At 48.8% G+C, this 52,390-nt stretch carries 49 protein-coding genes and 1 rRNA gene (1 of these 50 cut by a window edge); 17 read left to right on the top strand and 33 right to left on the bottom strand.

Going from position 1 to position 52,390, the window contains the following annotated elements; translation table 11 throughout:
- Positions 1 to 296 (bottom strand): 16S ribosomal RNA (locus tag ACXAGR_RS03190); the annotation flags it as partial.
- 408 nt (positions 297 to 704) lie between these two features.
- Positions 705 to 1,526 carry a CDP-diacylglycerol--serine O-phosphatidyltransferase gene (gene pssA / locus ACXAGR_RS03185; protein ID WP_474842426.1) on the bottom strand — a complete coding sequence of 274 codons (822 nt, stop codon included), beginning with the start codon at positions 1,524 to 1,526 and terminating at the stop codon, positions 705 to 707.
- Between the two features lie 329 nt (positions 1,527 to 1,855).
- Here pssA and xdp1 (ACXAGR_RS03180) point away from each other — a divergent pair, with 329 nt between their 5' ends.
- From xdp1 (ACXAGR_RS03180) to xdp1 (ACXAGR_RS03170), 3 genes are all read left to right on the top strand, one after another.
- Positions 1,856 to 2,758, top strand: coding sequence for an exosortase-dependent surface protein XDP1 (gene xdp1 / locus ACXAGR_RS03180; RefSeq protein ID WP_474842428.1), 903 nt, complete (start codon positions 1,856 to 1,858; stop codon positions 2,756 to 2,758).
- A gap of 83 nt (positions 2,759 to 2,841) precedes the next feature.
- Positions 2,842 to 5,652, top strand: coding sequence for a tetratricopeptide repeat protein (locus ACXAGR_RS03175; RefSeq protein WP_474848092.1), 2,811 nt, complete (start codon positions 2,842 to 2,844; stop codon positions 5,650 to 5,652).
- A 314-nt stretch (positions 5,653 to 5,966) separates the two neighbouring features.
- Positions 5,967 to 6,905 carry an exosortase-dependent surface protein XDP1 gene (gene xdp1 / locus ACXAGR_RS03170; RefSeq protein ID WP_474848090.1) on the top strand — a complete coding sequence of 313 codons (939 nt, stop codon included), beginning with the start codon at positions 5,967 to 5,969 and terminating at the stop codon, positions 6,903 to 6,905.
- Between the two features lie 96 nt (positions 6,906 to 7,001).
- Here xdp1 (ACXAGR_RS03170) and clpB read toward each other — a convergent pair whose 3' ends face one another.
- From clpB to rluD, 3 genes are all read right to left on the bottom strand, one after another.
- Positions 7,002 to 9,572: an ATP-dependent chaperone ClpB gene (gene clpB / locus ACXAGR_RS03165; RefSeq protein ID WP_474848088.1), complete on the bottom strand. Its 2,571-nt coding sequence runs from the start codon at positions 9,570 to 9,572 to the stop codon at positions 7,002 to 7,004.
- 169 nt (positions 9,573 to 9,741) lie between these two features.
- A complete protein-coding gene (pgeF, locus tag ACXAGR_RS03160; RefSeq protein WP_474848086.1) occupies positions 9,742 to 10,485 on the bottom strand; it encodes a peptidoglycan editing factor PgeF in 744 nt (247 codons plus the stop codon).
- On the bottom strand, positions 10,486 to 11,469 hold the full coding sequence (gene rluD / locus ACXAGR_RS03155) for a 23S rRNA pseudouridine(1911/1915/1917) synthase RluD (RefSeq protein ID WP_474848084.1): 984 nt from the start codon (positions 11,467 to 11,469) through the stop codon (positions 10,486 to 10,488). It lies immediately after the preceding gene.
- 169 nt (positions 11,470 to 11,638) lie between these two features.
- Here rluD and ACXAGR_RS03150 point away from each other — a divergent pair, with 169 nt between their 5' ends.
- Complete coding sequence (locus tag ACXAGR_RS03150; protein WP_119501909.1) at positions 11,639 to 12,406, top strand: outer membrane protein assembly factor BamD; 768 nt, start codon at positions 11,639 to 11,641, stop codon at positions 12,404 to 12,406.
- 84 nt (positions 12,407 to 12,490) lie between these two features.
- On the opposite strand, the gene ACXAGR_RS03145 is transcribed toward ACXAGR_RS03150, so the two are convergent.
- The 3 genes from ACXAGR_RS03145 to ACXAGR_RS03135 form a co-directional block, all read right to left on the bottom strand.
- The gene (locus ACXAGR_RS03145) at positions 12,491 to 13,201 is read right to left on the bottom strand and encodes a ChrR family anti-sigma-E factor (RefSeq protein WP_474848082.1); all 711 of its coding nucleotides are present in this window, start codon (positions 13,199 to 13,201) and stop codon (positions 12,491 to 12,493) included.
- A complete protein-coding gene (locus ACXAGR_RS03140; protein WP_119501911.1) occupies positions 13,194 to 13,805 on the bottom strand; it encodes a sigma-70 family RNA polymerase sigma factor in 612 nt (203 codons plus the stop codon). Before ACXAGR_RS03140 ends, ACXAGR_RS03145 begins: the two co-directional genes overlap by 8 nt.
- Before the next feature lie 112 nt (positions 13,806 to 13,917).
- Positions 13,918 to 14,493 (bottom strand): LON peptidase substrate-binding domain-containing protein, encoded by a 576-nt coding sequence (locus ACXAGR_RS03135; RefSeq protein ID WP_474848080.1) that lies wholly within the window; start codon positions 14,491 to 14,493, stop codon positions 13,918 to 13,920.
- 180 nt (positions 14,494 to 14,673) lie between these two features.
- Between ACXAGR_RS03135 and ACXAGR_RS03130 the strand changes: the two genes are divergently transcribed.
- From ACXAGR_RS03130 to ACXAGR_RS03110, 5 genes are read left to right on the top strand one after another with little or no spacing between them, the layout of a single operon-like run.
- Complete coding sequence (locus tag ACXAGR_RS03130) at positions 14,674 to 15,102, top strand: nuclear transport factor 2 family protein (RefSeq protein ID WP_474842444.1); 429 nt, start codon at positions 14,674 to 14,676, stop codon at positions 15,100 to 15,102.
- Entirely contained in the window at positions 15,099 to 15,818 is a 720-nt protein-coding gene (locus ACXAGR_RS03125; protein WP_474848078.1) for an SDR family NAD(P)-dependent oxidoreductase, read from the top strand. Before ACXAGR_RS03130 ends, ACXAGR_RS03125 begins: the two co-directional genes overlap by 4 nt.
- A 12-nt stretch (positions 15,819 to 15,830) precedes the next feature.
- On the top strand, positions 15,831 to 17,102 hold the full coding sequence (locus ACXAGR_RS03120) for an NAD(P)/FAD-dependent oxidoreductase (RefSeq protein ID WP_474848076.1): 1,272 nt from the start codon (positions 15,831 to 15,833) through the stop codon (positions 17,100 to 17,102).
- Positions 17,099 to 17,860, top strand: a complete 762-nt coding sequence (locus ACXAGR_RS03115) for a DUF1365 domain-containing protein (RefSeq protein WP_474848074.1) — start codon at positions 17,099 to 17,101, stop codon at positions 17,858 to 17,860. The genes ACXAGR_RS03120 and ACXAGR_RS03115 overlap by 4 nt, the downstream gene beginning before the upstream one ends.
- Complete coding sequence (locus ACXAGR_RS03110) at positions 17,860 to 19,119, top strand: class I SAM-dependent methyltransferase (protein ID WP_474848072.1); 1,260 nt, start codon at positions 17,860 to 17,862, stop codon at positions 19,117 to 19,119. The genes ACXAGR_RS03115 and ACXAGR_RS03110 overlap by 1 nt, the downstream gene beginning before the upstream one ends.
- A gap of 31 nt (positions 19,120 to 19,150) precedes the next feature.
- On the opposite strand, the gene ACXAGR_RS03105 is transcribed toward ACXAGR_RS03110, so the two are convergent.
- Both ACXAGR_RS03105 and pomA read right to left on the bottom strand, forming a co-directional pair.
- Positions 19,151 to 20,077 carry a flagellar motor protein MotB gene (locus ACXAGR_RS03105; RefSeq protein ID WP_119501917.1) on the bottom strand — a complete coding sequence of 309 codons (927 nt, stop codon included), beginning with the start codon at positions 20,075 to 20,077 and terminating at the stop codon, positions 19,151 to 19,153.
- Positions 20,078 to 20,083: 6 nt separating this feature from the next.
- Complete coding sequence (gene pomA, locus ACXAGR_RS03100) at positions 20,084 to 20,845, bottom strand: flagellar motor protein PomA (RefSeq protein ID WP_474848069.1); 762 nt, start codon at positions 20,843 to 20,845, stop codon at positions 20,084 to 20,086.
- Between the two features lie 236 nt (positions 20,846 to 21,081).
- Between pomA and xseB the strand changes: the two genes are divergently transcribed.
- The 3 genes from xseB to dxs are packed head-to-tail and all read left to right on the top strand — an operon-like array spanning position 21,082 to position 24,170.
- Positions 21,082 to 21,327 carry an exodeoxyribonuclease VII small subunit gene (gene xseB / locus ACXAGR_RS03095; RefSeq protein WP_119501919.1) on the top strand — a complete coding sequence of 82 codons (246 nt, stop codon included), beginning with the start codon at positions 21,082 to 21,084 and terminating at the stop codon, positions 21,325 to 21,327.
- Between the two features lie 51 nt (positions 21,328 to 21,378).
- Positions 21,379 to 22,272, top strand: a complete 894-nt coding sequence (locus ACXAGR_RS03090; RefSeq protein WP_474848067.1) for a farnesyl diphosphate synthase — start codon at positions 21,379 to 21,381, stop codon at positions 22,270 to 22,272.
- Positions 22,273 to 22,304: 32 nt separating this feature from the next.
- On the top strand, positions 22,305 to 24,170 hold the full coding sequence (gene dxs / locus ACXAGR_RS03085; protein WP_474848065.1) for a 1-deoxy-D-xylulose-5-phosphate synthase: 1,866 nt from the start codon (positions 22,305 to 22,307) through the stop codon (positions 24,168 to 24,170).
- Between the two features lie 79 nt (positions 24,171 to 24,249).
- On the opposite strand, the gene ACXAGR_RS03080 is transcribed toward dxs, so the two are convergent.
- The 10 genes from ACXAGR_RS03080 to lpxD all read right to left on the bottom strand — a co-directional run bounded on the left by ACXAGR_RS03080 (position 24,250) and on the right by lpxD (position 32,733).
- A complete protein-coding gene (locus ACXAGR_RS03080) occupies positions 24,250 to 24,741 on the bottom strand; it encodes a phosphatidylglycerophosphatase A family protein (RefSeq protein ID WP_474842461.1) in 492 nt (163 codons plus the stop codon).
- Positions 24,741 to 25,706 carry a thiamine-phosphate kinase gene (thiL, locus tag ACXAGR_RS03075; RefSeq protein WP_349587900.1) on the bottom strand — a complete coding sequence of 322 codons (966 nt, stop codon included), beginning with the start codon at positions 25,704 to 25,706 and terminating at the stop codon, positions 24,741 to 24,743. The genes ACXAGR_RS03080 and thiL overlap by 1 nt, the downstream gene beginning before the upstream one ends.
- Positions 25,707 to 25,767: 61 nt before the next feature.
- A complete protein-coding gene (gene nusB, locus ACXAGR_RS03070) occupies positions 25,768 to 26,187 on the bottom strand; it encodes a transcription antitermination factor NusB (RefSeq protein WP_119501924.1) in 420 nt (139 codons plus the stop codon).
- Positions 26,188 to 26,198: 11 nt separating this feature from the next.
- Positions 26,199 to 26,672 (bottom strand): 6,7-dimethyl-8-ribityllumazine synthase, encoded by a 474-nt coding sequence (gene ribH, locus ACXAGR_RS03065; protein ID WP_119501925.1) that lies wholly within the window; start codon positions 26,670 to 26,672, stop codon positions 26,199 to 26,201.
- An 85-nt stretch (positions 26,673 to 26,757) separates the two neighbouring features.
- Entirely contained in the window at positions 26,758 to 27,858 is a 1,101-nt protein-coding gene (ribBA, locus tag ACXAGR_RS03060) for a bifunctional 3,4-dihydroxy-2-butanone-4-phosphate synthase/GTP cyclohydrolase II (protein WP_119501926.1), read from the bottom strand.
- A gap of 18 nt (positions 27,859 to 27,876) precedes the next feature.
- Complete coding sequence (locus ACXAGR_RS03055) at positions 27,877 to 28,542, bottom strand: riboflavin synthase (protein ID WP_474848063.1); 666 nt, start codon at positions 28,540 to 28,542, stop codon at positions 27,877 to 27,879.
- A gap of 21 nt (positions 28,543 to 28,563) precedes the next feature.
- Entirely contained in the window at positions 28,564 to 29,685 is a 1,122-nt protein-coding gene (gene ribD / locus ACXAGR_RS03050) for a bifunctional diaminohydroxyphosphoribosylaminopyrimidine deaminase/5-amino-6-(5-phosphoribosylamino)uracil reductase RibD (protein WP_474842467.1), read from the bottom strand.
- Between the two features lie 8 nt (positions 29,686 to 29,693).
- A complete protein-coding gene (gene nrdR, locus ACXAGR_RS03045; protein WP_119501929.1) occupies positions 29,694 to 30,143 on the bottom strand; it encodes a transcriptional regulator NrdR in 450 nt (149 codons plus the stop codon).
- 102 nt (positions 30,144 to 30,245) lie between these two features.
- Positions 30,246 to 31,502, bottom strand: coding sequence for a serine hydroxymethyltransferase (gene glyA, locus ACXAGR_RS03040; RefSeq protein WP_303573109.1), 1,257 nt, complete (start codon positions 31,500 to 31,502; stop codon positions 30,246 to 30,248).
- Between the two features lie 193 nt (positions 31,503 to 31,695).
- Complete coding sequence (gene lpxD, locus ACXAGR_RS03035) at positions 31,696 to 32,733, bottom strand: UDP-3-O-(3-hydroxymyristoyl)glucosamine N-acyltransferase (RefSeq protein ID WP_474842470.1); 1,038 nt, start codon at positions 32,731 to 32,733, stop codon at positions 31,696 to 31,698.
- 219 nt (positions 32,734 to 32,952) lie between these two features.
- Between lpxD and ettA the strand changes: the two genes are divergently transcribed.
- Complete coding sequence (gene ettA / locus ACXAGR_RS03030; protein WP_119501932.1) at positions 32,953 to 34,626, top strand: energy-dependent translational throttle protein EttA; 1,674 nt, start codon at positions 32,953 to 32,955, stop codon at positions 34,624 to 34,626.
- A 143-nt stretch (positions 34,627 to 34,769) separates the two neighbouring features.
- On the top strand, positions 34,770 to 35,171 hold the full coding sequence (locus ACXAGR_RS03025) for a PilZ domain-containing protein (RefSeq protein WP_474848061.1): 402 nt from the start codon (positions 34,770 to 34,772) through the stop codon (positions 35,169 to 35,171).
- 4 nt (positions 35,172 to 35,175) lie between these two features.
- Here ACXAGR_RS03025 and radA read toward each other — a convergent pair whose 3' ends face one another.
- Entirely contained in the window at positions 35,176 to 36,540 is a 1,365-nt protein-coding gene (gene radA / locus ACXAGR_RS03020) for a DNA repair protein RadA (RefSeq protein WP_474848059.1), read from the bottom strand.
- A 167-nt stretch (positions 36,541 to 36,707) separates the two neighbouring features.
- Here radA and ACXAGR_RS03015 point away from each other — a divergent pair, with 167 nt between their 5' ends.
- On the top strand, positions 36,708 to 39,236 hold the full coding sequence (locus ACXAGR_RS03015) for a PilZ domain-containing protein (protein WP_474842476.1): 2,529 nt from the start codon (positions 36,708 to 36,710) through the stop codon (positions 39,234 to 39,236).
- A 54-nt stretch (positions 39,237 to 39,290) separates the two neighbouring features.
- On the opposite strand, the gene serB is transcribed toward ACXAGR_RS03015, so the two are convergent.
- Positions 39,291 to 40,301: a phosphoserine phosphatase SerB gene (serB, locus tag ACXAGR_RS03010; RefSeq protein ID WP_474848057.1), complete on the bottom strand. Its 1,011-nt coding sequence runs from the start codon at positions 40,299 to 40,301 to the stop codon at positions 39,291 to 39,293.
- Positions 40,302 to 40,436: 135 nt separating this feature from the next.
- Here serB and ACXAGR_RS03005 point away from each other — a divergent pair, with 135 nt between their 5' ends.
- The gene (locus tag ACXAGR_RS03005; protein WP_474848055.1) at positions 40,437 to 41,042 is read left to right on the top strand and encodes a hypothetical protein; all 606 of its coding nucleotides are present in this window, start codon (positions 40,437 to 40,439) and stop codon (positions 41,040 to 41,042) included.
- Positions 41,043 to 41,052: 10 nt separating this feature from the next.
- On the opposite strand, the gene ACXAGR_RS03000 is transcribed toward ACXAGR_RS03005, so the two are convergent.
- The 10 genes from ACXAGR_RS03000 to rpoE form a co-directional block, all read right to left on the bottom strand.
- Positions 41,053 to 41,817, bottom strand: a complete 765-nt coding sequence (locus tag ACXAGR_RS03000) for a TatD family hydrolase (protein WP_474848053.1) — start codon at positions 41,815 to 41,817, stop codon at positions 41,053 to 41,055.
- A 14-nt stretch (positions 41,818 to 41,831) separates the two neighbouring features.
- Positions 41,832 to 42,470, bottom strand: a complete 639-nt coding sequence (pdxH, locus tag ACXAGR_RS02995) for a pyridoxamine 5'-phosphate oxidase (protein ID WP_474848051.1) — start codon at positions 42,468 to 42,470, stop codon at positions 41,832 to 41,834.
- Positions 42,471 to 42,504: 34 nt separating this feature from the next.
- Complete coding sequence (era, locus tag ACXAGR_RS02990; RefSeq protein ID WP_349587932.1) at positions 42,505 to 43,416, bottom strand: GTPase Era; 912 nt, start codon at positions 43,414 to 43,416, stop codon at positions 42,505 to 42,507.
- The gene (gene rnc / locus ACXAGR_RS02985) at positions 43,403 to 44,092 is read right to left on the bottom strand and encodes a ribonuclease III (protein WP_119501940.1); all 690 of its coding nucleotides are present in this window, start codon (positions 44,090 to 44,092) and stop codon (positions 43,403 to 43,405) included. Before rnc ends, era begins: the two co-directional genes overlap by 14 nt.
- Positions 44,092 to 44,997: a signal peptidase I gene (gene lepB, locus ACXAGR_RS02980; protein ID WP_474842489.1), complete on the bottom strand. Its 906-nt coding sequence runs from the start codon at positions 44,995 to 44,997 to the stop codon at positions 44,092 to 44,094. The genes rnc and lepB overlap by 1 nt, the downstream gene beginning before the upstream one ends.
- Positions 44,997 to 46,793 (bottom strand): translation elongation factor 4, encoded by a 1,797-nt coding sequence (gene lepA, locus ACXAGR_RS02975; protein WP_474842491.1) that lies wholly within the window; start codon positions 46,791 to 46,793, stop codon positions 44,997 to 44,999. Before lepA ends, lepB begins: the two co-directional genes overlap by 1 nt.
- Before the next feature lie 172 nt (positions 46,794 to 46,965).
- Positions 46,966 to 47,439 carry a SoxR reducing system RseC family protein gene (locus ACXAGR_RS02970; protein WP_474848048.1) on the bottom strand — a complete coding sequence of 158 codons (474 nt, stop codon included), beginning with the start codon at positions 47,437 to 47,439 and terminating at the stop codon, positions 46,966 to 46,968.
- A complete protein-coding gene (locus ACXAGR_RS02965) occupies positions 47,432 to 48,646 on the bottom strand; it encodes a MucB/RseB C-terminal domain-containing protein (protein WP_474842495.1) in 1,215 nt (404 codons plus the stop codon). Before ACXAGR_RS02965 ends, ACXAGR_RS02970 begins: the two co-directional genes overlap by 8 nt.
- A 7-nt stretch (positions 48,647 to 48,653) precedes the next feature.
- Positions 48,654 to 49,244 (bottom strand): sigma-E factor negative regulatory protein, encoded by a 591-nt coding sequence (locus tag ACXAGR_RS02960; protein ID WP_119501945.1) that lies wholly within the window; start codon positions 49,242 to 49,244, stop codon positions 48,654 to 48,656.
- 96 nt (positions 49,245 to 49,340) lie between these two features.
- On the bottom strand, positions 49,341 to 49,919 hold the full coding sequence (gene rpoE / locus ACXAGR_RS02955) for an RNA polymerase sigma factor RpoE (protein WP_119501946.1): 579 nt from the start codon (positions 49,917 to 49,919) through the stop codon (positions 49,341 to 49,343).
- 220 nt (positions 49,920 to 50,139) lie between these two features.
- Here rpoE and nadB point away from each other — a divergent pair, with 220 nt between their 5' ends.
- On the top strand, positions 50,140 to 51,831 hold the full coding sequence (nadB, locus tag ACXAGR_RS02950; RefSeq protein WP_474848046.1) for an L-aspartate oxidase: 1,692 nt from the start codon (positions 50,140 to 50,142) through the stop codon (positions 51,829 to 51,831).
- Positions 51,832 to 51,842: 11 nt separating this feature from the next.
- Here the strand turns inward: nadB and ACXAGR_RS02945 are convergent, their stop codons facing one another.
- A protein-coding gene (locus ACXAGR_RS02945) for a MaoC family dehydratase (protein WP_474848044.1) crosses the window boundary here: on the bottom strand, positions 51,843 to 52,390 show its 3' portion. It continues 340 nt past the right edge of the window; 548 of the gene's 888 nt are visible here — the last part of the coding sequence; the start codon falls outside the window, past its right edge; the stop codon is at positions 51,843 to 51,845.

Genomic DNA, 52,390 nt, shown 5'->3' with positions numbered 1-52,390 from the left:
TTCCTCTCAGAACAGCTAGAGATCGTCGCCTTGGTGAGCCTTTACCTCACCAACTAGCTAATCTCACTTGGGCCTCTCTTCAGGTAGGAGCCTAAGCCCCCTTTGGTCCGTAGACGTTATGCGGTATTAGCAGTCGTTTCCAACTGTTATCCCCCTCCCAAAGGCAAGTTCCCAAGCATTACTCACCCGTCCGCCACTCGTCAGCAAATAGCAAGCTATTCCTGTTACCGTTCGACTTGCATGTGTTAGGCCTGCCGCCAGCGTTCAATCTGAGCCATGATCAAACTCTTCAATTAAATATATCGAAAAACTTTTATGAATCGTCGGTTGACACTCTTAACGAGTGCCCACACAGATTGTCTTGTTATAAATTTTTAAAGAACAATTGCTTAAGCCTTGCTGTTAGCCGTCTCAAGCGGGATGCGTATGTTACTCTGCATCATTTTTTTGTCAATCATTTTTTTGAAGTTTTTTCTTCTCAAAACGCTTTCCAAAAACTCGTTTCCGGTGCTTTGTGTCAGCTCCCTGAACCGAGGACGCGCATTCTACTCACATGAACCTTCCCGTCAACCCTTAATTACCGTAAAAAGTAAAAAAGCGACCTGAGCGGTCGCTTTTTAAACACATTGATAATTAAATAAACAAAACGTCTTAATTTCGTCTGTTCTGATATCTCTTTTCTAGATTATTTCAGGTAACCGGTGCTATGACTTATGCTCTGGTTCATCATTATCAATAGTTTTTTCATCTGCCTTATCATCATCAACAGAAAAATCGGCGTCCTTCTCTTCATGGTCCCCCACTACATCCTGAAGCGTTACCTTATCAACCGTACGGAATGTATTAATGGGTCCGGCAAGTGCATAAAGGGCAAAGACAAGGAAAAGCACTAATGCAGGCTCTGTCGCCACAATTACAAACACAAGCATAATAATAAGAAGCGCAACAAAAGGAACTTTGCCGTTCCAGTTTACTTCTTTAAAGGAGTTATATTTGAAGTTACTCACCATGAGTAAGCCGGCCGCACCGGTTATCAGTGCTACAACAAAACCGTAATCGTTGCCATTCACATCATATTCAACGCCTACCCAGACCAACCCGGATACAACGGCTGCAGCAGCCGGGCTTGCCAACCCCTGAAAGAATCGTTTGTCAGCAATACCCACCTGCGTATTGAACCGCGCCAGACGTAACGCTGCACCAGCTACATATATAAAGGCGGCGAGCCATCCCAGCTTACCTAATTCACTTAAACCCCAGTTGTAAGCAACCAGCGCCGGAGCAACCCCAAAGGACACCATGTCGGCCATAGAGTCGTATTCAGCACCAAACGCACTTTGGGTGTTGGTGATCCTGGCAGCCCTTCCATCGAGCCCATCAAATATCATTGCAACGAAAACGGCAACCGCAGCAGCTTCGAAACTGCCGTTCATAGACGCGACTACGGCATAAAAACCCGAGAACAACCCTGCGGTGGTAAGTAAATTAGGCAACAGGTAGATGCCTTTCCTTTTTGTGTCCGTCATAAAACCTCAAGTTAATTAATACTGACCAATCCATTATTTCATACATACCCGCACTACGCACGGTTCAAATATACCAGAGAATGCCTATTACTTAGTATGGGCTGACATACCTCAATTTAATTCACGAGATCTTTCATTAACACATTGAATTATAATAAATAAATCAACTTTAACTACTTTTGTATCATGTCAGTATTTTTTACGTAGGAATTTTTAAACCTAAATCCAACCTGAATTTTCCCTATAAAAATCAACACAATAACAAGTGGCACGGTAAGTGCTTAGATCGGATTGAGGTATGAAATCGAGGTATAAAAGGGGTTTTTAATATGAAGATAAGTAAGATCGCGTCAGTGACGACACTCGTCCTTGCAAGCGCTATTACTGCACCTGCTATGGCAACTAACTATTCTGGTGGTTGGCACAGTGGTTGTGGCAATGGTGGCAACACAGGTGATGGCTGTAATGCAGCTGACTATTTCGCAGATGACTTAATGTACAGCCTGGCCAGCGATGGTATCAGCAATGCAGTAGTTGATGGTGTAACTATCAACGCTTCTGCTTATTCTGATACCAAAGGTATGGAGAAGGTAGGTACGAAATATGGTTACTATGACATTGTCTCCGACGTAAACGTCGAAGAAGCCAGCCTTAAACAATACGGTAATGGATACGGGATCGTTAACGAAGATGAAAAGGCGAAATATTCGCCGGACCATTCAATTGACAACGAGAAAGAAGAAGGTTGGTCAAATTACCAATACGTAATTGATACTGACTTTGACTATGTGCTTATTTCTTTCGACGAGGACGTAAACGTAACTGGCGCAACATTTAGCTGGCTATGGAAAGAAACTGAGACACAGGTTTCTGTTGCAGCATTGAGCGACACATCTATGCTTACTTCAGGCGTGAATACATGGGGCGAGATTGCAGGTGATGCGCTGGCAGTAGGTTCGTTTGATGTTCTTAACTGTGACGATACTGATTTAGCAGAAATCAGCGGTCTGGATAATGTTTATTCTCAATACTGGATTATCGGAGCGTATAACACAGTCTTCGGCGATATCGGGCATAGTATGTACGATGACGGTTTCAAGTTAGCCAGCGTAGGCTTTAATAAAAAGCCTGGTGAAGAGCCACCAACAACGCAGGTAACTGAACCCGGTACATTCGCGATGTTGTTCATGGGCGGTGCCCTGGCAATGTGGCGCAGAAAACGTAATGCTTAATCAATTTGATTAAGCCTTAACAGGCATTACCCGTAAAAGGTGGCTTAATGCCACCTTTTTTGTTCGGCAAATTCAGGTGAATTATGAAAAATCAACGGATGTTAGCTTCACGCGTGCGCTGCGCGCTCTTCGGTCTGGCCGGACTGAGCCTAATTGGATCAGCCCATGCTACAACCTTTGAAGATTATGAACAGGCACTGGAAGCCTACAATGCAAAACGATATGAAGAATCGTTTGTTCACCTGAAAAATAGTCTGCAAAAAGATCCTGATAACCTGACTGCCAAGATATTAATGGGGCGCCTGCTTCTGCAAAACGGTTATGTGCGTGCCGCTGAACTGGAGTTTCAGGAAGCCATCGACATGGGCGCTGACCTGAATCTGGTTGCAGAACCGCTGGGAACGGCCTGGTTGTTCATGAACCGCTTCCGCGACATTCTTGCTTTCCAGGAATACAAGCGTCTGGGCTCTAAACAAAAATCAAGCTGGCTACAGATCCGGGCAACAGCCTGTACAAAACTTGACGATGATGTCTGTGCTGAACAAGCTTATCAGGACATGCTTGCCATGCCCTACAATAAGGACAACGCGCTGAACGGACTTGCTGCAATTGCAATGCGGGCCGGTGATACAGAAATCGCTGAAGACTTTCTCGCACAATCCCGCGAAATTGATGATAACAGTGCCATTCTGTGGCGCCTGACAGGTCAGCTCAGCTACCGTCAGGGCGACGTTGATACCGCTATCAAAGACTTTAAACGTGCACTTGAAATAAATTCAGACGATCCCATTGCTCTGCGTAATCTGGTTAATATCTACATTGCCAGAGATGACTTTGAAAGCGCCCGTGCATATGTGGATGAAATCATGTCCCGTACTCCGGACGATCCACTGGCTATTCTGCTTAACAACTGGTTGATGACACAGGAACAGACGGTCACATCAAACAGTACTGAAATTCAGAAACTGAGTAATACACTCTCCGAGTTGTCGCCGGACGTAGTTGAATCCCAACCGCTACTTATTTATATCAGCGGCCTTACTGCCTATTTTAATGGCAACATCGAAAAAGCGGTTGGCGATTTCGAACGTTACCTGGGTAAGGTGCCTGATGACTTGCAGGCAATAAAATTACTGGCCAAAGCATATATTTCTACTCAGCGCCCTAAACTGGCGTTAACACTGCTGGAGAAAAAACAGTCATTGTTGATGCAGGATTTAAACGCAGCCCTTTTGCTGGGTGATTTGCTGATAGATCAGAACAAAAGCTTCCGGGCAGACAGTCTTGTTCGCGCATTGGAAGAAGAATTTCCAAATACCCTGCAATTGCAACTATTTAAAATTAAGCTGATGACAGTGCGGGGTATGGAAGAACAGGCACTGGCACTGCTTGATAAAAATTATCCTGCTCAGCAGCTTAATCCGACTTTCCTGTTTACCTACGCATCTATGAAAATGCGATTCGGCATGTACGATGACGCTCATAATGCGGTAGATGCGCTCATCGACATTTTTCCGGACAAAGCCGATGTTTATAATCTAAAAGCTACTTTATTTATACAACAGGAAGAATTTGCCAAAGCCCGTAACTTGCTGGATAAAGCCCTGAGTATCAATGAGAGCAGTTTTTCAGCCAGATTCAACCTTGCAGCTCTGGATGCTAAGACGGGTAACCTGCCTGCATCGCTGGAACTCCTCGATGCGTTACTGGCACAAGTTCCCCGTCATGTTCCTTCGCAACTGTTGAAAGCACAAAACCTGCTAAGACTTAAAGATATTGATAATGCGGTACTGATATACAAAGATGTGCTTACCTTGCATCCCAACAATCAGGAAGCGCGGGTAAAACTGGTTCAGGTTGCCGCAGCCAAAGGCGACATGAGTGGTGCACTCTACCAGCTAGACAAGCTCCTCAAAGAGGATTTTGATAATCCTGCATACTTGCTGCAGAAAGCCGATATCCTTATCGGGATGGACAGAGTTGACGAAGCCGAACAGGCTATTGTGCTTGCCAGGGATGTTATTCAGACTAATCCCAAATATCTGGAGCGTTATGGCAACATCCTGATTAAACTTGGACGTCCTGATGAAGCACTGGCAGCATTCACAACTGCCAGAGAAATCTCTCCTTACGATAATGATCTTGCCCTGCATACGGCTAAACTGCAGATCGCAATGGGTAAAGTATCTGACGCGGCGAACACTATTGCTTCACGTATTGAGAAAAACCAAAATAACGCGGACTTCTGGTATGTGGCTGGTCTGCTGGCAGAAAGTCGCAACAGTTTTGATAAAGCTGCACAGGCGTATGGCCGTTCACTGACTATCGCACCTGTTTATGCTCAACCCCTTCTGGCGGCTTATAAAATGGCTGAGCGGGGCAACAACCCTGAAGGTTTTGTATCAATTGCCAGAAAATTAATGAAAGACCACCCTGAATATCTGTTACCGGCCAACTTACTTGCACAGTATTTCTATAATGCCGGGGAGTTTGAGAAGTCGATACCTGTATATATCGAGCTGGCTAAATTACCCAATGTACTGAACAAACCGAAAGTACTGAACCGTCTGGCAGAAATGTCAGCTCAGACAAATACCATTCAGGCCAGTCAGTGGATTAAAGAGGCATTTCAGTTGAATGCCAGCGATCCGGAAATACTGGATACTTATGGCTGGGTACTGGCGAACGAAGGAAAATATGCTGAAAGCCTGGAAATGTTGAGACGGGCGTTCAGTCGTCAGGCGACTAACCCGAAACTCCGCTTCCACCTCGGGTACACGCTGGTGAAGATGGGACGCGAAGCTGAAGCGCAGGAACACCTTGAACTGGCTGCCAACTCTGAAGTGGAATACAACGGCAAGACGCTGGCAGTCAGACTACTTAACGGTATATGACACACCGCACCTGACTCTGAAATAATCAGGCCGCACTGAACCCCGTTTTCCGTGCGGCTTTTTTGTTCTTTTATCCTGCACAGCACACCCGCGCTCTGTATTCATCCTGTCCCCTTTGTATAAAGACGCATACTTCATAAAGGGCCCGCCCAAACTACAATACAAGCCTGTATTCCGTTCAGCATACGGGTGCCTCCAGGCGTCACGTAAGAGATTTCTGTCGCAACCCTCCGGGTGTAAGAGCAGGAAGATAAACGGTTAATTGTACTCAAAGTGAAGACAGTGATTCATTGTCCCCACGTAAGGTTTTATTTATGAAGTTTAATAAAATTATGAGTGTCACCACACTGGTTGCGTCAGGGATATTCATCGTACCTGCACAGGCTACCAGTTGGAGCAGTAAGTGTGGCGATAATCACACCGGCTGCTCAGCCAGTGACTACTTTGCTGAAGATTTGCGTTACATGATTGCCAACGATGGTATCAGCAGCGCCGTTGTCGATGGCGTGACAATCAGTACAACAGCGTATTCGGATACGGGAGGCCGGGGCTTTTCTTCCCGTAATTACGATTACACCTACAACCAGTCCAACGGCAAGCACTACCTGAGCGACGACATTGTAGAAACAGCCAGCCTGATTAATTATGGCGAGGGTTACGGTATCATCAATAAAGATGTGACTAACACGCCGTTTACCAGTGACACCCGCAGTGGCGAATATGGTGTCCCCCAGCATGCCGCAGACAATATTAATCTGGACTGGTATGCCAGCGGTTATCACATAATTGAAACCGATTACGATTTTTACCTTATCTCCTTTGATGAAGAGGTTAATGTAACCGGAGCAACGTTCAGCTGGCTCTGGAACAGCGGTGATACACAGGTATCTGTAGCAGCTCTGAACGACACCTCTATGCTGACATCCGGTGCAAACACCTGGGCAGATATAGCCGGAGAGGCGCTGGCAGTGGGTTCGTATGACGTACTTAATTGCGAAGACACCAATCTGGCGATGGTGGATATGGATACAACCTATTCCCAATACTGGCTGATTGGAGCGTATAATCTGGTGTTCGGAGATATTGGCGGAACCTTGTATGACGATGCCTTTAAACTGGCTTCTATCGGTTTTTCCAAAAAAGAAATGCCACAAACCGATGTACCTGAACCCGGTACTCTGGCGCTGTTCCTGATGGGTGGCTCACTGGCATTCTGGAGACGCAAACAACAAAAGTCTTCAGTGACTCAATGAACTCAGATCATTAATGAATAAAAAAGACCCCTCTGCCAGGCAGAGGGGTCTTTCATTTTTCCGGACATCTTATTTCCAAACCAGAGACGGAATGGCTTACATCACGATAAGGTGATCGTCCTTCACATCAATACGAATTGTTGATTCAGGTAACAACACACCGGATAACAGCTGCTGTGCCAGCGGGTTTTCGATTTGTGTCTGAATAGCCCGCTTCAGTGGACGGGCACCGAACACCGGATCAAAACCTGCGTCCGCCAGCTTATCCATGGCCGCACCGGACAACTCCAGTTTGTAACCTTTTTCAGATAAACGCTGACGTAATGATGCCAGCTGTATTTTAGCAATGGATTTAATTTGCTCTTTACCCAGCGGATGGAATACCACCAGATCATCCACACGGTTAATAAACTCGGGCCTGAAGTGCTGTCCGACCACGCCCATCACACGTTGCTTCATTTCATCGTACTGACTGTCGTCGTGGGTGTCCTGAATCACGTCAGAACCCAGGTTTGATGTCATGATCACAACGGTATTTTTGAAGTCTACCGTACGCCCCTGCCCGTCTGTCAGACGACCATCGTCTAACACCTGCAACAAAATATTAAACACATCAGGATGGGCCTTTTCGACTTCATCCAGCAGGATCACGGAATACGGTTTACGCCGCACAGCTTCAGTGAGATAACCCCCTTCTTCGTAGCCAACATAGCCCGGAGGCGCCCCCACTAAACGGGATACCGAATGCTTCTCCATGAACTCAGACATGTCGATACGTACCAGTGCATCTTCCGTGTCAAACAGGAAACCGGCCAGTGCCTTCGACAGTTCGGTTTTCCCTACCCCAGTAGGCCCCAAAAACAGGAACGAACCAATGGGTCGGTTTGGATCTGCCAGGCCAGCCCGTGAGCGTCTGATAGCGTTGGACACAGCATTTACCGCTTCCGCCTGCCCCACTACCCGCTTATGAAGTACATCTTCCATTCTGAGTAGTTTTTCCCGTTCACCCTCAAGCATTTTGGATACGGGAATACCTGTCCAGCGGGACAGCACATCTGCAATTTCAGCGTCGGTAACCTTGTTTTTCAATAAGAAGGTTTCTTTTGTTTCGTTCTCCGCCGCTTTTTCCAGCTTCATTTCCAGCTCAGGAATACGACCGTACTGCAGCTCTGACATACGATTCAGATCTGACGCCCGGCGGGCGATTTCCAAATCGAGTTTCGCCTGCTCCAGTTCAGACTTGATGGTTTGCGTGCCCTGCATCGCATCCTTTTCTTCGCGCCATATTTTATCCAGACCGGACAATTTGTTTTCAGCCTGTTCACGCTCCAGCTCGATCATTTCCAGGCGCTTGTGGCTGGCATCGTCTGTTTCTTTTGCCAGTGCCTGCTCTTCCAGTTTTAACTGGATGATGCGGCGCTCAAGCCTATCCATATCTTCAGGCTTTGAATCAATTTGCAGACGAATGCTGGAAGCCGCTTCATCAATAAGATCGATAGCTTTATCAGGCAACTGACGGTCACTGATATAACGGTGTGACAATGTAGCCGCCGCGACAATGGCCGGGTCGGTGATATCTACCGAGTGGTGAAGCTCATAACGTTCTTTCAAACCACGTAAAATGGCGATGGTATCTTCCACACCCGGCTCATCCACCAGCACTTTCTGGAAGCGACGTTCAAGAGCAGCGTCTTTCTCGATATACTGACGGTATTCGTCCAGCGTGGTTGCGCCCACACAATGCAGTTCACCGCGAGCGAGCGCTGGCTTAAGCATATTACCGGCATCCATCGCGCCGTCGCCTTTCCCGGCGCCGACCATGGTATGAAGCTCATCAATGAACAGAATGACACGGCCTTCTTCTTTGGCCAGTTCATTGAGTACCGCTTTCAGCCGTTCTTCAAATTCACCACGGTACTTCGCACCGGCCACTAACGCGCCCATGTCGAGGGACAGTACCCGCTTATCCTTAAGCCCTTCCGGTACTTCACCATTAATAATACGCTGGGCAAGTCCTTCAACAATGGCGGTTTTACCTACACCGGGTTCACCAATTAACACCGGGTTATTCTTGGTCCGGCGTTGCAATACCTGCACGGTGCGGCGGATTTCATCATCACGGCCTATCACCGGGTCCAGCTTGCCCTGTTCTGCCCGTTCGGTCAGATCAGTGGTGTATTTTTCCAGCGCCTGACGCACATCTTCAGCGTTAGGATCTGTCACTTTCTGACCGCCACGCATTTTATCAATGGCCGTTTCGATTTGATCCTTTGTCACATTCAGGCTTTTCAGCAAATCACCTAATTTGCCTTTGTCCTGAAGCGCTGCCAGCACAAAAATTTCAGATGTGATGTATTCATCTTTGCGCTGCTGGGCGATCTTGTCGCACAGGTTCAGCAAAATTCCGCTGTCCTTGCTTAACTGTACATCGCCACCGATGCCGTCAACCCGTGGAAGCCGCTCGATCGCTTCAGCCAGAGAAGAGCGTAATGCATTCACATTTACGTGGGCTTGATCGAGTAACGGACGTACAGAGCCGCCCTGTTGATTCAGCATGGCTGTCATCAGGTGCACGGGCTCAATAAACTGATGATCCCGACCCAGTGCCAGAGACTGTGCGTCGGAAATCGCTAATTGAAATTTACTGGTAAATCTATCTAATCGCATGAAAAATCCCCTGCAATAACGTTGCTAATTTTATGGGTATTAATCTGCTGTGATTCAAGTTATCTGATTAAAAAATAACTCAAGACCAGGTTAATTTGTTGATTAACATCAATGTTGGGATCTGCCCGGCTCACAAAACACATGATACCGGGTGACTGATTGAAAAGGCTTAACGCAAACCTATGACAGACACGATGCGGCCGGTTTGCCCCCTGCCTTCATGCGTTGCCCGACGGTGTGAATAAAATTGGCGGGGATCGGAATAGGTACAGAGACCCGATTGCGTCACGTTTTTTATGCCGGCATCGTTCAATTGTTTAAGTGCAATCAGTGGTAAATCAAGCAAACATTTATCGCTGCCGTCTATTTTCCCAATCGCTTCAGGGTAACGGGCAAAACGCCCGGCCAGAGAACGGGGAACTTCATAGCAAGGTTGACTGATAGCCGGTCCGATCCAGCCCATTAGATTATCCGCAGATGATTTCATCGCGCTGACGGTGTGTCCGATAATCTCCTTTTCCAGTCCCTGCCAGCCTGCGTGAATTGCAGCCACTTCCGTACCGGCAAGATTACACAGAAGAACCGGCACGCAGTCTGCTGTCATAATGGCACAGGTGCGTGCCGGGGTCCTGCTGATACAAGCATCGGCCTGTAAAGGCGACGCCGGTAAAGGGCCGGTCACGTCTGCACCGAAAGTAACGCAGTGTTCTCCATGCACCTGATCCAACCAGACAATGGAGGCATGGCCGGGCAATAACGCACGGTTACCGGCCACTAATTGCGGATCGTCCCCCACGTGGGCACCGGTATTTAAACCGGCGTAGTTCCCGCTGCTGAGTCCGCCGTTGCGGCAACTGGTATAAGCAAACACATTGTCCGGCACAGGCCATGCCGGTTGGATCAGGGGTATCACTTATACGTCATCCATACCTTTGATTTTGGTGTCTTCACGCACAGTGGCGATCAGTTGCACCATGTCATCAGGTAGCGGCGCCTGCCAGGTCATCCATTCATCGGTTTCAGGGTGGAACAGAGACAATTGCGCAGCATGCAAGGCCTGGCGGGGGAAAGCACGTAGTGCTTCAACACACTCCTCTGTGGCGCCTTTTGGCAGCCGGGTTCTGCCGCCATAGGCAGTATCACCCACCAGCGGGTGCTTGAGGTGTGCCATGTGCACGCGGATCTGGTGTGTACGGCCAGTTTCCAGTTTCAGGCGCAAGTGCGTATGTGCACGGAACTTTTCGATAACCCGATAGTGAGTGACTGCCGGCTTACCGGTTTCACGAACGGCCATGAGTGTGCGCTTAGTTGCATGACGACCGATAGGCGCATCGACGATGCCACCGGCAACCATAGTGCCGTATGCCAGCGCCTCATACTCCCTGCTCATCACCCGGTCCTGAAGTTGATTAACCAGATGGGTTTGCGCCGGAACGGTTTTCGCCACCACCATCAAACCCGTAGTATCTTTATCCAGACGATGCACAATGCCAGCCCGTGGCACCACTTCAATACCCGGTACATGGGCCAGCAACGCATTCAGCAAAGTGCCGTCCTGATTACCTGCCCCGGGGTGAACCACCAGATCAGCAGGCTTATTAAGAATTAAGATCGAATCATCTTCGTATACAATGTTCAGGTCGATTTTCTGTGGCAGGCTGGCGGTCTGCACTTCCATTTCAGCCGTGACCTGTACATATTCATCACCCAGCATTTTTTGCCGGGGAGTGGTCAAAACATCGCCATCCACAGTGACATTCCCTTCCAGAATCCAATTTTTTAACTTTGAACGGGAATATTCAGGGAACAAATCAGCCAAAACCTGATCTAACCTCTGACCAAAATGGTGTGGCCCGGTGTTTGCCTCAAGCTTGACGGTGTTTACAGGCTGGGTCATATAACTCTTTCGCTGTTACAAAAAAGCGCATTATACCAATCTTTACGTTAGTTAAACGGAAAGTTTCCGGTTTTTATGTGGAGTTTGCGTGTTTGAGTGCGCTAGAATGCCGCTATAATGAAAATGCAGTTAAACGTATCAGTCGGTTAAGCAGGAATAGACAACAGATATGAAATCAATTCGATTAGTGATGCCCCTTGTTGTTGGTGTCATGATTAGCGTAACGGGCTGCAGCTCGTCTGACGATTCAGAACAACGCGCGGCGCTGGCGAACATGGGTTCCCAGCAAATGTATGATAATGCCAAACGTAATATGCAGAACGGAAATTTCGGTGCTGCGTCTACCGCACTCAGTGAACTGGATTCACGCTACCCGTTTGGTCCGTTGTCCAATCAGGTTCAACTTGACCTGATCTACAGCTACTACAAGTCAGGTAAAATTGATGAAACGCTGGCGACCATTGACCGCTTCATCCGTTTGAACCCGAACCACTCTGACGTGGATTATGCGTTCTACATGCGCGGACTGACCAACATGGAAGCCGACGCAAACATGTTTCAGCAACTGATGCAGATTGACCGCTCAGACCGTGATCCCAGTAAATCGCGGGAAGCTTTCACAGATTTCAGACGTCTGATCCAGCAATACCCTGACAGTAAATATGCTGCTGATGCTAAAAAGCGCATGGTGTTTATCAAAGAAAGGCTGGCGAAGTATGAAATTGCCATCGCCCGATTCTATATGCGCCGGGAAGCTTTTGTCGCGGCGGCAAATCGCGGACGCTACGTACTGGAAAACTACTCCAATACAGATCAGGTGCAGGAAGCGCTGGAAATCATGGTATCAAGCTATGACCAGTTAGGTCTGACTGAGCTGAAAGAAAATGCTATGAAAACACTGCGTCTGAATTTTCCGGACAGTGATTTCATCAGTTAATCAGATGATAAACGAAAAAGCGCTACGGCGCTTTTTTTGTGTCTTAAGCATGCTCACAGAGCCGCTCAGCTAAGCGAGAGAGGCTTATCTGAAGAAAAGATGACTGAACGGATTCAACAGTCTGGCGATACCTGATGTGAAATGCAGCGGTTCATCCAGTAAGGTAAATACCAGACATCCACTGATGTGATCCGAATAAGGCGCATGGGTATCTTTGCCATCCATCACCACAAAGTCTCCGGTGCGGTAATGGTGCTTGCCGTCATGAAATTCACCGTCCAGTACCAGCGTATACTCGACACCACGGTGTGTATGCTCTGGTACGCTGCCTCCCCGCCCCATGTAAATAAAGTTGGCGACGCCGGCGTATCCGAGGTCGACCGGAGCCTGCCACAATTTACCAACAAGCCCTGACCATGAACCCGTTTTGTGGATAACACGCTGTAACGTCGGCGGGAGTTCGAAAGTCTGACCATCCAGGTCAATGGTTTTCTCTCCACGTCCCCGTTTAGCAGTGATAGAGCTTACAGACGCGGACTTTGTTGCCGGCTTTGCCGTAGCAGGGAGTTGGGTAATGTCAGCAAGCATGGCGCTGTAACTTTCCAGTTGCTCGTCTTGAGACAGTGATGAAAAATCAAATACCTCTGCAGCAAACCGTGAAGTTTCTTCTGACACTATTTTTCTGCATCTGGGACACAGATCGCAATGCGCCGAGACAATGAATGACTCGGCGGGGGATAAACTACCTTGAACAAATTGTGAAAGCTGGTTTTGTTCCGGATGGTGATTAATCATGATCCTGTAGCATGCCTTTCAGGCGTTGCAGTGCAAGTCGGGTACGGGATTTAACAGTACCCAACGGAATATGCAGTTCATCTGCAACTTCCTGTTGAGATTTACCATCAATATAGATGGCTTCAATAACAGATTTTTGTTTCTTCGGTAACTCTTCAAACATATACCCGATTTGTTCAAGGGTAATCTGTTCGTCCAGCGACTGTTCATTCACGTCTGGTGTCTGCTCACAAAGAACCGGCCACAAGTCGTCAGAACACACGTCTTCTTTTCTGTTCTGTAATTTCCGTAACATATCAAAACGGATGTTACGGGCAATGGTAAAAATCCAGGTTGAAGGACTTCCCTTCTCTGCATTAAACAGATGTGCCTTTTGCCATACGTTGGACATGGTATCCTGGACCATTTCCATGGCTAAAGCTTCATTACCCATCTGCTTTAACGCATAAGAACGTAAACGCGGAGCAAAATATCCAAACACCCTTGCAAACGATGCTTTGCAGCGCTGTTCGGCAACTTTAACAATATAGTCTGACATTTCTGCCGCACAATCTTTCGGCTTAATTACACTGTTACTTTGTTCCACTGGGATTCCAACTAACATAAGTATTTGTCCATATCCTATCAAGTTAATAGTTGCTACAGACGAGTGTTTCAAGCAGATTACAGAATTGTAATGGTTTCATGCCCATACCATGTAAAGTTTACACGGCGATTTACTGCACAAGTGCTTTTAAGTAATCCAGTAACTTATGGCAATTGCGTTGAGCAAGAAAATACTGTTTCTGTTTAGCGTCTACGGGCAATAATTCGAGCCAGCGGTACATTACCCAAATGGGATTCCGGAACTCCGGAACATCATATAACTGGCCTACCTCAGCGTAGCGCTCAAAAATCTCCTGCAAACGTTCGTCTATAGGTGAAATTTGTTGAGAAGTAATATCACAGTGCCAGTCTGGTAGTGGCTGACAGTGTCCTGTACGCAGCCCGTCGGGCTCAGTCTTCACATTACTTATCTCTACACAGTTAACACCAGCAACCTTTATGCCAAGCAACCCGTCATCGAGCATATCGAAGTCAACGACAGTTGCTGCAGTGCCCACAGGATAGAAGTGTGTGTTGGCTTCCTTTTCACCCTGTGTGTTGAGCATACAAACCACCAGTTGACCATTACCGGCACATACCTCTTTAACCATTCGCACGTAGCGTGGTTCAAAGATTCTGAGTGCCATCCGGCCACCGGGAAGAAGGTGTGCTGACAAGGGAAATAAAGGGAGATTTTGAGCCGTCATAAACACAGTATTTTCATTATTCACTGAGCTTAACTACGGCGAAAAATAAATTTGGATCGGAGTATTTACACGCTTTAATAATTCGTCTGCCGGCCTGATTCTGATCCGCGTGTAAGTAAAATTGGTATACATTCAGGACGATTTTACATACTTCATTACTCAGTCAGTAAATATTGCATCATGAGCATCATTGAACGGTTTTGTGAATTTTATTCCGAATTACATAAGGTCAACCCTGACCACCTTGATAGCATTTATACAACTGATATCGAGTTTATAGACCCTATCACCACTCATCACGGGCTGGATAATGTGATTGGGTATTTCAGAAAGTTGCTGAATGAAACCCAATCATGCCGGTTCGATATTCACGAAACCCTGCTGTCTCAGAAAGATAACACCAACGCATATACCGTTATCTGGACAATGCATTTAGTGCTGGCGCAACCGGCAAAAACTATCACGCTGGACGGTGTCAGTATTGTAAGGGTTCGTGATGACAAAATTTTCTACCACCGGGATTACTACGACATGGGAGAAATGGTTTATGAGCACATTCCGCTTCTCCGCTGGATTATCAAAAAAATAAAGGCAAGGTTGGCTTCATGAAAACAATGTTGGTTACCGGGGCAACGTCGGGCATAGGAAGGGCTTTCACACTTCATGCCGCCCGTCAGGGATATCATGTTATTGCTTGTGGCAGAAATGAGGAAGCGCTGTCGGAGCTGGCATCTGAATCCAATATCACCACCGCAAAATTTGATTTAACAGACCTTGATGCTACCCGCACCGCCATCGCGCCGCTGCAATTTGATATCGCAGTACTGAATGCCGGCAATTGCGAATATGTAGACGTAGATAAATTTGAACCTGACATGTTCAGACGGGTGTTTGAGATCAACTTTTTCGGGATTATTCACAGCGTCGACGTATTATTGCCTAAACTTAAAAAAGGCGATCAGCTGGTAATCGTAGACAGTATGGCCAGGCTCATTCCGTTTACCCGCACAGAAGCTTACGGAGCAAGTAAAGCGGCTGTGCATTATTTTACTAAGAGTCTGGATGTGGATCTGGCAGAAAAAGGCATCATTGTTCAGTCGGTGTCTCCGGGCTTTGTGGAAACCCCGCTGACAGATAAAAATGATTTTGATATGCCTATGAAAATAACGGCAGAAGAAGCGGCAAAAGCGATGCTCGACGGCATTGAAAAACAAAAGAAGAGTCTGTTCTTCCCTACAGGGTTTGGCTGGATTATGCGCACGCTGCATAACCTGCCAGCAGGCATACAGAGGTGGCTGTCTCTGAAAATGAGACAACAGCAGTAAGGTACGAGAATAATGCATCGGCGAATTGCGATTATCGGAACAGGGATTTCCGGACTTACGTGCGGATATTTATTGCACAAAGAACATCAGATCACTGTGTACGACGCCAACGATTATACTGGCGGGCACACGGCAACAAAATTAATAGACGTAAAAGGCAGACAGTGGCCCGTGGATACGGGCTTTATCGTTTTCAATGACTGGACTTACCCCCGCTTTATAAAATTAATGGATAAACTTGGGGTCCGGCGGCAGCCCACTGAGATGAGCTTTTCTGTCCGCAGCGAAAAAACCGGCCTTGAGTATAACGGTAACAACCTGAATACTCTGTTTGCACAAAGACGTAATCTCTTCAGACCACGGTTCTGGCGGATCGTACGGGATATTTTGGCATTCAACAAAGCCTGCAAAGAACGCGCTGCGGAAAATCAACAAAGTGATTTCGACATCACACTCTTTGACTATATTAAGTCCCTCGGGCTCAGTGACGACTTCGCTAATTATTATATTCTGCCAATGTGTGCGGCAATATGGTCTGCCAGTCTGGAGCAAACGAAGCAGTTTCCTCTTGCCTTCTTCCTGCAGTTCTTCAACAACCATGGTCTGCTTAACGTCACTAACCGCCCCCAGTGGTACACCCTGATTGACGGCTCTCACAGCTATATTCCTAAGCTGACAAAAGGGTTTGCAGACAATATAAAGTTGTCGACACCGGTTTCACGGGTAGAAAAAAACGGTAACGGCTGGCTGGTAACGGCAGGCGGTCTGGAACCTGAGCAATATGATGAGGTCATCTTCGCCTGCCACTCAGATCAGGCGCTGGCCATGCTGGCTGAGCCTACGCCTTCACAATCTGCCATTCTCAGTGCGATTCCTTATGCTAAAAATGAAGTCGTGCTGCACATGGATACCACCCAGCTACCCGACAGAAAGCTTGCATGGGCAAGCTGGAACTACCGACTGAAAGAAACACCTGAAGAAAATCATGCCCCGGCGGCTGTTACCTATAATATGAACATATTGCAGCGTTTCGATACCGCACCGGTGACCTTTTGCGTCACGCTCAATAATACTGCTGCCATTGATCCGGCAAAAATTCTGCGACGCTACGATTACGCCCATCCTCAATACAGTGCGCCCATGGTCGCAGCCCAGCAGCGGCGCGGCGAAATCTGCGGGAAAGAAGGTCTGCATTTTTGCGGCGCTTACTGGTACAACGGATTTCACGAAGATGGCGTCAGAAGCGCTCTGGATGTGTGCGAACGCTTCGGGGCAACTTTGTGAGTCAGCAAGTGGTTTCTCAGACGGAAAGCGGCATCTACCTGGGCAAAACGTTCCACCAGCGGTTCAGGCCGGTGGAACACAAGTTTGAATACGATATCGCTTTATTCTGGCTGAAACTGTCGGAAGCAGACAGTCTCGGTGAATCACTTAAGTGGTTTTCCGTACACAGGAGAAATTTCACCCGCTTCTATCGACCCGATTATTGTGGCGACGCCAGTGTGCCCCTTGAAACTGCGGTAAAGTCTAAAATGACGTTACTGAACAAGGGAGCTGAACTCGACGGTGATGTTTACTTTCTCGGCCAGTTGCGCACCCTTGGCATGTACTTCAGTCCGGTAAATTTCTATTTTTTACGGCACCCTGCCTCAGGCATCTATACTCACATGATGGCTGAAGTCAGTAATACACCCTGGAATGAAAGACATTATTATCTGGTCGATATGGCCAGCCAACAGGATACGGAAAAAGCATTTCATGTGTCGCCGTTCAACCCGCTGGAGATGACCTATAAATGGCAGATAACGCCGCCGGGTGAGCGCTTTTCCTTATCCCTGGCCTGTCACACGGAGAAAAAGGATTTTGTAGCCGGCGTGAACATGACAAGAATTTCACTTAATAATGAGAATCTGCGCTCTACACTGAGACGTATACCCAGTATGACAATAAAAACCGTAGCCGGTATCTATTGGCAGGCACTGAAATTATTTATCAAGCGCGCGCCAATTTACGATCACCCTAAAAGTCAGGAACCGAGATAATGTCACACGGCGAATCCACTTTTATATTTCAGCAGGAAGCCAGCAGTATTGACCGCGCTTGCAGAAGTGCATTTTTTAAAGTGTTGTCACTGTTACCCGAAGGTCACATGACAATCAAAGAACATGGCACTACCGTAGCCCAATTTGGCGATCCGGAAAGTGAGCTTAAGGCCGATGTAAACATACTCAACGTAAAAGCTTACCGACATTTGCTGTTTGGCGGCAGTGTGGCATCCGGAGAAACTTACACTGACGGATTATGGACCAGCCCGGACCTGACCTCAGTGATCAGAGTGTTCGCCCGTAACTTACCCGTACTGGACAAATGGGAAGAGAAATTCCGTCTGCTGGTGCTCCCTCTCCAGAAGGTACAGCATTTTTTACGCCGTAATACTGAAAGTCAGGCGAAGAAAAATATTGAAGCTCATTATGACCTGGGTAACAAGTTATATACGCGGTTCCTTGATAAGACCATGATGTATTCTTCGGCTATTTATCCGGATCCTAACGCTTCGCTGAGCGATGCCCAGACTCACAAACTAAAAACAATCTGTGACAAATTACAGCTGAAACCATCGGATCACCTGATGGAAATCGGCACCGGCTGGGGCGGTCTGGCTGTTTATGCAGCAAAGCACTATGGCTGCAAAGTCACCACCACAACCATCTCTGAAGAGCAACATGCTTATGCTGCGGCCTGGATAACAAGAGAAAATCTGGGTGACAGAGTCACCCTGCTAAAACAGGATTACCGGACACTCGAAGGCCAGTATGACAAACTGGTGTCCATCGAGATGATTGAAGCTGTAGGTAAACGTTACCTGGGCAACTTTTTTGATAAATGTGCCTCACTACTGAAAGCCGATGGTTTGATGCTATTGCAGTCGATTGTCATTGATGACCGTCGTTACGACAGTTACAGCAAGAGTGTGGATTTTATTCAGAAATATATTTTCCCGGGCGGGTTTCTGCCCTCACAGCTGGTTATCAACGACTACCTCAAACGTTTCAGTGATTTATCTGTAAGAGATTTACAGGATATCGGGCTGGATTATGCCAGGACGCTGGATGACTGGTACAAGGCTTTCATCAATGCCAAAGAGCCGTTGATGCAGGATGGTTATGACGAGCGCTTCATGCGCATGTGGACTTACTATCTTAAATATTGCGAAGGCGGATTTCTGGAACGGACAATCTCGACAGTTCAGCTGGTCCTGTCAAAACCTCACTTCAGAGACACAATACAACGGGGAGCGTAGCGCCTAAGCGCTGCGCCCTTCTCCCGCCCTGCTATTCTTCCAGTACCGAAATAGGTTCAGACAATAACGGTTTGCCCTGATTGATGTTAATTTCTACCCGGCGGTTGCGGGCACGGTCGTCAGCAGTGGCTGCGTTTTCAACCAGAGGTTTAGTGTCAGCCAGACCGGTCACGGACATGCGTGACTCATCAAATCCCGGCGCTTTGCGGATCTCTTCCGCCACGGCCACAGCGCGTTGTGCAGACAAATCCCAGTTAGAGCGGTACAGCTCATTGGCAATATGCTGGCCGTCACTGTGTCCTGAAATTTCTATTTCACCGGGCATTTCTGCCAGTAAGGTGCCGATTTTTCTCAACACGGGCTTAAACTGAGGCTGCAAAAATGCTGAACCTGCGGAAAATGAACCGTTTTCTCTGATCCGGATAGTCAGTTGCTGACCCAAAGACTCCATTTCAATAGAGCCGTCCGCCACTTCTTTTTGCAGTTGTTCAGCCACCTTCTTCATCATTTCGTTGTCCTGCTCTTTATCAGAGCTTTGTGACGATGAAGCCGCGGAGTCTGATGCAGTTTGCTGAGCCTGACCACCACGCTGGGACCCGCGCTGTGTTTGCCGGCCACCGGATGAGTCCTCATCCCCTGCCTGAAACTCCAGCGTTGGCTGTGTCATATCGATGGTTTGCTGCTGAATGGTTTCAATAGGCGTCGGATCCGGACGGCCCGGGCGAAACTCCATCGCGATAACACTGGTTCCTTTGGGAATGTCTTTAACTTCAATTTTATTCTGCACGCCGAAGGCAAACTTCATGGAGCCGGCGATCTGCTTAAATTTCAGTACATCCATTTCCGAGAAAGACAGCAGCAGAACGAAGAAGCACATCAACAGTGACATCAGGTCAGCGAACGTCCCCATCCACGCCGGCAGGCCGGGAGGGGGACATTTAGGGCATTCATCTGACATAGCAGATTACTCCTCGTCCCCGCCGCCACGTTTGCCGGCAGCGATGTAGTTTTTCAAAATTCCCTCAATGACTTTCGGGTTCTGACCGTCAGCAATACCAACGATACCGTCCAGGACCAGAGACTGATTCAGTTTCTCTTCCTCTTTACGGTTGTCCAGTTTAGCTGCAATCGGCAAACAGATAACGTTTGCCAGGAAGGCGCCGTAAAGTGTTGTTAAAAGTGCTACCGCCATGGCAGGACCGATTGATTTAGGATCATCCATATTTGATAACATGGCAACCAGACCAACCAGTGTACCGATCATCCCCATCGCCGGCGCAACATCGGCCAGACCTTTAAAAATTGAACCACCGAACTCATGGCGCTCGGTGGTCATCTGAATATCTTTTTTCAGCGTTTCTCTGACCACTTCAATGTCGTGGCCATCTACCAGCATATCTACGCCCTTTTGCATAAAGGCATTATCGATTTCGGCTTCTTCCAGTGCGAGAAACCCGCCCTTACGGGCCGCATCAGCCATTTCAACGATTTTTTCAATCAGCACTTCCGGCGGATCGATTTTGAACATGAACGCTTTGCCGGCCACTTTACCGGCACCGAAAAACTGGCCCAGCGTAAACTGAGACATTACTACGAAGATAGAACCACAGAATACAATGAGCACTGAGGCAACATCGACGAACATGCCCAAATCCCCACCCAGGATCATGGCCATGACAATAAAGCCGATACCACCTAACATGCCTATGACGGTTGCTAAATCCACTTATTGCTCCTCAAAAAACTCTCTTATCGCGATGCCATTATCTCTATCGGCCGGTATTATGAATTCTATAATCAAAATACAAGATTACCAGATGAATGCTGATTATTAGGTATCACCAATAAAACCAGAGAGATACCCGCCGTCTGACCACACAGGAACAGGACAAACCAATTGACCCCGCGTGCCTGCCCGGTTAATGTGCGCGATTATCATTAAAACTGCACCGGGTATCCGACGTGACCACAGAAAAAACGCCATCTGCGCCCTCTTTTGAAGCATCACTGGCTGAACTTGAAGCCATCGTGACGGAAATGGAATCGGGAGAATTGCCGCTGAATGAAGCTTTAGAAAAATTCGAACGTGGCGTAAAATTATCCCGTCTGAGTCAACAGGCTCTCGCGCAGGCAGAACAGAAAGTCAAAATATTGCTCGCTGAGCAAGGTGAACAAACGCTGGTTGATTTCACCCCTTCTGAAGACTGATAAAATCTGGCGGAGAGACCGCTCCGCTCCACCTTGTTATACAGGTAATTCATGACAAATATTGACAGCTTACGTCAGAAGATTAAGCACGACACTGACGAAAGCTTGCTGCGCCTCGTTGCCGCACTTCCTGATCACGCACCACAACTTCGCGCAGCCATGGAATATGCGCTCCTTGCCGGTGGCAAGCGTATGCGTCCGTTACTGGTACATATCATCGGTAATACACTGGATATTCCCGGTCAGGATCAGGCCGCAGTGAGCATGGCGATAGAATGCATTCATGCCTATTCTCTGGCCCATGACGACCTGCCGGCAATGGACGATGACGATCTTCGACGCGGAAAGCCCACCTGTCACATTCAGTTTGATGAGGCGACGGCTATCCTTGCCGGAGATGCCTTGCAAACCCTGGCGTTCAGTATTCTTGCTGATGCACCCATGAGCGACTTTGCCAATGGTCAGCGCGCAAAACTGGTCAGCATTCTTGCCAGAGCCTCAGGTTACGCCGGCATGTGCGGTGGTCAGGCGATAGACCTTGCAGCTACCGGTTCCACGATAGACATTGCGTCCCTTACCCGCCTGCATCGCCTTAAAACCGGCGCATTGCTGCAGGCCTGTGCGGAAATGATTACGGTACTTTGCAATGATCTTAAACCGGAACACCGCGAAGCACTGACAGGTTACGCGAGAGACATGGGGCTGGCCTTTCAAATTCAGGATGACATTCTGGATGTGGAAGGTGATGCCGAAGTCACCGGTAAACCGCAGGGTTCCGATATTGAACTTGGCAAAAATACGTTTCCGGCATTACTGGGAATGGCACAGGCGAAGGCTGAATTAAACCGTCTTCATGCCAGTGCCCTTCAAGCTTTAGACAGTTTGCCCTACAATACCGGATTGCTGTCTGAGTTTACGGACCTGATGGTAAAACGGACATACTGATTTATGCTAAACAACATAATGAAACGATAACAATGAGTTTAGAATTAACGCACTATCCTGTTCTGGCACAGGCACTGACGCCGGATGAACTCAGAAAGCTGCCACAGGAAAAACTACGTGAACTGGCTGATGAGTTGCGACAGTTTTTACTGGCTTCAGTTAGTCAGACCAGTGGCCATTTTGCTTCCGGCCTTGGCACAGTAGAACTGACCGTGGCTTTACACTACGTGTATAACACCCCATTCGACCGTTTATTATGGGATGTAGGCCATCAGGCTTACCCGCATAAAATTTTGACCGGCCGTGCCGGCCGCATGTCGACGATCCGACAAAAAAATGGTCTGCACCCGTTCCCGTGGCCTCCGGAAAGTGAGTACGACACCTTTGCTGTCGGTCACTCGTCCACATCCATCAGCGCCGCGCTGGGTATGGCTGTAGCAGCAGAAAAAGAAGGCAAAGACCGCAAAGTGGTTGCCGTCATCGGCGACGGTGCAATGACAGCGGGTATGGCGTTTGAAGCGTTGAACCATGCCGGGGACATTAATAAAGACCTGGTGGTGGTACTTAACGACAATGAAATGTCTATCTCAGAAAACGTCGGTGCACTGAACAGTCACCTGGCGCGCCTGCTTACCGGTAACTTTTTCAATAAAATCCGCGATGGCGGTAAAAAGCTGCTGAGTAACGTTCCACCGATTAAAGAGTTTGCCAGCCGTGCAGAAGAGCACATCAAAGGCATGGTAGTGCCGGGCACTATTTTTGAAGAGCTCGGGTTTAATTACATTGGCCCCATCGACGGCCATGATGTTAATGGCATGGTCGATACCCTGCGCAACATGCGTCAGTTCTCAGGCCCGCACATCCTGCACGTAGTTACACGAAAAGGGAAAGGTTACCCGGTAGCGGAACAGGATCCGATTAAATTTCACGCTGTACCAAAATTTAATCCGGAAGATAACGCCCTGCCTAAATCTGCACCTTCAGCTCCCACGTTTTCGGCCATTTTCGGTCAGTGGTTGTGCGATATGGCGGCTCAGGATCCCAAACTCATGGCCATTACCCCTGCCATGCGTGAAGGCTCTGGCATGGTGAAGTTTTCCCAGCAGTTCCCTGAACAATATTTTGATGTGGCCATAGCAGAACAGCACGCTGTGACCTTCGGTGCCGGCCTTGCCAAAGAAGGGTATAACGCCGTTGTTGCCATTTACTCTACCTTCTTGCAAAGGGCTTACGATCAGTTGATCCATGACGTGGCGCTGCAAGACTTACCTGTGCTGTTTGCCATCGACCGCGCCGGTGTGGTTGGTGCAGACGGTCCCACTCACCAGGGCGTATTTGATATTGCGTTTTTACGCTGTATACCTAACATGATCATTATGACCCCTGCTGATGAAGATGAATGCCGTCAGATGCTTTATACCGGTCATAAGGCGCAGAAGCCGGCTGCAGTGCGTTACCCCCGTGGTGCCGGCAAAGGCATCACGCCGCAACAAAGCATGACTGAAATCCCGTTAGGCCAGTCACGTACGCTTCGTAAAGGTAACAAGCTTGCTATTTTGAATTTCGGTACGTTGCTACCTTATGCAGAGGAAGCCTCTGAATCTCTCAATGCCACAGTGGTCGATATGCGGTTTGTTAAACCTCTGGATACTGCGGTTATTGATGAAATCTGCAAGGAGCACGAAGGCATCGTGACCCTGGAAGATGGCTGTATCATGGGCGGTGCCGGTTCTGCAGTAACAGAATATCTGCAATCTGCGAAGCAAAGAATGCACACACTCCATCTTGGTCTCCCTGACAGCTTCATTTTGCAGGGTACCCAGCAGGAAATGTATGCTGAACATGGTCTCGACACCGCCGGTATTATCCGTCAGGTAAAGTCGTATTTTGGCGACTGAGAAAGGATACTGTAATAGATAAACGAAAAAGCCGTTCTGCTTCACACAGAACGGCTTTTTTTTCGATAAGCCCGTGAAGTTAACCTATGGCGGGAACCAGCCATATAAGAGCATGCAGGCACACACAAGCCATAATCCCCGCAAGAATATCATCCAGCATGATGCCAGGTCCCCCGTGAACCGTTTTATCAACCGGTCCGATAGGCCAGGGCTTCAAAATGTCAAAAATGCGAAACAACACGAAACCGGCAATAAGCGTAGACATACTCAGCGGAACAAATAGAAAAGTGAGAAGCATACCGGCCACTTCATCCCAGACGATGGAGCCGTGATCATGAACGCCCATATCTGTGGCAGTTTTACCGCAAAAGTAAACGCCGGCAATGCAGCTCAATATCGTCGCCGTGATAAAAATAAAGTTACCAGCCGGCGCAAGGAGCAGAATTAAGGGAATCGCTGCCAGAGAACCAAACGTCCCCGGCATCAACGGGATCAGACCGGAGCCAAAGCCCAGTGCACAAAAATGCACCGGATTTTTCATTGATACTCTTGCACGGTACTCAGGTTGCATTAAAAATCGTGCTCGTAGCCCGCAACGTCTTTCAGTTGATACGGCTCGTCATACAATTTTAAGTCTGTTTTGCCTGCCTGGCCGGTTACCTGACCGATACAGGTAGCCTTTACACCTGTGCTGGCCAGAGACGTTTCCAGATTGCCACGCTGCTCTTCGTTTACAGTGAACACCAGTTCATAATCATCACCGGCAGTCAGCGCATAACGGTAGGCATCCTGTGCACCCACACAATTGAACAAGGCCGAAGACACGGGTAAGCGGTCTACGTGTACAGTTGCACCGCAATTTGATGCTTTCAGAATGTGATTTAAATCAGCCAGCAGGCCGTCTGACACATCTATACAGGAAGAGGCAATGCGTCGCAGCGCCGCTCCGACAGCTACTCGCGGAGTGGGATACAAATGACGTTTAACCAGAAACTCCCTGTCTTCCTCTTTGGCTTCACGTGACCCTTTGAGAATATCCAGACCAGCGCCGGCATCACCGGTAGTGCCGGTCACATATATCCAGTCGCCGGGTCTCGCCGTGCTGCGCTTCAACGCTGCTTCGGGGGGAATAAAACCCTGCGCAGTGATAGTCATCGCCAGAGGACCGCGTACCGTGTCACCGCCAATGAGCTGCACAGAATAGTATCTGGTGAGCTCATACAGGCCACTGGCAAATTCTTCCATCCAGGCCTCGTCCACATGAGACATAGACAGGGAAAGAGAAATCCAGGCTGGCTCTGCACCCATTGCGGCGAGATCACTGAGATTAACAGCAACTGCTTTATAGGCAACGGATCTGGCAGGCGCATCTTTAAGGAAATGCACGCCGGACACCAGTGTATCAGTGGTAATGGCGAGCTGCTGATTTGCAGGAACAGACGTAACGGCACAGTCATCACCGATGCCGACGATTACGTCTTTTCGTTGATGGCCGCCATTTGCAAAGTAACGGCCAATAAGATCAAATTCTTTCACGTTTTACCGGTTAATTCAGTGTCGTCGTGTCATTACGTACAGGTACGTAAATAGATCGCTGTTAACGCTCGTGCTGACGTAACGTCTTCACCGCTTTATCTAACGCACCATTGATAAACTTATGGCTTTCTTCGGCACCAAAAGATTTAGCAAGTTCAATGGCTTCGTTAATAATTACACGATAAGGCACGTCCATGCGCTCAGTTAATTCATAGGTAGCAATACGCAGAATCGCTTTTTCGATAGGATCCAGTTCTTCCGGTAAACGGCCAAGGTATGGCTTAATTTTTACGTCTAATGCTTCTGCATTTTCCGCAACACCGCGCAACATGGCTTGGAAATACACCATGTCGACTTTCTGCATATCGTTACTGGTCGCAAGTGATAACTCCACCTGGGCGATATCGTTCTTGCTCATTTGCCATGAATAAACACCCTGAAGGGCAAGTTCTCTGGCTTTATGACGTGCGGATACTTTCACGTAACCCCCGGTTAAAGATCGTTAAGCGCTGAAACAACGTTCACCATCTCAAGGGCACCCAGTGCAGCTTCTGCACCTTTGTTCCCCGCTTTGGTACCGGAACGCTCAATAGCCTGTTCGATAGAATCTGTGGTGATAACACCGAAAGAGACCGGAATACCATACTCCAGTGATACTTGGGCCAGACCTTTGTTACACTCACCGGCAACAAAATCAAAGTGAGGCGTACCACCGCGGATCACCGCACCTAAAGCGATAATCGCATCGAACTGGCCTTTTTCTGCCAGTTTTTTCGCTGCTACAGGTAATTCATATGCACCCGGTACGCGAACCAGGGTGATGTCATTGTCGCTGACTTCACCGTGACGCTCTAACGTATCCAGCGCACCTTCAAGCAAGCTTTCTACAACAAAACTGTTGAAACGTGACACAACAATCGCGAATTTCTTGCCTGTCGCGCGAATATTACCTTCAATTACCTGCATGGTATTCCACCCCTATGAAAAAACGGCGCGCAGTATAGCATAACTGCGCGCAAACTAAATCGAATGTTCACGAATTACACGGGAACTAATTATGAATGTATTCCACCACATCCAGTCCGAAGCCGGACAGCGCATGGTATTTGACCGGCTTGCTGAGCAAACGCATTTTTTTAACGCCCATGGTCGCCAGAATCTGGCTGCCAACACCTACGGTACGTGATGAACCGGTCCAGGTTTTTCCTTCCGGCTTTTCACCACGGTCTTCTGCAGCAAATTGTCTGACCTGCCCTTCCAGGTCTTCTTCTTTACCCAGCACCACCAGCACACCACCCTCGTCTGCAATGCGCTTCATGGCATCAGGTAAAGTCATGGTACGGTTTATCGCGCGGGTAGAACCCAGTAAATCACTAAGCGTATTATGCAAGTGAACACGCACAAGTGTAGGTGTTTCCGGGTCAATGTCACCTTTCTTCAGCGCAAAGTGAATCTGATTATCGATAACATCTTTAAAGGTATGCAGTTCGAACTCACCATATTCCGTAGGCAGGCTGCACTGGGCAACTTTCTCTATTGTGGTTTCGTTCAGATTGCGATATTCAATCAGATCCGCAATTGTGCCGATTTTTATATCGTATTTTTCAGCGAATTTTTCGAGCTCAGGACGACGGGCCATGGTGCCGTCTTCATTGAGGATCTCGACAATAACAGCAGCTGGCTCACAGCCACCAAGGCGGGCAAGATCGACGCTTGCTTCGGTATGACCTGCACGATTCAGCACACCGCCTTCTTTAGCAATTAACGGAAAAATGTGGCCCGGCTGCACAATGTCAGTTGCTTTAGCATCTTTACCTACCGCGGCCAGAATCGTGGTCGCGCGGTCTGCAGCAGAAATACCGGTGGTTACGCCACGGGCTGCTTCAATGGAAACGGTAAAGGCGGTATGAAATTGTGCGCCGTTTTTATCTACCATCAGCGGTAAATTCAAACGTTCACAGCGCTCCTGCGTCATGGGCAGGCATACCAGTCCGCGGGCATGAGTAACCATAAAGTTAATCGCTTCCGGCGTCACATGCTCAGCGGCCATGATGATATCGCCTTCATTCTCGCGATCTTCATCGTCCATCAGGATAACCATTTTACCCTGACGGATATCTTCAATTATTTCAGCTGTGGTGTTGAGTGCCATAATTTCACTTATGTAGGGTTATTTTCTAAGAAAACCATTTTCGGCCAGGAAGGCCATACTAATGTCTTTTTTGGTGGTCTTTTCTGCTGCCTTATCACCCATCATCAGGCGTTCCAGATAGCGGGCAACCACGTCTACTTCCAGATTGACCCGACTGCCGGCTTTATACGTGCCGATAACCGTTTCCTGCAGGGTGTGAGGGATGATCCACAACATAAACTCATTGCCATCCACCTCATTCACAGTCAGGCTGACGCCGTCCACCGTGATACTGCCTTTATGGGCAATATACTTTGCTAACTCAGTGGGGGCAGAAATCCAGATTTCAATGTAAGTACTGTGTTTAACAATCTTTTTGACTTCACCAACGCCATCCACATGGCCGGATACAATATGACCACCAAAACGATCTGTGGGGCGCATGGCTTTTTCCAGATTCACGGTACTGCCGGGCTTATAATTGGCAAAACCGGTGTAACGGATGGTTTCGGCTGACACGTCAGCACAATAATAATCTGTACCGAAGTCGGTTACTGTGAGACAGACGCCGTTTGTGGCAATACTGTCGCCAAGGGCCACATCAGACATATCCAGCTTTTCCGACGACACAGTCAGCTTGATGTCTTCGCCCCGGTGATCAAGAGACTGAATCGTCCCCAGGGCCTGAATAATTCCGGTAAACATCGTATACCCTCTACAAAAGCGTTACTTAATTATATCGTATGACAAGCGGATATCAGGGCCGGTTTGCCGTACGTCAGTCAGTGACAGTACCGGCGTTTCATCCAGCGACACAAATTCATCCAGCGTGAGCATGCTTTGTGCTTTGTCACCTAACAGTTTGGACGCCTGATACACCACAAGCCGGTCAACTTCACCGGCAGTAAACAATGCACCGGCAAGACCCGGGCCGGCTTCCACCCACACATCATTAATTTGCCGCTCCCCCAGCTTCTCCATGAGCTGAGACAGGTCTATGTAATTGCCACGCATGGAGACGGCTAGTGCAGGGACACTGGTTTGCGGCGCAACTGGCTGACCGGTTACCCGCAGGGTTTTGTGTCCGTCTGTGAATAATTGCAGATCGTCCGGTAACCGGTTGTGGCTGTCTATCACGACCCTGAGCGGCTGCCTTACCGGCGAAACAGGATAATCAGAAAAATTGGCTTCATTTTCCCTGACCAGCAAAGACGGATTGTCGGCCAGTGCAGTGCCACTGCCGGTTAGAATGGCACAACTTGCAGCACGGTGTAATTGCACATCGCGACGGGATTCGGGACTGGTGATCCATTGACTGACGCCGTTAGACAACGCGATTTTGCCATCAAGACTGATACCCAGTTTTACCGTTACCCGCGGTTTGCCTGATACCATGCGTTTGATAAAACCGGGGTTCAATGCTGCCGATTCGGCCGCCAGAATATCAGACACCACATCAATGCCGGCATCCTGAAGTTTTTTTATGCCACGGCCGCTCACCTGAGGGTTCGGATCAGTCATGGCGATAACCACTCTGCTGACACCAGCCTCCACTAAAGCATCGGCACAGGGAGGCGTTCGTCCGAAATGACTGCAGGGCTCAAGTGTGACATAAGCCGTACCGCCACGGGCCTTATCGCCCGCTTCACGAAGAGCATGTACTTCCGCGTGGGGAGTGCCGGCCTGAATATGGTAACCCTGTCCGGCTAAGTCGCCGTTACTGTCAAGAATAATACAACCGACACGGGGATTCGGAGATGTGGTGAACTGACCCTGCGTAGCCAGTCTGATGGCTTTCGCCATCCAGGCGTAGTCCTGAGAAATGGAAACAGCTGACGTGGTTTTCATGGCGGTTATCAGTCTCCTAAACGGGCAATTTCCTCACCAAACTCACGAATATCTTCAAATGAGCGGTACACTGACGCAAACCGTACATAAGCGACTTTGTCCAGCACCTTCAGTGCATCCATAATCAGATTACCAAGGAATTCACTGGAGACTTCCCGTTCACCGGTAGCACGCAATGCAGACTTCAGCGACAAAATCACTTCTTCCACTTTCTCCGTGCTTACAGGGCGCTTTTCCAGTGCCCGCTGCAAACCGGCGCGTAGCTTATCTTCATTGAACGGCTCTCTCGAACCATCCCGTTTAATGACTCTCGGCATCACTAATTCAGCACTTTCAAAGGTAGTAAAGCGCTCGTGACAGATAACACATTCGCGACGGCGACGTACCTGATGCCCTTCTGCCACCAGACGGGAATCGATAACTTTGGTTTCCTGTGCCGAACAAAACGGGCAAAACATAGCAGGTCCTTTTAACAACAAAGCCGCCAGGCAGCACAGGCTGCTCTGACGGCATCAACTCTTACTGACTAAGAGCGGGGAATTTCATACTGATAAAGCGGCTTACCCGTAAACCGGGAACGCTTTACACAGTTCAACAACTTCACCTTTAACACGCTCAACAACACTTTCATCACCCATGTTGTCCAGAATGTCGCAGATCCAGGTCGCAACCTGTTTCGCCTGCTCTTCTTTGAAGCCACGACGGGTAATCGCCGGACTACCGATACGCAGACCACTGGTCACGAACGGTGAACGTGGATCTTTTGGTACAGAGTTTTTGTTTACAGTGATGTTTGCACGGCCAAGCGCGGCATCAGCGTCTTTACCTGTGATATCTTTCTTAATCAGATCCAGCAGGAACAGGTGGTTTTCAGTACCGCCTGACACTACGTCGTAACCACGCTCCAACACCACTTCAACCATGGCTTTTGCGTTTTTCACAACTTGCTGCTGATATTCTTTAAATTCAGGCTGAAGGGCTTCTTTGAACGCTACCGCTTTAGCTGCAATAACGTGACACAGAGGACCCCCCTGGTTGCCCGGGAATACAGAGCTGTTCAGCTTCTTGTAGATGTCTTCGTCGCCACAGGCAGACAGGATCAGACCACTCCGTGGACCCGCAAGGGTTTTGTGAGTCGTGGTAGTCACTACGTGTGCATGAGGCAGCGGGCTCGGATAGACACCGGCAGCAATCAGACCGGCAACGTGTGCCATGTCGACCAGCAGGTACGCACCTACTTTATCTGCGATTTCACGGAAACGGGCCCAGTCAACCACTTTTGAATAAGCAGAGAAACCACCGATAATCATCTTAGGCTTGTGCTCTAAGGCCAGTGCTTCAACCTGCTCGTAATCGATTTCGCCGGTTTCTTCATTCAGACCATATTGTACCGCGTTGTAGGTTTTACCTGAGAAATTTACGTGAGAACCGTGAGTTAAGTGACCGCCTTCAGACAGACTCATCCCCAGAACAGTATCACCGGCATTAATTAGAGCCATAAACGCAGCAGCGTTGGCCTGAGAGCCTGCATGGGGCTGAACGTTGGCGTACTCAGCACCAAACAGTTGCTTAGCACGGTCAATCGCCAGTTGCTCTACCACGTCTACATGCTCACAACCACCATAGTAACGCTTACCGGGATAACCTTCTGCGTACTTATTCGTTAACTGAGAGCCTTGCGCCTCCATGACACGTGGACTGCAATAGTTTTCTGATGCGATGAGCTCAATGTGATGCTCCTGACGCTCAGCTTCTTTGGCCATGGCATCTGCCAGTTCCGGATCGTAATCCGCAATAGTCATATCGCGAGGTAACATGAAGGCTCCTTACTCTGCGTTTTATGGACAGCTAAAAAATGAGGGGCATATTTTAGTCATTTTAAGCCGCATGTATACTGCTTTATGCCCGTTTCGTTTATATCCGCAGCGGCAGCATTTCTTAACACTGCCCTACCGCTTATACGCCGCGGCCTGCGGCCATATATAACGTTTAATTACAATTCAGAAAGATTTAACCTTTTTCCAGCGCTTTCACACGGTTAAAGAGATCATCGATCTGACGGGTCCGTACAGTCACTTTACGCCAGTCGCGGTTTTTCATGGCCGGCTGACCGGATGAATAAACGCCGGACTCGGTAATATCCTGCACAATCATGGTATAACCGGTTACCTGCACATTGTCGCAAATGCTGATATGTCCATTCACACCACAGCCTCCGCCAAGTATGACGTATTTGCCGATATGACAACTGCCAGCAATGCCTGTAGCGCCGCAAATACAGGAGTGATCACCAATGATACAGTTATGTCCTACCTGTACCTGGTTATCGATAATCACATTCTTACCGATGATGGTATCTTCCATTGCGCCACGGTCGATGCTGCTTGAAGCACCAATTTGTGAATCATCGCCAATCTGTACACTGCCGGTTTGCGGAATGGGCAGCCATGTTCCTTTGTCGTTTGCGTATCCAAAACCTGCCGCTCCAATAACGGTCTGGCTGTGAATAGTCACCCGCTTACCAATCACAATATCGTGATACACGGTGACGTTGGGATAAATGGTCGAACCCTCACCAATTTTCGTGCCTTTTCCAATCACGGTATTTGCGCCGATTCTGACGTTATCACCCAGCATGACATTATCTTCAACAATGACATTGTGACCCAGCGACACATTGGTTCCCAGCGTAGCAGAAGAAGCCACAACCGCTGTTTCAGCGATACCGGATGCCACCTCCGGGGTGGTGTCGAACAACTGGGCTATGCGGGCAAAGGCTGCGTGGGGATTACTGTGAACCAGCGCAGGAACCGGACAGTCGTCCAGCATTTTCTCATTCAAAATCACCGCTCCGGCGGCCGTATCAGCCAGTTGCGACTTATATTTTACGTTGGTCAGAAATGAAATCTGGTGGCCTTTGGACCCGGCCAGAGTGCCCACACCACTCAGCTTTGTTTCGTTGATACGGGCTTCATCACCCGCCACACTGCCACCCACGTGGTCAGCCAGCTCAGTTAAAGTGTATGTGCGTTTTGCGTGTGCCGTCATAGCTTAACCTGTTAGTCAATTTCCTGTGTGTATGGTAATGCAAAATCCCGGATTCGTCCTGACCCTCACCATTAATTTCCTGCCATCCGCCATGTAAACGTTCAAAATTAACCCATTATTGAAAATCACTGCTGGCTTTACTGGTCAGATTGAGGACAAAGCGAGTACAATAGATGGCATATCATTTACTTATATTGAAGCAAGGACACTGTTCGGAACATGTCATCACAATACGTATATTCCATGCACAGGGTTGGCAAAATTGTGCCACCCAACCGTCATATTTTAAAAGATATCTCTCTGAGCTTTTTCCCTGGCGCCAAAATCGGTGTTCTGGGTCTTAACGGTGCGGGTAAATCTACCCTGCTCCGCATCATGGCCGGCGTGGACACCGAAATAGAAGGTGAAGCCCGCCCGCAGCCGGGTATCAACATTGGTTACCTGCCACAGGAACCTAAGCTGGACGAGTCCAAAGACGTACGCGGCAACATCGAAGAAGCGGTTGCTGATGTAAAACACGCCCTTACCCGTCTTGATGAAGTGTATGCCGCCTACGCCGAAGCAGACGCCGATTTTGATGCGCTGGCAAAGGAACAAGGTGAGCTGGAAGCGATTATTCAGGCGAAGGACGGTCATAACCTGGACAACGCCCTGGAACGTGCTGCGGATGCCCTGCGTCTGCCGCCATGGGACGCCGATGTTTCCAAACTGTCCGGTGGTGAACGCCGCCGTGTAGCATTGTGTCGCCTGCTGCTTGAGAAGCCGGATATGCTGCTGCTTGACGAACCGACTAACCACCTGGACGCAGAATCTGTTGCCTGGCTGGAACGCTTCCTTCACGACTATGAAGGTACTGTGGTAGCCATTACCCACGACCGTTATTTCCTTGATAACGTTGCCGGCTGGATCCTGGAACTCGACCGTGGTCACGGTATTCCGTGGGAAGGTAACTATTCATCCTGGCTGGAACAGAAAGAAGCCCGTCTTGCCCAGGAAGAACGCACTGAAAATGCCCGCGTGAAATCCATGAAACAGGAACTGGAATGGGTGCGCTCGAACCCGAAAGGCCGTCATGCTAAATCGAAAGCACGTATGGCCCGCTTCGAAGAAATGTCCACGTCTGATTACCAGAAACGTAATGAAACCAATGAGCTGTTCATTCCACCGGGTGAGCGCCTGGGCGATAAAGTCATTGAAGTGAAGCACCTGAAGAAAGCTTACGGTGACCGTGTACTTATCGATGATATGGACTTCGTAGTACCGAAAGGCGCTATCGTCGGTATTATCGGTCCTAACGGTGCGGGTAAATCTACCCTGTTCAAAATGATCTCAGGTCAGGAGCAGCCGGACGAAGGTGAAGTGGTTATTGGTGATACCGTTCATCTTGCCAGTGTGGAGCAGTTCCGCGACCACATGAATGACAAGAATACAGTGTGGAAAGAAATCTCTGACGATTCTGACATTATCCGCATCGGTAACTTTGAAATTAACAGCCGCGCTTACTGCAGCCGCTTTAACTTCCGTGGCAGCGACCAGCAAAAGTTCATCGGCGATCTGTCCGGTGGTGAGCGCAACCGTGTTCACCTGGCCAAACTGCTGAAAGCCGGCGGCAACGTGTTGCTGCTCGATGAACCGACCAACGACCTGGACGTTGAAACCCTGCGTGCACTGGAAAATGCCTTATTGGAATTCCCGGGCTGTGCCATGGTTATCTCGCACGATCGCTGGTTCCTCGACCGCGTAGCCACGCATATCATTGACTACCGCGATGAAGGTAAAGTTAACTTCTTTGAAGGAAACTACACCGACTACGAAACCTGGCTGAAAGAAAACTTCGGACAGGATGTGGTAGAGCCGCACCGCCTGAAATATAAGCGTATGGCGAAGAAGTAATACACAGGCCCCGCATTTGCGGGGCTTTTACTATCTGGTTGATTAATTTTCCGGCTTTCACAGGATTAATTTGAACGATCAGGTTGACCTTACCCCGTTGTTTACACTAATAATTAAGGGGTAAGTTATCAGGAAGAACAATTGTGGATAAACGACAGTTTCAGCGTGTAGATTTAAAGGTACCGGGAGAGCTCAGTCTCCACGGTAACAGCATACCTGTTACTGTTGAGGATGTATCACTGCAGGGCCTGCGCCTCAGCGCTGCAGAAGCCATGTTGGACATGTTGCCCTTCGACAGTCACGACCCTTACACAGTGATGTTTAAAGCAAATCCCGACAGTCCGTTAATGACACTGTATCTGATCCAGCTTTACCGCCAGTCTCCGCAAAAAGCCGGCGTCATTTATGTCGGCTGTAAAGTTGATCACATCGATGTGGAATGTCTCGCCGAACTGCGCCGCCTGATCAACCTGAACAGCGGCGACGATGCGCTAAGCGATAAAGACATGGACGCCCTGCTCAATGCAGTCTATCCCGGCAACTGAATGCTTAGCTGAGTGCATCCAGCGCTTCTGACAATTGACTCACCGGCACGACTTGCAATCCGGCTACCGGCTGTTTGGGCGCATTGGATTTGGGTACGATAGCCCGTTTAAAACCGTGCTTGGCGGCTTCTGTGATCCGCTCACTGCCGTTCGGTACCGGTCTGATTTCACCGGCCAGACCCACCTCACCAAATACAATCAAATCTTTTGGTAAAGCACGATTGCGGAAACTGCTGACCATCGCCAGCAATAAGGCTAAGTCAGCACTGGTTTCTGAAATTTTTACACCACCCACCACATTAACAAATACGTCCTGATCGTTCATCTGTACATTACCGTGACGGTGCAACACTGCCAGTAACATGGCGAGCCGGTTTTGTTCCAGACCGACTGCAATCCGGCGGGGATTAGCCATCTGCGAATAGTCCACCAGCGCCTGAATCTCTACCAGCAACGGTCTGGTGCCCTCCCAGACTACCATCACACTTGAACCCGGCGCCTGATTTTCCCCCCGGCTGAGGAAAATAGCGGAAGGATTGCTAACTTCTTTAAGACCTCTTTCCGTCATGCCGAAAACGCCAAGCTCATTAACAGCACCGAAACGGTTCTTATGACTGCGTAATGTTCTGAAGCGCCCGTCACTCTCACCTTCCAGCATCATTGAACAGTCGATACAGTGCTCAAGGACTTTCGGGCCGGCCAGATTGCCATCTTTCGTTACGTGGCCAACGATAAACATGGCGATATGATGTTGTTTCGCAAAACGGGTCAGATAAGCGGCACTTTCCCTCACCTGCGATACACTGCCGGGAGCTGACTGTACATCAGCTACATTCATTACCTGAATCGAATCAATAACCATAATTTTAGGCTGTTGTGTCAGTGCCAGTTCGCAGATAGTCTCCACATTGGTTTCTGCCAGCATCATCAGCTTATCAGTGGGCAACCCTAATCTTTGAGCGCGCATGGCCACCTGTTGCAACGACTCTTCACCGGTAACGTAAAGCGCGCTGCGTTCTTTGGCTAACTGACACATCACCTGCAGTAACAGTGTACTTTTACCGGCACCGGGTGAACCGCCTATTAACATAGCCGCGCCGGGTACAATGCCACCGCCAAGTACCCGGTCCAGCTCTTTGAAGCCGGAGCTGAATCTGGGTAATGCTTCCAGATCGATGGCATTAAGAGGTTCTATACGGGCATTCGTCTGACCGGCGTAACCGCTGAATCCGGCCTTTGCTGTTTTAGCAGGGGAAACCACAAACTCTGAAATGGTGTTCCAGGATTTGCATTCGCTGCATTGTCCCTGCCACCTTGGAAACTCTGCGCCACAGTCAGAACAGACGTAGGCTGTTTTACGTTTTGCCATTTGAATTAATTTAAAGGTATTATTTTGGGCTATTCTAACGTTATTATGAAGGCACTGCATACCGTATTAAAGTAGGGATGGAGTCCGGGTAAATGTTCACTTACAGTCTCAGCGAAGTCTGCCGATAAGAAATACAACAGGGCAGCCAATTAAGATCAGTAGTTAAAATGGAAAAAGAACTTCAGCAATATGCAGACATCATAGAGCAGCTGAAATCATCAATCGGCGCCCCTGAATTCAATCAAGTTTTGATGCAACTGACGCAGAACCTTCCGTCAGAAAAACGCTTTCTCATCAAAATGGAGTTGAAAAGACTGGCCAAGCCCTGTGTACGCTCAATTGATCTGCGCGGTCAGGTGGACGGTGAATGCAAGCTTTTCGAATACCGTGGCAGGAAGCACTATCTCGATGACGTTGCCATAGACGTTTTTAACCGCCAGGTGAATATCTTCGGAAATTACACCTTTGGTGTTTACGAAACGGTGATGGCAACAGAAAATAACTTCAGAGTGATGCGGGAGCGGGCTGAACAACAAGCTCTGCAGGGCACGGTTAAATCTGACGCTGAAACCAAACAGGAAAATCTTCATCAGTACTCCATTCCTGTTGTTAATTTGCTGAACTATGCTCACCGTAATCAGGAACGGATGAACTTTGCTGTCGCAGTTGAAATACAGGATGAGAGCGGTAGTCAGTACAAAGCCAGTAGTGTGGATATTTCTACTGAAGGGCTCAGGTTGAAGTTACCGAAAGAATACCGCTTCCGGCCAGAACAGAAGTTACACATATTCTTCCGGGGCCTGGAAGATGAGTTTGCCATGGATAAGCGCTCGGGTATTGTTTATGAAGTCATTACCACCAAGTTTGAAAAATCAAATTATTACCTCATTCTTAAACGTAACCGTCAATTCCCTTCCCCGTCATTCGACAAGTTTCTCGATAACTTCATTCATGGCAACAAACGCCGTTATAAAGTTAACCTGACGAACACCATTGATGCCATCGTCAATAAAACTGCAGAGCAGTATATTTCCCCCTGTAGTCCGTCGCTGCCGGTATTCATCGACAGTATCAATGACGCATTGCTTCCCCGTTATGCCATGCTCAATACCATCAACAAGGATATCCTGGATTACTGGAAGGATGAGACCGGTGAGATCAAACTGGGCTATTTGCTGAAACCTTCGCGACTGGCAAAATTGCAGGCTGATGCAGATAAACATAACGAACTGTATGTTTATTGTTTCACCCACATCCAGAACGGTGCGGTGTATTTCTACTCGGCGTCCACACGTGAACTGGAACAAAAAGAATCACTCAAGTCTGTTTTCATCGGATTTGGTTCCCGGAAAGTCAGCTGGCGGGTATTTAAACTGACAATTAGCACCATGTCACCGGATGAAGCGCATTGTCCGCTTTCTATTCCGGATGACGTAGGCAGTGTGGCAAAGAAACAAAACACGCCGCCTTCAGCCCGCCTGATGGCAAAACTAAAACGTCTTCAATACCTTGTGCATATTACAGATGTCACCTCTGAAAGCGGACAACGGCAATATGCGGCGTTAAAATTTGACCGTAGTAACCTCGCCCATCTTCGCATTTTTGCTCACCCCAGAAATAAGCAACCGGCCCCTATCCGCCCTTATCGTTATCGTTTTCAGGAACAACGGATGGAAACCCGCTACATTCTGCGGTCGCCAGTTGTGTTAAGTGGCCTGAATGAAACCATGCAGTGCAAGGGGATTTCTGAAGATATCTCCATATCCGGCCTGCGCCTTGAAATTCCCGGCGAGTTTGACGGAGAAAAAGGCAGCCTGGTGAAAATTGCGCTGCCTGAACTGCAAGCGCTGACGACCAGGCACGATGTGACCGGATTGATTTACGAAGTGGTTTATTACAATACAGACCGCAATATTGTGCATCTTCGTGCCGCCGAAGGTGAACCGGGCGCTGCAGCCAGAAAGTTTTTTGATAATCTGATCAAGCAGAACAAACAGGCACTGCAAACCTATCCGGAAGAAGAGGAAATTCCGGGTATCGGTCATGCCCTGCGTTGTATTAACGCCCGTCACACACCTAATTTCGCTTTTCTGCTGGCCAAAAACGGTATTCGCTACGAGGCGGATATGGCTGTCATGAACGGAGTGAATTCTGTATCAGCACGCATGCTGACCCATTTCACCGGCAGTCGTAAAACCAACGTTGAGTTTCTCTACCGGGATAAGAACCTGGAAGCTCCGCTCATGCTTCATGGCATTAAAACCATGAGACTGGAAAATCAGCCATTACGGCAAGAGCTTTTTGTTGCTTATGATCCGGCCCGTAAGAACAGCAAACTGGCCATATTGCCTAAGCTGGATAAAGATTTTGCCAATGATGACACCAGAAAGTCCTTTATCACTGAAGCGCTGGCAAGAGGTCACTTTATTGCCATGCAGGTTATTTTAACGACCACAGGTAAACCGGATCTGGACATGCTGCAAGCCGAATTAAGCTATGTCAGCATGTACGCATTGCACCGCGCTAAAGAACTGGAAGAGAAGATCTGGGGTATGGGCGCATCTGTGCACCTTGTCGATATGACCAGCGAAGTAATGACGCGTTTTGGCTATGACAAAGCAACCATATCCCGTAACAGTCAGCTAAGAGCCGTCAGCGAATCGACAGCGCAGATTGAAAAAATCCTCAACAATTAAACAAAGAAGGCATGCTCACGGCATGCCTTCATCGCTTTGCTCTGTTTCAGGTTGTTATTCAGCCAGCAAATACAACATGCCGTGCAAACCTGAGAACCGGATGGCCGTATCAGCTTTTTCCCTTACCAGCGGTTTAGCATGACAAGCCACACCCAATGCTGCTTTTGCCATCATTACCAGATCATTAGCGCCGTCTCCCATAGCGACGGTTTGTGACATAGGTATTTGCCATTCGCTGGCCAGAGACTCAACCGTGCGCGCTTTCACTTCAGCATCCACGATTTCACCGGTCACCTCTCCGGCAAGCTCGTCGCCATCGGTTTTCAAGGTATTGGAGAATGCTGCATCCAGGCCAAGCCGTTCTTTTACGTGATCGGCAAAATAAGTGAACCCGCCGGAGGCAATAGCGATTTTCCAGCCATGCTCTTTTAACACGGATACCAGTGGTACAACGCCCGGCATTAACGGAATACTGTCACGGATTTGGGCCAGCTGTGAAACCGGTACACCTTTCAGGCAGGCCACCCGTGATATTAAACTTTCACTAAAAGCCAGTTCCCCGCGCATGGCCCTTGCGGTTACAGCGGCAACCTTGTCACCGAGGCCGGCCAGTTTGGCTATCTCATCAATACACTCAATTTGTATGATGGTGCTGTCCATGTCCATCACCAGCAAACCGGGCGCAGACAACGATGGCCGGGCAGCCTGAACCACTACATCTACCCACAACGATTCAGCCAGTTTTTCCAACAGCGGCTTTAACGCCGGCACATCAGCCGTTGTTATTGAACCCGTTACGACGGTTTCGTGGAACTTACCGCTAAGGGCATGTAACCGGAAACCGGAAAGCGTTGCGACTGGTGCCAGTGCGTCAGACACTTTTTCAAGTTGCCAGGCGGTCAGCGCCGGCGCATAGACAGTGATAACAGCGTCATTATTGTCTGAAGAGACTGCACCTGTGCTCTGCCACTGGCCGCCTGAAAAAACGATGCCGGCGGGATGCGTTTCCAGCGCAGTTATTAGCGCAGCATGAGAATGTACTGAAGATAAAGCTACTGAATTCAATGTAAGAGGTTCCGCTACTCAAAGTATGCGTATCCTAGCGAATTCAGTGACCGGGGAAAACTGCCATTTATGAATAGATTATGCTCATGATGGCAAAAACGGTATTATGACGGCAAATGCGCTTTTTCTCTGACTATGACTGATAAATACGCGGCCTGGAGAACACCGGCCCCGGAAAAGAAACACTGGTTTGCCTGGTTGCAACGCAGAAGTGTGCACATTACTGCATTCACCCTGCTGATTATGGCACTGGTGAGCCTGTGTGTGATTGAGTCGCGGCATGCTTTACGTGAAGCGGGACAGGCAGCGTCAGTCCCGGTCGACGTGCTGGGCGAACAATACGCCCTTATTCTGGCAGGTCCGGTTTATTCAAAGAATGGCGATGTCATTGCACTACATTTAAGCCGCCTTGCAGAAACAAACTTCATTCTCGCTGCGGCAGTATTCGATAATAAAGGCAAACGCCTCGGTGTGGTGACACAGAAATCTTCAGTAACTGAAGAGTCTCCGGAACAAAATCAGCTGGTAAGATTATTTCCCGTAAAAGACGATCACGGCAGTCAAACCGGCGTGTTGCAGATCACCGTGGACATAGCCTGGCTTCTCAACGACGAATACGCACTAATGCAGTCTGAACGTGCAATTCAGGCGGGGATCTTAATGACCGGATTTTTTGCCGGATGCATTCTGACCGCAGCGGGCTGGCGATACCGCTACTATTTTATCAATAAAATGCGTTAGCCAGTGCAGCTCAGGCCTGAACAAACAGGTCACGGAAATTGGCAGTGGTCTTCCTTGTAACCTCAGCCACAGACACACCAAATGCTTCTGCCAGCACCTGAGCAATTTGCACCAGCCGCGCCGGTTCATTCCGTTGCCCCTGAAACCCTAGCAGGGGCATGTCCGGAGAATCGGTTTCCAGCAGAATATTATCCAGCCCGGTCTCAACCAGAGCATCCAGTGTTTTCTTACCACGGGGATAGGTAATTGTGCCCCCTGCACCTAATTTAAAGCCCATTTCAACATACTGAGCAGCGACCTGTGTATTGCCGGAAAAAGCATGCACCACACCGCCACAGAAAAAGCCTGCCTGTTTAATCATTGCGGGCAAACGATGATGAGTTTTAAGGTGGTGAAGGACAACCGGTAATTCACACTGCTTTGCCACCTCCAGTTGTGCATGCAACCACTTCTCCTGTTCCGCAAGAGGTAGTCCGATTGTGGCATCAAGACCTATTTCGCCAATAGCGCATACTGACTGGCGGTGTTCTGCTACCGCCTTTTGCAATTTTAACACCGCATCATCAAGGGAACCGCGAATAAACCAGGGGTGGATGCCAAAGGCGAGGAAGATATCAGAATGGCGGGCCTGGATGGCAAGCTGTATTTCCCAGCCTGCCGGTGTGGTGCCGGGGATCAGGAAGCCACTGATCCCTGCCTCCCCTGCCCGTTTAAGCACACCGTTAAGATCATGCGCAAAGGCGGGTAAATCAAGGTGACAGTGGCTGTCTATCATGTTGCGGGCTTATCTCAGGGCATAAGCCGCTGAGTACTCCATGTACCGTCTTCTGTTTTATTGTATTCGAAACGATCGTGAAGCCGGTCTTCACCACCCTGCCAGAATTCAATCTGATGCGGCTTTACACGGAAACCTCCCCAGAAATCCGGCACAGGAAGTTCTTTATTAGCAAACTTGTTTTTTAGTTGCTGAAATTGTGTCATCAGCAATTTACGGGTTGCAATGGGTTGGCTTTGTTTTGACGCGTAAGCTGCCAGCTGGCTGTCTTTCGGGCGGGAAAAGAAGTACTTTGCATTTTCCGCAGTACTCAATTTTTCGGCCACGCCGCATATCCGCACCTGCCGCTCCATGAAAAACCAGGGAAAATGCAGCGAGATTTTATTATTCTGTCCCAGCTCTCTGGCCTTACGGCTGCCAAGGTTGGTATAGAATAAAAAGCCTTCTTCACTCACATCTTTCAGCAGCACAATACGCTGAGATGGCTGTCCGCTGCTGTCTACAGTTGCCACCGTCATGGCTGTAGGATCCGGAATATTTGCGTTAATGGCATCGTTCAGCCACTGCCGGAACAACGCTACCGGATGCTCAGTTAACTGAGTATCATCCAGACGGCCAGCAGAATATTGCCGCCGCATATCAGAAAGAGACATAGCACCTCCTTACAACGATGAAACAAAAAGTAGATTAATCATCGCCGTAGCCTAATGAACGCAAGGCACGGTCGTCGTCAGCCCAGCCTTGTTTCACTTTAACCCAAAGCTCAAGAAACACTTTGTTGTCGAACAGGTTTTCCATATCTTTGCGGGCCTGCTCGCCGATAGTTTTAATATGATTGCCGGCTTTACCGATGACCATGCGTTTCTGGCTGTCACGCTCAACCAGGATAAGACCGTTAATGCGGTATACCCCGTTTTCCATCATTTTGAATTGTTCTATCTCAACCGTGGTGGAATATGGCAGTTCATCGCCGGTGAAGCGCATCAGTTTTTCACGGATAATTTCCGCCGCCATGAACCGGCTCGAACGGTCGGTAATGTAATCTTCGGGGAAGTAAAATTCGCTTTCCGGCAAAGACTGCTGCACAGTTTCCCGTAACGCATCCACCTGCTTGCCGTTTTTCGCACTGACAGGGAAAATATGCTCAAACGTGTGCAGTGCCGACAGCTTCTGAATCTGAGCCATCAGACTTTCTTTGTCTTCTACCTTGTCGACTTTATTGACCACCAGGTAACAGGGTAAACGGCTGTTTTTCACCTTTTCCAGTACCATGGCATCGTCTTCGGTCCAGCGTGTGCCTTCCACCACAAACAGAACCAGACCCACTTCAGCCAGTGAGCTCGATGCAGCACGGTTCATGTAACGGTTAATGGCCCGTTTCTCGTCCTGGTGCAACCCGGGCGTATCCACGTAAACTGTTTGGCATTGTGCCTCGGTATCGATACCCAAAATACGGTGACGGGTGGTCTGGGGCTTTCTGGAAGTAATACTGACTTTCTGACCCAGGATACGGTTCAGTAATGTAGATTTACCCACATTTGGACGGCCGACAATGGCCACCAGGCCACAGCGGGTATCAACATCTTCATTCAGATGCATGTTCAAGCTTCTCCAACGTTTCTTTTGCAGCTTGCTGTTCTGCTTTACGCCGGCTGTTCCCTGTGCCGAAAACGGGCTTTTCAAGTTGCGCTACAGTGCAACTGACTTCAAAAGTCTGCGCGTGATCCTTGCCGCTTATTCCTACCACTTCATACACCGGAAGAGGTTCACGGCGTGACTGTAAATATTCCTGTAAACGGGTTTTACTGTCTTTCGGGTGTTCATTCGGATCGAGCCGGTCAATACGGGCTGACCACAAACTCAGAATCACTTTGCTGACGGTGTCGATGCCGGCATCCAGATAGATGGCACCCAGTATGGCTTCCACAGCATCAGCGAGGATGGAACTGCGGCGATGACCACCACTTTTCAGTTCACCCTGCCCCAGTTTAAGCAATTCACCTACGCCGGCTTCTTTCGCCATTTCGGCCAGGGTATCGCCCTTCACCAGGGTTGAACGCATGCGGGTCAATTTTCCCTCCGGTACAGACGGGAAACGGGCGAACAGTGCATCTGCGATGACCATGCCTAATACGGCATCGCCCAGAAATTCCAGCCGTTCATTGTGCTTTTTCGCTGCACTGCGGTGGGTTAAAGCCTGCTCAAGCAAACCTTCGTCTTTAAAGCGGTAATCCAGTAATTTTGATAACCGTGCGTATCTGTCGATACCCTGCATTACTCTATGCCACCAATCCGGTTAAATCTGATACCTGTCGGTACCCAACCCGGTAACACGCTGTCTGCCGGACGTTCAAACTCAAAACTGATCCAGATAGCCACGGCTTTTCCTACCAGATTATCATCAGGAACAAATCCCCAGAAGCGGCTGTCACGGCTGTTTTCGCGGTTGTCGCCTAATACAAAGTACTGTCCTTCAGGAACAATCCATTCATTACTGCGGGTACCCGGTTGCGTGTAAAAATTTGACGCCGGAATACTGCGTCCGGGATTGCGCAAAATGTCGTGGGTCACGTCACCCAGTTGCTCGGTGTAGCGCAACAACGGCACCATGTCCTGCACAAATTCGCCGCGCTCTTTAAATTCCAGAGGTACCGGTTGCTGTTTCGGACAGTCGCTGCCGCTTTCACAGTATGGCTTAATAAAAACTTGTTTGTTCTGATACACAATGGTGTCGCCCGGCAGACCCACTACACGTTTAATGTAGTCTACATTCGGATCTTCGGGGTATTTGAATACCACGACATCACCACGCTCCGGTTCACCGGTTTCCAGAAACTTGCTGCGGAACACCGGGTCTTTTAAGCCGTAGGCATACTTTTCAACCAGAATGAAATCGCCTACCAGTAAGGTAGGCATCATAGAACCGGAAGGAATTTGAAACGGTTCGTACAAAAAAGAACGTAACACCAGTACAAACGCGATGACCGGAAAAATTTGTTGTGATGTATCCACCAGCCAGGGCAACTCACTTTGAGGACCCGTTGATGAACCACCGGCTACCGCTTCACCACCTGCGAGCTTTTCCTTTCTTGCCGGTGCCCACAGCAAACTGTCCAGCAGCCAGATTAATCCGGTTGCTACTGTCAGGATCACCAACAAAATTGAAAAATAATTTGCCATTACTTACCTACCTTGAGAACAGCGAGGAACGCATCCTGAGGTAACTCAACATTACCTACCTGTTTCATGCGTTTCTTTCCTTCTTTTTGTTTTTGCAGCAGTTTTTTCTTACGGCTCACGTCACCACCATAACACTTGGCGATAACGTTTTTACGCAGCTGTTTAACTGTGCTTCGTGCAATAATATGGTTACCGATAGCAGCCTGAATAGCGATATCAAACATCTGACGCGGGATCAGTTCACGTAACTTTTCAACCAGTTCACGACCACGGCCCTGACTGTTTTCACGGTGCGTGATCATGGCCAGTGCATCTACACGTTCGCCATTGATGAGTACATCAACACGTACCATGTCAGACTGCTGGAAGCGCTTGAAGTTATAGTCCAGTGAAGCAAAACCACGGCTGGTTGATTTCAACCGGTCAAAGAAGTCCATCACGACTTCAGCCATCGGTATTTCATAGGTTACCGCGACTTGCTTACCATGATAAGTCATGCTGGTCTGCATTCCACGCTTCTCAACGCAAAGTGTGATGACATTACCGAGGTATTCCTGAGGAACGAGAATGTTTGCCTCTACCATCGGCTCGTGAATCTCTTCGATTTCATTCACCGGCGGTAAATTAGAAGGGTTATCAACCTGTATGGTTTCCCCTTTGGTTGTAACAACCTGATAGATTACGGTTGGTGCGGTGGTGATAAGATCAAGATCATATTCCCGCTCCAGACGCTCCTGAATGATTTCCATGTGCAGCATGCCAAGGAAACCAATCCGGAAACCAAAGCCAAGAGCGGCCGAGCTTTCCGGCTCGAAAAACAACGACGCATCGTTAAGGCTTAACTTAGATAATGCATCACGGAAATCTTCGTAATCGTCTGAACTGACCGGGAACACACCGGCATAAACCTGAGGTTTTACTTTCTTAAAGCCCGGCAGCGGCTTGTCAGCCGGTTCACGTGCCAGGGTGATAGTATCACCCACAGGGGCACCGTGGATTTCTTTAATACCGGCAATGATAAAACCAACTTCTCCGGCACGAAGAACACCGGTTTCAGTTTGCTTAGGAGTAAAGATACCCACTTTGTCCGCCTGGTGAGTCTGCCCGTTAGACATGATTTTAATTTTGTCTTTTACGTTCAGTTCGCCCTGTACAATCCGTACCAGAGATACAACGCCCTGGTAGTTATCGAACCAGGAATCAACAATCAGCGCTTTCAGCGGTGCATTTCTTTCACCTTCCGGCGGCGGAACACGGTTAACAATAACTTCCAGTACGTCTTCAATACCCACGCCGGTTTTGGCTGAGCAACGCACAGCATCGATGGCGTCTATGCCGACGATGTCTTCAATTTCTTCTGCTACACGCTCAGGTTCAGCCTGCGGCAAATCAATTTTGTTGAGGATTGGCACCACTTCCATATCCATATCAATGGCGGTGTAGCAGTTTGCCAGAGTCTGTGCTTCTACGCCCTGTCCGGCATCAACCACCAGCAGCGCACCTTCACAGGCTGCCAGTGAGCGGGATACTTCGTAAGTGAAGTCCACGTGTCCCGGCGTATCGATAAAGTTTAACTGATAGGTTTCACCATCTTTCGCGGTGTAGTTCAACGTTACACTTTGCGCTTTGATGGTAATACCACGTTCGCGCTCAATATCCATCGAATCCAGCACCTGTTCGGCCATTTCCCTGTCAGTCAGTCCTCCGCAATGCTGGATAAGACGATCAGACAGTGTAGATTTACCGTGATCGATGTGTGCGATGATGCTGAAATTACGTATGTGCGACTGTTGCATAATGCTGGAAAATGTCCTGCGAGAATTAAGTTAAACAAACCGGATTTTATTTGAACCGGCAAAACCACAATACTTCTGCCCGGGAAAGTTAATACGGCAGCGCAAAGCGTGCGGATTTTACCTATTTCTTCACTGAAAAGCGAATCAGTATACAAGCCTTTTCTGGCTCAGTTCAGGGCTGATGTCGCTGAACGGCTCCGTTAGCAGGAATAGAAGAAAGAATAACAGGACGGAAACGGGTCTGGTCGCGCTTTTTCAGGTAACCTGAAATTACAGTGAAGGCGAGAAAAGTCACACACAGGCTACCCAGTAAAACCCAAAATTCGCCGCTGAGTCCCACAGCCGGCAGCAGTGCAGTTAAGCTCAGCGCACTGGCAATAAAGATAATGAGAGGAATGACGTAAAGCCAAAGAGAAGCAGTCACAATGCCGGCTTCCGGCACGCCGATACTGACTTTGTCTCCAACCTTACAGGGCACCGGCGATTGTAAGGTCAGTTGCTGGGTTTTCGGCGACAATGCGCGGGAAATAACACCGGAGCCACAGTCAGATTGTGCCTGACAGGATGAACAGGTGGTTTTGATAGCGGCTTCAACGGTGATCACATCACCGTCAACCGCAATAACCGTAGCGGTTTCTTTAATCACCGCTGACCTCTTTGAGCTTCAAAGAAGTGGCAATAGCATTGGCCGTCTGCAGAGGAATTTCCCCGATGACTGTCACCTGGGCCTTACCATCGGTGAGAGTCAGAAACGTACTCAGGTCATGGCGCAGGACTAAATCGGAGCCGATGGCGTCACTGGCTGGCTGTACGTATACAGACACATCCACCAGCCCGTCAGAGAACAGTTTGTATTCCACCACTTGTCCAGTCATCGCCAGGCGGCGGATATCTCTTTTCACTTCGACCATACCATCAGGGAGATAATCGACTTCCCATCCTTGCTGACGGTTTGTGGACGGCGTTAAAGCCAGCGGCCTGGGAAGAGAAGCACGGTTCACACGGGCAAAGTACGCAGGCGGCGTGTCTGACATTGTCAGTGATGTAACCTGAATTTGCTCCAGCACATTGCCCTGTAAATCCAGCGTATTAAGTTTCAGCAACATCCCCGACTGTTCGTCCAGCCAAAGCTGGTAACTGAAACGGGTATTATCACGACTGACGATCCTGATCTGCTGAGCTGGCCGGCCGGCCACACGGGCTCTGCCCACAGACACAAACTCGTAGCCTTTGGTCAGAGAAACCGGTTCGTAAAGCAACTCTCCGGGTATAGGACCATTGATATACTGAGAATGCAGACTGTAAGGCTGGGTATCCGGTTCAAATATACTGACCACATCCCCTACCCGGATGAGCTCTCTTCCGGGGCCGTTTTGCAGATTCAACTGCTCAACGCTGGTACCGTCTTCAAGTACACCGTGTCGCCATAAATAGGGCACAGTTTCCTGATTTAACCGGCTGACGACATAGGCCACCTGAAAATTCAGTGTACGGGTCGCTGCAGTCATTTTCTCCAGCCATCCGGTCACCGACTCCGGCTTAACCTGCGCTGATCCAACAGACTCCGGTTCTGCGCTGTCATTGTGTGCTGCGGCTTTCTGGCTGATAGCTTCTTCCGCTGTCACGATAGAATCGGGAGGTAAAATATCCTGAGACACCGGATTCTGAGCATCAGATTCTGCTTCGATTTCAGCAACAACCTGCCGCGAAGCCCCTTCAGTCCCGTTTTCCTGAGCAGGAACAGGAGAAGAAAAAACGATAAAGGAAAATGTGCATGCCAGAAAAGCATGCCCTGAAAACGCGCGTACCAGCTCCACTGGAGCTGGTACGCGTTGTATAAATGATTTTGTCATTTAGCTCTTAATTTGGATTAGCGTCAGACTCAGCACGTTCTTCTACGGCTTTACTTTGATCTTCTGCCTGCTTCAGCTGAATCTGTTGTTCATGGTCAGCGATGATAGCATTGATCTTACGCTTTTTCTCCAGCACAACATTCATATCATTGCGCGGAATCGTACGGGTCTGTTCCAGACTAACCGGAGAAAGACCACCCAGACGGGTATTCGTCTCAAACGTAGAGAACGGTTCTGCAGGTTCAGGCTGATTCATTTGTTGAACACCCAGAATCACCGCCACAGCTACAGAAGCAGCAACGGCGAATTGTCCACCTTGTTTGGCGAATGGCACCACACTACCGACCAGCGGCAATGATTTCCAGCCTGAACGCTTCGGCGCCATCACTGTAGGTTCACTTTCTAAGGCAGCGGCTACCGCAGCAGTAATGTCTAACTGAGGTGCGACCGTGGCTTCTTTACGTAAACCACTACGAATAACATGATATCGCTTCCACTTTGTTTTTAGCTCTTCATCATTAAGGATTGCATCCATGATGTCAGCGCTGTTTGTCTCGCCATCCATAAAGGCTGACAATTTTTCTTGCTGTTGCGTCATATTATAAAATCCTGATCGAAATGATCGTTTACCACCTTAACACAGCTGGTTAGTTCGTTTCATCCCGTGAAAGTTCAATTTCATCGTGAAAAAAAATCAATTTTCTAACAATGGCTGTATGACCTTGTCGATTGCCTCACGTGCCCGGAAGATCCGGGAGCGGACTGTACCGACAGGACACCCCATTACGCTGGCGATTTCCTCATAACTTAAGCCTTCAATTTCCCGCAGGGTAATTGCCATACGTAAATCGTCGGGTAACTTCTCCACAACACGGAATAATGTAGCTTCGAGTTCATCAGACAACAAACTGCGTTCCGGCGTGGATTGCTCTTTCAGCGCATCACTGCCTTCATAATAGTCTGCGTCTTCAGCGTCGACATCATTTGCAGGCGGCTTTCGCCCCTGTGCCACAAGATAATTCTTAGCGCTGTTAACGGCAATGCGGTACAACCAGGTGTAAAACGCACTGTCGCCGCGAAAATTTGGTAACGCGCGGTAAGCCTTGATAAACGCATCCTGAGTGACATCTGCAACGTCACCGGAGTTTTTGACATATCGAGACACCAAATGCATCACTTTATGCTGATAACGGGTTACCAGTAAATTAAATGCATTTTTATCACCGCTTTGTACCTTTTCAACAATCTGTTGATCGGTTATCTGCTCGCTCATCCGAGCTATTTCTCCTTAACATCTACCACATAAACAGCTCATGCAAGCATCAGGTAGACTGCATTATTCCCAATAAGTTCGCAAAAAATGCGGACAATCTTTAAATTATCAATAAATAATATAAGAAAAATCCTGCAGACGCGCGCTCTATGCTTTGCGTTTTGCTGTGCTTCCTTTAGACTTGCCGGACCTTAGCCTACAAGTAAACCGCTAAAATACCATGAAATCAGTGGCTTCTTCACTAACATCAGCGGATCCGAAAGGAATTGAGCACCAATGTGATGTTTTAGTCATCGGCAGTGGTGCTGCCGGATTGAGTCTGGCGCTCAAACTGGCAAATCATTGTAATGTGATTGTGCTGAGCAAAAGCGACCGCAATGAAGGATCGACCCGATACGCCCAGGGCGGTATTGCCGCCGTTTTCGACGAACATGATTCTGTTGAAGCACATGTTGCTGACACATTAAATGCCGGCGCAGGATTGTGTGAAGAAGACGCAGTACGCTTCACAGCCCAAAATGCTAAAGATGCACTGAACTGGCTGATAAATCACGGCGTACCTTTTGATACTGAAACGAATGAGCAGGGTGAGGAGCGTTTTCACCTGACCCGTGAAGGTGGTCACAGTCACCGCCGTATTTTACATGCTGCCGATGCAACCGGTGAAGCGCTGCAAATTACTCTGAATGATGCGGTGTCATCCCACCCCAATATCCGGTTTCTGGAACGGTACAACGCCATCGACTTAATTAAGTCCCGCAGTAATCACCTGCACTGTACCGGTGTGTATGCGTGGAATCTGGAACAGGCCCATGTGGAAGTTATCCGCAGCCGTTTCATTGTGCTGGCCACGGGCGGCGCGAGCAAAGTGTATCAGTACACATCTAATCCGGATGTGTCCAGCGGTGACGGTATTGCCATGGCCTGGCGTGCTGGTTGCCGTGTGGCGAATATGGAATTCAATCAGTTCCATCCCACCTGTTTGTATCATCCTCAGGCAAGAAATTTCCTGATTACCGAAGCACTGCGGGGTGAAGGTGCACAGCTGTGCCATGCTGATGGGACACGCTTTATGACACGCTTCGATGAACGGGGCGATTTAGCGCCCAGGGATATTGTTGCCCGTGCCATCGACTACGAGATGAAACGTCTGGGTGCTGACTGTATGTATCTGGATATCAGTCATAAGCCGGCTGACTTCATTGAAAAGCATTTCCCGAACATTTACCGCAAGTGTCTGTCTGTGGGCATAGATATCACTAAGGAGCCTATTCCTGTGGTGCCTGCCGCGCACTATAGCTGCGGTGGTGTGATGACTGACTTTAATGCCAAAACTGACCTCGATAACGTTTATGCCATTGGTGAAGTAGCTTATACCGGCCTGCATGGTGCGAACCGCATGGCATCAAACTCTCTGCTGGAATGTGTGGTCTACGCCGCAGCTGCCGCGAAAGACATCCTTACTCATTTGCAGGACGACTACACTGAAGAGACGATCGCCCCCTGGGATGAATCACAGGTTACCAATTCAGACGAAGAAGTCATCATTCAACATAACTGGCATGAACTGCGTTTGTTTATGTGGGATTACGTGGGCATTGTCCGCACCAACAAAAGACTTGAGCGCGCACTGCGACGGATCCAGTTACTGAGTCAGGAAATTCAGGAATATTACGCACACTTCCGGGTCAGCAATAACCTGCTGGAACTGCGCAATCTGGTGACGGTTGCGGAACTGATTGTACGTTGCGCAATGAACCGTAAGGAAAGCCGGGGCCTGCATTACAATGTGGACTATCCGGACCTGCTACCGCAAGCCAGACCCACAGTACTCAAACCATTACCGGCCAAATGTCAGCCTGAACCCGGTACACTGGCCACCAGTACGTACCGGGAAGAAGAGCAGCTTTAACAACCGCCGGTTCAGTTTTTCGCTGAACCGGTTTCGCCGGATTTAACGGCCCCTTTTATTAATGGCTCACCATTTGCTGAATTTTCCAACAGGAAATCTGTTGTGCCCTCTCCCCTGCTAATTTTAAGGTCCGCTTTGCCGGGCAAAAAAAGTGGACGCTTAAAATCACAATTTATATCAGTGCTGTGATCAGCTTTATCTGTTTCTGCATAACTCACCGCCATGGCCAGCGTCCACATGCCGTGGGCAATCGCTTTGGGAAAACCAAACAGCTTTGCTGTAAATGCGCTTAAATGAATGGGGTTGGCGTCTTCTGAAATCTTTGCATAACGCCGGCCGGCATCCGCCGGGGCAGAAAAACTAGCAATGCTCTGCCAGCGTTTTGCAACCTCTGTTTCCTCAGAGTGTTTAGCCACTTGCGCTGAAGGCTCCACACCGTCGCCCACATGTGGCGCTTTTACCCGCACCAGATAAGTAGCTTCTGCGCGGTAGCATTCCCTCTCTTGTTGTGTTGCAGTGGTATACATATGAATATCCCAGCCCCGCCGGTGAGGTGTAA

The organism is Alteromonas sp. ABH4_457 (assembly GCF_056160625.1).
The sequence above is the reverse complement of the archived record's forward strand: the minus strand, read 5'-3'. Positions and strand labels throughout refer to the sequence as shown.

What these genes read in the sequence shown, in the direction of transcription:
- pssA (WP_474842426.1), bottom strand. Translation starts at nt 1,526, where the DNA reads ATGACGGACACAAAAAGGAAAGGCATCTACCTGTTGCCTAATTTACTT.
- xdp1 (WP_474842428.1), top strand. Translation starts at nt 1,856, where the DNA reads ATGAAGATAAGTAAGATCGCGTCAGTGACGACACTCGTCCTTGCAAGC.
- ACXAGR_RS03175 (WP_474848092.1), top strand. Translation starts at nt 2,842, where the DNA reads ATGAAAAATCAACGGATGTTAGCTTCACGCGTGCGCTGCGCGCTCTTC.
- xdp1 (WP_474848090.1), top strand. Translation starts at nt 5,967, where the DNA reads ATGAAGTTTAATAAAATTATGAGTGTCACCACACTGGTTGCGTCAGGG.
- clpB (WP_474848088.1), bottom strand. Translation starts at nt 9,572, where the DNA reads ATGCGATTAGATAGATTTACCAGTAAATTTCAATTAGCGATTTCCGAC.
- rluD (WP_474848084.1), bottom strand. Translation starts at nt 11,469, where the DNA reads ATGACCCAGCCTGTAAACACCGTCAAGCTTGAGGCAAACACCGGGCCA.
- ACXAGR_RS03150 (WP_119501909.1), top strand. Translation starts at nt 11,639, where the DNA reads ATGAAATCAATTCGATTAGTGATGCCCCTTGTTGTTGGTGTCATGATT.
- ACXAGR_RS03145 (WP_474848082.1), bottom strand. Translation starts at nt 13,201, where the DNA reads ATGATTAATCACCATCCGGAACAAAACCAGCTTTCACAATTTGTTCAA.
- ACXAGR_RS03140 (WP_119501911.1), bottom strand. Translation starts at nt 13,805, where the DNA reads ATGTTAGTTGGAATCCCAGTGGAACAAAGTAACAGTGTAATTAAGCCG.
- ACXAGR_RS03135 (WP_474848080.1), bottom strand. Translation starts at nt 14,493, where the DNA reads ATGACGGCTCAAAATCTCCCTTTATTTCCCTTGTCAGCACACCTTCTT.
- ACXAGR_RS03130 (WP_474842444.1), top strand. Translation starts at nt 14,674, where the DNA reads ATGAGCATCATTGAACGGTTTTGTGAATTTTATTCCGAATTACATAAG.
- ACXAGR_RS03125 (WP_474848078.1), top strand. Translation starts at nt 15,099, where the DNA reads ATGAAAACAATGTTGGTTACCGGGGCAACGTCGGGCATAGGAAGGGCT.
- ACXAGR_RS03120 (WP_474848076.1), top strand. Translation starts at nt 15,831, where the DNA reads ATGCATCGGCGAATTGCGATTATCGGAACAGGGATTTCCGGACTTACG.
- ACXAGR_RS03110 (WP_474848072.1), top strand. Translation starts at nt 17,860, where the DNA reads ATGTCACACGGCGAATCCACTTTTATATTTCAGCAGGAAGCCAGCAGT.
- ACXAGR_RS03105 (WP_119501917.1), bottom strand. Translation starts at nt 20,077, where the DNA reads ATGTCAGATGAATGCCCTAAATGTCCCCCTCCCGGCCTGCCGGCGTGG.
- ACXAGR_RS03090 (WP_474848067.1), top strand. Translation starts at nt 21,379, where the DNA reads ATGACAAATATTGACAGCTTACGTCAGAAGATTAAGCACGACACTGAC.
- dxs (WP_474848065.1), top strand. Translation starts at nt 22,305, where the DNA reads ATGAGTTTAGAATTAACGCACTATCCTGTTCTGGCACAGGCACTGACG.
- ACXAGR_RS03080 (WP_474842461.1), bottom strand. Translation starts at nt 24,741, where the DNA reads ATGCAACCTGAGTACCGTGCAAGAGTATCAATGAAAAATCCGGTGCAT.
- ribH (WP_119501925.1), bottom strand. Translation starts at nt 26,672, where the DNA reads ATGCAGGTAATTGAAGGTAATATTCGCGCGACAGGCAAGAAATTCGCG.
- ribBA (WP_119501926.1), bottom strand. Translation starts at nt 27,858, where the DNA reads ATGGCACTCAACACCACAGCTGAAATAATTGAAGATATCCGTCAGGGT.
- ACXAGR_RS03055 (WP_474848063.1), bottom strand. Translation starts at nt 28,542, where the DNA reads ATGTTTACCGGAATTATTCAGGCCCTGGGGACGATTCAGTCTCTTGAT.
- ribD (WP_474842467.1), bottom strand. Translation starts at nt 29,685, where the DNA reads ATGAAAACCACGTCAGCTGTTTCCATTTCTCAGGACTACGCCTGGATG.
- nrdR (WP_119501929.1), bottom strand. Translation starts at nt 30,143, where the DNA reads ATGTTTTGCCCGTTTTGTTCGGCACAGGAAACCAAAGTTATCGATTCC.
- glyA (WP_303573109.1), bottom strand. Translation starts at nt 31,502, where the DNA reads ATGTTACCTCGCGATATGACTATTGCGGATTACGATCCGGAACTGGCA.
- lpxD (WP_474842470.1), bottom strand. Translation starts at nt 32,733, where the DNA reads ATGACGGCACACGCAAAACGCACATACACTTTAACTGAGCTGGCTGAC.
- ettA (WP_119501932.1), top strand. Translation starts at nt 32,953, where the DNA reads ATGTCATCACAATACGTATATTCCATGCACAGGGTTGGCAAAATTGTG.
- radA (WP_474848059.1), bottom strand. Translation starts at nt 36,540, where the DNA reads ATGGCAAAACGTAAAACAGCCTACGTCTGTTCTGACTGTGGCGCAGAG.
- ACXAGR_RS03015 (WP_474842476.1), top strand. Translation starts at nt 36,708, where the DNA reads ATGGAAAAAGAACTTCAGCAATATGCAGACATCATAGAGCAGCTGAAA.
- ACXAGR_RS03005 (WP_474848055.1), top strand. Translation starts at nt 40,437, where the DNA reads ATGACTGATAAATACGCGGCCTGGAGAACACCGGCCCCGGAAAAGAAA.
- ACXAGR_RS03000 (WP_474848053.1), bottom strand. Translation starts at nt 41,817, where the DNA reads ATGATAGACAGCCACTGTCACCTTGATTTACCCGCCTTTGCGCATGAT.
- pdxH (WP_474848051.1), bottom strand. Translation starts at nt 42,470, where the DNA reads ATGTCTCTTTCTGATATGCGGCGGCAATATTCTGCTGGCCGTCTGGAT.
- era (WP_349587932.1), bottom strand. Translation starts at nt 43,416, where the DNA reads ATGCATCTGAATGAAGATGTTGATACCCGCTGTGGCCTGGTGGCCATT.
- rnc (WP_119501940.1), bottom strand. Translation starts at nt 44,092, where the DNA reads ATGCAGGGTATCGACAGATACGCACGGTTATCAAAATTACTGGATTAC.
- lepB (WP_474842489.1), bottom strand. Translation starts at nt 44,997, where the DNA reads ATGGCAAATTATTTTTCAATTTTGTTGGTGATCCTGACAGTAGCAACC.
- lepA (WP_474842491.1), bottom strand. Translation starts at nt 46,793, where the DNA reads ATGCAACAGTCGCACATACGTAATTTCAGCATCATCGCACACATCGAT.
- ACXAGR_RS02965 (WP_474842495.1), bottom strand. Translation starts at nt 48,646, where the DNA reads ATGACAAAATCATTTATACAACGCGTACCAGCTCCAGTGGAGCTGGTA.
- ACXAGR_RS02960 (WP_119501945.1), bottom strand. Translation starts at nt 49,244, where the DNA reads ATGACGCAACAGCAAGAAAAATTGTCAGCCTTTATGGATGGCGAGACA.
- rpoE (WP_119501946.1), bottom strand. Translation starts at nt 49,919, where the DNA reads ATGAGCGAGCAGATAACCGATCAACAGATTGTTGAAAAGGTACAAAGC.
- nadB (WP_474848046.1), top strand. Translation starts at nt 50,140, where the DNA reads ATGAAATCAGTGGCTTCTTCACTAACATCAGCGGATCCGAAAGGAATT.